This is a genomic window from Spirosoma validum, from assembly GCF_014699035.1.
Taxonomy (GTDB): domain Bacteria; phylum Bacteroidota; class Bacteroidia; order Cytophagales; family Spirosomataceae; genus Spirosoma; species Spirosoma validum.
Window position 1 is genome coordinate 346,029 of record NZ_JACXAA010000005.1, and the last position, 57,671, is coordinate 403,699.

Consider the following 57,671-nt stretch of genomic DNA (forward strand, 5'->3'; position numbering starts at 1 on the left):
AAATCCTATCGACTCCTGATCAACCCATGACTGACTGGTCGGCGACTCAGTTGATTCTAGAACGTATACCCGAAAACTCTATTCTCCAGTTAGCCAATAGCATGCCCGTTCGCTACGCAAATTATTGTGGCGTCCGGGAAGAACAGGGAATCAGCGTTGCCTCCAATCGCGGGGTTAGTGGGATTGATGGCTGCCTGAGTACAGCCGTCGGGGCTGCCCTGGCAACCGACCAGATCGTTACGGTGCTCATCGGTGACGTAGCGTTTTTTTATGATCGGAATGCACTCTGGTCGGCTCCGGTCCCGCCTAACTTACGGATTGTTTTACTAAATAATGATGCCGGTCATATTTTCCGAATCATTGACGGGCCGGGCCAGCAACCCGAACTGGAAACTTATTTCGAAACACCCCACGGGTACACAGCTAAACATACAGCCGCCGACGCCCACGTAACGTATCAGGTATGCGACTCGCTGGAAACCCTCCGCTCGCTCCTACCCGATTTCTTCCAACCCAGTGCAACAGCAAAGCTTCTCGAACTGACAACGAATAAAGATCGAAATCAGGAACAGTTCATAACTTATAAAACGCAGCTAAAAGAGTTACAGAAAAAGCCTTTGAACTAAAACTATAGTTATAGTTACATAATTGCTAATTTTCCTCGCATTGTTATCAAATCGAACTTGTTTTCAATGTAACGTCAGTCTTCCTTTCACTCGCCATGACAATACATAGCCGTCAATCCTCAATTTATTTTACCCTCCTCTACTTCGGAATTGGGCTTTTGTTGGTACATGCCCAACCTATCTCCTCCCCTCAGATCGATGCCCTGGTGCAGCGTACGCTAACGACTTTCGATGTACCGGGCATTGCCGTCGCGGTCGTTAAAGATGGAAAAGTCATTCATAGCAAAGGATACGGTGTTCGCTCCCTGAAGACCAACGAGAAGGTTGACGAAAACACATTGTTTGGCATTGCTTCCAATTCAAAAGCGTTTACGGCAGCCTCTCTGGGAATATTGATGGACGAAGGGAAACTGAAATGGGACGATAAGGTCATTGACTACATACCCGAGTTTCATATGTACAACGCCTATGTAACGGAGGAGTTTACAATCCGGGATTTATTGACCCACCGAAGCGGCCTGGGCCTGGGTGCCGGCGATCTGATGTTCTGGCCCGATTCAAGCAATTTTACCATGAAAGACATTATTCATAATCTGCGGTATCTAAAACCGGTTTCGGGATTTCGGACGAAGTATGATTATGATAACCTATTATATATGGTAGCGGGTGAAGTGATCGAACGGGTCAGCGGCAAAAGCTGGGAAGCGTTTGTGGAAGAACGGATCATGAAACCGCTTGGGATGAACCGTAGCGCGGGTACGTATAGTCGACTGGCTGATAAAGCGAATGTCATTGATGCGCACGCGCCGGTAAATGGAAAAGTGCAGGTTATTAGCCGGGATATATTTCGGTTTGGTAATTCGGCGGGTGGGATCAACTCCAGTGTAGCGGATATGAGCAAGTGGGTGATTACTCAGTTGAACCGGGGGAAATACGGCGAAAACCTCAGCAAGCAGTTGTTCAGCGAAAAAGTCCATGCCGATATGTGGTCGTCCCAAACAATCCTGCCGGTCAGCCCGACACCGGTTCCGCCCTACAACACCCATTTCTCCGCTTATGGGTTAGGTTGGGGATTAAGTGATGTAAACGGGTACAAACAGGTTACGCACACAGGTGGCCTGGCAGGCATGGTTACCCAGGTTACGTTGCTTCCAGAACGTCAGTTGGGGATTATTGTCTTTACCAATCAGCAATCCGGCGCGGCTTTTAGCGCTATCACCAATACCATCAAAGACAGCTATTTAGGTATTCAACCAACGGACTGGATAAAAGTATACAGCGAACGGGTGAAAAAAGGGCAGGACGAAGCGGGTAAAATTACGAACGATATCTGGGCCTCGATCGAGAAAGAACAGAAAACCAATGTAGCTAAAATCGATTTCGCTTCCTTTACGGGTACGTATCGGGACAACTGGTTTGGGGACGTAATAATCAGCCAGAGGAATGAGAAACTGTGGTTCCAGTCGTTACGCTCCCCTAAACTGACGGGAGAACTATTCTTTTACAAAAACAATACGTTCATTGTGAAGTGGACCAACCGGAGTTTTGATGCCGATGCCTACGTTACGTTCCGGACCGATGAGAACCAAAAACCGGCCTCCATTAACATGAAGCCTATTTCCCCGCTCACGGATTTCAGCTTTGACTTTCAGGATCTTGATTTACAGCGGGTAGTCACTGAAAATGAAACAAAAAAGTAGGCCTTCACTCCAACGATTATCGTAGCGGTTGGGTCTTGAGGGTATAACCCAATCTCGTTCGTATGAAAACCTGTTTACTTTTCCTATTTCTCATTGTCTGGACAGCCTGTCAATCGAATGAACCCGATTCGTTTAGTATTGAGCCCCAATTAAGCACATACTCAGATGAAGCTCCTGTGACTCAGAAGATGTTCTGTAACTCAGTCAATTGTGAGAATCCGATCAATCAGGAAATCTATACGTACCACCCAGATGGTCGACTGAGTCGCATTGATCAATTTGGCCGAATGACAACCGGTAAACTGGAGATGGTTTCCTATACGGATTATCGATATACCTCAACCGGGCAACTGAGTGGCAAGATTCGGTACGGCAAATATGGCACTGATTCTAAATGGGTAACCTACGATGAATCGGAGTACGTTTATACAAATGGCGTTTTAAGTCAGGAGCGAACCTATTTCAATCAGCATTCTCCTGAACAGCGCATCCTGACGGGCCAGGTCATCTATGACTTTAAAGACGGGCAGAAAACAGGGCAAACCTGGTACGATGCCCAATACAACCTATCCCGTCGGGTAGTATACACTTACCAACGTACTACGTTGGTTAAAGAAACCTGGTACAGTGCAACCGATACCGTAATGCGTCGGTTTGAGCATCGATTCGCGGGGAATATCCGTCAGATTAGTGAATATATACCAAATTCTGCCGAACAGATTTCAATGGTTGAAAAAACCTACGATGCTCAGGGACGGCTTACCCGTGAAGAAACGAAAGTCATTAATCCTCTCCTTTGTTTGATGCAGGCAGGCGTTATTCGCTACGTATATTGACAGAACACTTATCGTCACGTTCTCAGAGACACTGTAATGCTCGTTGTTTGATAGCCAGGTCATCGTTTGCTAACTCGCCCCGTTGCCAGGCTTCGCAGGCCCTGGCTCTATTCCCTTTCGCCATTTCAACCATACCTATATAATAATAGAGCTGATCGACAGAAGCGTCTAATTTTTCGGCTATTCGGAATTCGGTCAGTGCTTTATCAGATTGCTTTTGACCCAGCCAATATAAGCCCAGAGTTTGATGCGCCCAGGCGTTCTGACTATCGCGTTGTAGAGATTCCTGCACCAGTGGAAATGCTTCGGATGGTCGATTTAATTTGAGCAATAAATACGCTTTGTTGTTCAGATAATAAGGTTGGCGTGGCTGTAATTCCAGAGCTTGTTCAACGTAGGTTAACGCGTCGGCATAGTTCCCACGATGGGCAAGCAACAAACTTAGGTTATTTAGCGCGGCATCCTGTTTCGGGTTTAGCTGTAAGGCCCTTCGGATGTCTGCTTCAGCAGGCTGATAGGCTTTTTGGCTGTAATACAAGGCTCCCCGATTCGTCAGCGCTTCTACATTATCATTCTTGAGCTGCAAGGCACGATCATACGCGCTTTGCGCGTCGGACAGCTTGGTAAGTCTGACATACGTATCACCTAAACGAACTTGATAAAAGGTCGAATCCCGGTATTGTTTCTCAACTCGCTGTAAATCGCTTAAACTCCCACCAGGATCGCCAGTCTCCAGCCGCGCTTCTGCCCGATTAAAATAAGCCGTGTTAAAATCAGGATCAATGTCGAGGGCACGCGTATAGTCGGCCAATGCCCCCTCCCGATCATCATTTCGAAATTTTGCCAGTCCCCGGTTATTGTACGCATCCGCAAAATCCGGCTTTTTCGTGATTGCTTCAGAATAATAGCGAATTGCCTCTTTATACTCACGTTTTTGCAGTTGTACGTTACCCTTCAGAAAAAACTGAGCCGCTTCATCAGTAGCGTTGGAACAGGCGAGAAAGCAGACTGTAGCGTAAAGCATGAAGAATAACCAGGCGACAGGCCGGTAGCCAGTTGAGTTAGTTATCTTTGTGTTTCGAATCAGAAACCTACTTTTCATTATCAACGCTACATTAGTCACTACTACAATGCGTTTTGTTCAGGATATTCCGCACACTCAGTTCCGCATTGGCCTCTATGCCTGGAACGGTAAATATATTGTCAAAATTGAAGCTGGTCCTTATGAACAGACGTATAAGGTTAGCGAAATGGATTTACTAACGCCTGACGCCGTACCCACTCTGCTAGATGATGACTTTTTGACAAAGGTGACTGTTCGATTTCAGGAAATGGATACTGACTGGCAGGCAACAGGCGAACGTAATAACGTCTTTTAATTGCCACACCTGCTTTTTCATCTCACACGACCATAGACAAAACGCCCAGGAAAGATTGACTTGTTCTTTCCTGGGCGTTTTGATATTAGCTAACTGCGTAAACTAACCGTCAATCAGGCAGATTATAGGCTTCTTTAACAGCAGCATAATTGCTGTAATCAACAGCTCCCAAACGGCCACTTTTGGTGCTACCCGCTACAACCATAATCCGATACTGTGGTAACGTAGTGAATAGACCGCGATAGAATGCATCCGTTTGATTCACCAATTCAGATATTAAATTGAACTGCCCGGTCGATTCACTATACGAACCTGTCACCAAACTAATCATAGGCTTAAAATAATTCTGGCCTAGATAATCCGTCGTTATACGGTAAGTCGTATAGTCTGTCGCATTATTGGTCGTACGCCCTGGTATTTTAAGTCGACCAAAAGGTACTTCATTTTGAGTAATCCGTTCGACGAGCTGACCGTTTTGAAGCTGTCCAAATTTATAATACACATACACAAGACCTTGGTTTATAGCCGTTGTACTTAGTAAAGTATTATCCGTACTGGCTGGGCTTAGATCAACCTGCGTGCGTGAAGGGTATTTGTTAATAGTCCCATTAACATCAATGGCTTTCCAGTCGGTATACACAACGTTAGCATTCCCGGTTGGTCCTGTCGCCCCGGCTACACCGCTTGCGCCTGCCGGACCTGTTGCTCCAGCGGCTCCTGTAGCACCAGTAGCTCCTGTTGGACCAGCAGGCCCTTGTGGTCCTTCAGGCCCTTTGCAGGAAATAACCAGCATCAGTAGTAAAGTTGCCAGTCCAGCACCGGTTTGAACAAGATTTGAAAAACGTACTTTCATAGTTTTAATAGTTAAAATTAAAGTGAACAAGACAAGTTATATTAGATTGAAATACTCAAAGTTACTCAGACAGCTTAATCTTAAAAATTGTGTTAATATACTGCAAAGTTTTTCATTTTGCGTGTTAACACGAATTCAAACGATTTTTCGGCGAGCAAAACTACAATTAATAAATTGATGTTTACATGCTGACAAGCCCAGTTGATAAGACAAACTTCCCATAGGTTTTGTTTAGTACGATTATCAATGCGGACTGTTAGCTAATCGACCATAACGTATTATTATAGTCCATAACTATTAGTTGGGCATTGCTGGGATGCAATAAAGCAAATATTTAGTTACTATTGTATATCTAAAGCAATCCGCACGCTGGAACTACCCAGCGTTTCGTTTTAAGTTAATAGTTGATAAATCCTATAGAGAATATACCTTATGTCTATCCATTTGACTGAGGCTGTAAGCCAAGCCGCTCAACGTGACATTCTCGACCTTGAACGAAAAATCAGTTCGTTTCGTCAGGGCGATATAGCCGATGAAGCGTTTCGAAAATTCCGGCTTACCCGGGGCGTTTATGGTCAACGGCAACCGGGTGTACAGATGATTCGCATCAAGTTACCACACGGGCGAATCACAGCGAACCAACTCATCCGTATTGCCGATCTGTCGGACAAGTTTGCTACGGGAAATCTTCATGCGACTACCCGTCAGGATATTCAGCTCCATTTTGTGAAACTAGCCGATTCTCCCCAATTGTGGGCTGATCTCGAAGATGCGGGTATTACCCTTAAAGAAGCTTGTGGCAACACAGTCCGCAACGTAACGGGCTCAGCCAGGGCGGGAATTGATCCAGAAGAACCGTTTGACATTACACCGTATGCCCACAGCATTTTCGATTATTTCCTGCGAAATCCTATCTGTCAGGATATGGGTCGAAAATTCAAGATTTCCCTTTCGTCAAGTGAAAAGGATTCGGCTTACGGGTATATGCATGATGTGGGCTTAGTGGCTCGTCTGCAGGAGGGTAAACGAGGCTTTAAGGTCATGCTGGGAGGAGGCTTAGGTGCTCAGCCCTTTGCTGCCCAAACGGCGTTTGAATTTCTGGAAGAGGACCGGGTCATTCCATTCATCGAGGGGGTTATTCGTGTGTTTGATCGGTACGGCGAACGCCAGAAACGCCACAAAGCCCGAATGAAATACCTGCTCAATGATATTGGCCTGGAGGAATTAGTACGTCGGATTGCAGAGGAAACCCCCGCGCTTCGGTCTAAAACGTTTGTGATAGACGAAACATCGGGTAATTCGTTATTTGCTCCCCCCCTTGCAGCACGTATTGATGCGCCCGCACTCGATATGCAAACGGATAATGAACGATTTAATCGTTGGCTGAAAACGAATGTCTTTGAGCAGAAACAGGCTGGTTGGTATGCCGTTCAGCTACGTGTATTGTTGGGTGATATGCATTCTGATACAGCTCGTGCATTAGCCCAGGTTGTTAAGCAGTATGCTGCCGACGATATACGAGTAACTGTTAATCAAGGCTATTTGCTGCGGTTTATTAAACCAGAAGATTTACCCGCTGTGTTTGAAGCGCTTGATGCGTTAGGCCTGGCCGAACCGGGTTTCGACACGACCGCCGATATAACAACCTGCCCTGGAACGGATACCTGTAACCTGGCTATTTCGAGCAGTTACGGAATTACCCGGGCGTTGGAACAGATGATGCATGAGGAGTTTCCGGACCTGGTCTTCAACGACGACATCAAAATCAAGATCTCAGGTTGCATGAACGGGTGCGGTCAGCACTCCGTAGCGAACATTGGTTACCACGGCTCATCACTTAAAAATGGGGCTTATGTCTTGCCTGCATTACAGGTGTTGCTGGGTGGTGGATTCAATGGTAAGGGCGAAGGACTTATCGCCGATAAAGTCATCAAAATTCCGGCGAAACGCGGGCCGGATTCGCTACGGTTCTTACTCCGCGATTTTGAGGCCAATGCTTTCGATGGCGAGTACTATAGCGATTACTACGCCCGGCAGGGGAAGAACTATTTTTATCAGTTGTTAAAGCCTCTGGCCGATCTCAAAACCCTTGTTGACAGCGATTATATTGACTGGGATCATACCGAACAGTACGTTACCGAAGTCGGTATTGGTGAGTGCGCCAGCGTCCTGATCGACCTTGTGGCCACAACCCTAACCGAAGCGGGTGAAAAATTAGGCTGGGCACGGGAAGCGTTATCGGAAAGTCGATGGGCCGATGCATTGTATCATGCTTACAACGTATTTATTACGGGTGCCAGGGCGGCCCTGATGAGCCGATCTATTCCTACGAACACGCAACATGGTATTGTGAGCGATTTCGACAATACATTCGTTGGCGAACCGGATTTTCATCAGGCAGAAGGTGAATTTAAAGGGCTGGTTTTCAGCATCAATAAACAAGGACCTTCCGAAGTTTTTGCGGTTCAGTTTATTGCACAGGCCGAAGCGTTCCTGCAAGCGGTTCAAACCTACCGCGAGATGCAAATCGAAGCGGAAGGTCTTCCCGAATTGCAGGAGCTTTCCCAGGCCCAGGATAGCTGACGATGAATGATGAATTGTGAATGATCCATGATGAGGATAACCTCGCAATCAGGCATTCATAATTCATCATTCATAATTTATCATTAAATATGAAACTTACTCTAGTAGGAGCCGGGCCGGGAGACCCAGACCTAATCACTGTGAAAGGAGTCCGAGCGCTACAGCAGGCTGACGTCGTGATGTATGACGCTCTGGTTCATCCCGATTTACTTGATTATTGCCGTCCGGATACGCTCAAGGTCTATGTAGGCAAACGCCGGGGTGCTTACTCCTGCGTTCAGGAAGACATTAATCCCTTACTTGTTCATTATGCTCAACAATATGGCCACGTTGTGCGGTTAAAAGGCGGAGATTCGTTCGTGTTTGGGCGCGGCTATGAAGAAATTGAATTCGCTCGCCAGCATGGGATCGAAACCGTCGTTATTCCAGGTCTTTCCAGCAGTTATGCTGTGCCTGCATCGGCCGGTGTTCCCTTAACTACGCGGGGCATATCCGAAAGTTTTTGGGTAGTAACCGGAACAACAAAAGCGGGACAACTCTCCGCCGATCTTCAGTTAGCGGCTCAGTCATCTGCAACGGTAGTCGTGCTCATGGGCATGCATAAATTAGCCGACATCATGGCCGTCTTCGCTAATTGCGGCAAGTCCTGTACGCCTGTCGCGATTATTCAGAATGGTACTCTACCCGAACAGCAGACCGCATTTGGACGGGTCGATACAATTGTCGATCAGGTAGCCCAACAAGGTATCGATAATCCAGCCATTATTATCATTGGCGACGTTAGTGCGCTGGGGGATCCTAAGCGCCAAGCGGCTTTATCAGTCCTGAGTGTGAATAGCTGAACGATACGTTCCCGTTAGTTGGTCAGCAACTCGCTTCTTAAATAGCACTGGCGATAAAATGCCTTAAGGCTTTTTTATCATAAAGTGTATCTAACGAAAGTTCATTTTCGTTAGATACACTTCAGTTAATCATTGCTATACAATCACCTTGATAAAGAGTTGCAAAGTCAGTCAGTACAATTAAGCTTTGCAAGCTGACACTATAAACGCAACAACTTTATCCGCGCTTATTTTGTGCTGCTCGCCGGTGAGCATGTTTTTAACGGATAGCTCGCCTGTCTGTACTTCTTCCGAACCGATCAAGATTACAAATGGAACCTGCTTGGCATTCGCGTAGTCCAGCATCTTCTTTACTTTAGTAATATCAGGATACATTTCCGCCGTTATATCGGCTGTTCGTAACTGACGTAACACTGGCAAAGCTACTGTGCGGGCTTCTGCATCGAATGGCACAATAAGCACCTGCGTCCCCTGACCAGCATTCGGTGGAAAGAGGTTTAGTTCATCCATCACGTCATAGATGCGATCTACTCCGAACGAAATTCCTACCCCTGATAAACCTGGCATGCCAAACGCGCTGGTAAGGTTATCGTAACGTCCTCCCCCGCTAACGCTACCAATTTGTACACCGTTGGCTTTTACTTCAAAAATGGCACCCGTATAATACGATAGTCCACGAGCTAGCGTTGGATCAATATCAATGCGAGCATTTTCGAAACCGTACTGTTGTACTAACTCAAGTGTTTCTTTAAGTTCACCAATGCCTAACTGACCTATTTCCGATTTCCTCAGCTTATCTTCCAGAATGGTCAATACATTATCAGGATCTAGTTTTTGGAGAGAAAAGAGCGCTAATAGCTCATCAATGGACACTAATGACGCTTCGGAAAATCCCCTTTCTCGAAGTTCATCCAGTACTTTTTCTTTACCAATTTTATCTAATTTATCAATCGCGACACTTAGTGGACCTTCCTGCCCTGGTGCGCCAATCATTTCGGCAATTCCTGCCAGAATCTTACGATTATTAATTTTCAGCGTGAAATCCTGAATACCCAGGTTTTGAAAAACTTCGTGAATCATCAGGATGATCTCGGCCTCGCAAAGTAGCGAATCCGTTCCCACTACGTCAGCATCACACTGATAAAACTCCCGATAGCGGCCTTTCTGGGGTCGGTCGGCCCGCCAGACCGGCTGCATCTGATACCGTTTAAACGGCATGGTCAGGGCGTTACGATTCATGACCACGTAGCGGGCAAAGGGGACGGTCAGGTCGTAGCGTAGTCCTTTTTCGCTGATTTTAGGGGTTAACTTTTTTGAACCCTGCGCGACATCGAGTTCAGTCAGGTTGGCGGCAAAATCGCCGGAATTCAGGATTTTAAATAAGAGTTGATCCCCTTCATCGCCATATTTCCCCATCAGGGTAGACAGGTTTTCCATGGAAGGTGTTTCAAGGGGCTGAAAAGCAAATCGTTGGAATGTCTGACGAATCGTGTCAAAAATAAAAAGCCGTTTGCGCATTTGCTCCGGCCCAAAATCTCTTGTTCCTTTCGGTAAAGTGGGTTTTTGCATGGTGCAAAATTAAGCAGTATGACGAAAAATAGGCTTAATCGTTTACATTGTCGCTAAAAAACGCTACTTTTGCGGACTGAAATCGAATCGATACCGTAAAAAGATATAATCATGGCAGTAACAGAATTAAAACGGAAAGCACGCCGGAACCGGGCTATCGCCAACAACAAGGTTAACGCAATCAAACAATTGCTCCGCAAGCCAACAATCAAGAACGTAGACGTTGAAGCGATCAAAGCTTCGTTCGCGGAGAAAAAAGAAACCAAATAAACGGAGACAGTTGTCCAGTTGAGTGCAGTATCGCTTTTTTGACTGATCAACTTCTTGTCACTTAGCCTCGCCCTTAGTTGGCGAGGCTTTTCGTTTTTGGAGCAGCCGTGCCCATTCGCGCTCTCGCTTTTTAAGCTCCCGACGCACAAACCGTCGATAATCCAACTGGGCCCGATAACGTACCGCCTGACCGAATAGCAACAGCCCGCCATTCAGTAAGATCAAGGCATAGACACCCCACAGAAACCACTGCCGAAAAGGAGCTCCAGCATGTCTGACCACAACAGCTTCACTTAGTACCCAAAGACCTGCGCTTATAAAAAACAGTCCCAAAGGAGCTATGATCAGCCCCTTCGTACGAGTACTCATGCGTTTCACTAATCGTTGACCAGGTGGTTTTGCAAGCTTTGCCATCTTGATTGGCTTATTCTGTGGATTTTGTTACATAACGATTATTTAGCGAATCTCGTAAATACTGATTAACATTTAGTTAATAACAGGCTAAATAAAGCCGATTTGATTGTGGCAATCCCCGTTCAGGACGGATAGTCCATAGTGGCGCCTGTCTCGCGAAAATGTTTGGGCTCGCGCAAACGCTTCCAGCCTTCGCGGAGAAAACCAACTCCATAGCCGATCAGTTGCACATAAGCCGCTATAACACTGAGCAAGCCTACTTTCAGGCTTTTTTCTTCTCGGGTGGCATCGATAAAAATCGATAGTGAAAATAACGTCAGTATACCCAGTGCTATTCCAGCTAGTGTAGGACTAATGAGTGCCAGAACGGGTAATGAGAAAACGGCAAGTGTAAATAATGCAGGAAACGTATGAACGAGCTTTAACTCGCCGGGGTAATACCGGGATATATTGATACGGGAACGACCAAAAAATCGAAGTTGCCGGAAAAATTGGCCAAAGCTTGTCCGACGTTTGTGATAAATGAAGGCCTCGGGAATGAGTCCGGTTTTGAACCCATTCTCAATGATTCGGATGGCAAACTCAATATCCTCTCCCATCCGACTCAATGTATACCCGCCTATTTTTTCCCAGACCTTTCTCGACAGTCCCATATTGAAACTACGAGGGTGATACGTACCACCCAGATTTTTTTTACTACCCCGTATCCCACCCGTTGTGAAGGGTGAGGTCATGGAATAACTAATGGCTTTCTGGACTGGGGTAAAATCGGGATGGGCCTGATCGGGTCCACCGTAGGCATCAAGCCAGTGAGTGGTCAATTGTTCATGAACGGCACTAAAATAATGAGGAGGAATGAGGGCGTCAGAGTCGAAAATAACAAAATAATCGCCCGATGCTCGCTCGAAGCCATAGTTACGAGTAAACCCCTGCCCTGAATTTTCTTTAACGTAGTAATGAATGCTGAGTCGGTTGGCAAACGCAGCCACGACGTCATCCGATTGGTTCGTGGACCCATCCTCAATCACGAGCACGTCAAAGTTGCGATAAGTCTGTTTCGTCAGACTATCCAACAGTTCGCGCAGTTCGTCGGGGCGGTTGAAAACAGGGATGATGACGGAGAAGAAAATCATTCCAGACGATTAACTAACCAATCTCGAAACAGTTCTACTGAATCAAATAAAACATCTGGCGCTAAATCAGCTAGTGCCGTCGGGTTGGCGGTACTGGCCCAGGCAGCGGCCGCAATAGGCACCCCTGCTTTCCGGCAAGCGACAATATCGCTGGGCGCATCGCCTACGTATAATACTGAGTCGGGGGACAGGTTCCAGTCGGCGACAATCCGGTTAATATTACCCGTTTTGCTGTTTGTTGACAAATCGCCATAACCAAACGCACTAAAGTACGACGACAACTGATAAAAAGTTAACGATAGAGCCGCACTTTGCTTTCCTTTTCCCGTTACCAGCGCCAAGTGAACCTTTTTAGCCTTCAGTTCCTCCAGCAAGGCTAAAATGCCTGGAAACAGATCAGGATAGTCAGCCTGGTATTCCTCGTAATACGTCAAATAAGCGGCTACGCCTTCATCATACGCCTGAGGAATAAGCGCTTTGATAGTCCCCTGTTCAGCCGGACCAAACGTAGCAATGATCTCAGCGTCGCTGACAGAACGGCCTATATGAGGCTCAATCGACGCGCGAAAGGCCCGGATGCATAAGGGTAACGTATCGGCCAGCGTCCCATCAAAATCGAAGATTACCCCTTTGATCGTCATGCGGTGGTAATGGCTTCGGTTAATGACTCTTCATTGGCCTGGATGATCTGCTCAACTAATTCGTCGGTCAATGCTGTCGATAGAAATAGACTCTCAAACTGCGAGGGAGCCAGGTAAACGCCCCGATTGAGCATGGCATGGAAATAGCGGCCAAATAAAGGCAAATCGCAGGATTTTGCTTCCGAAAAATTAGTGACAGGTCGCTCGGTCATGAACAGGGTAAACATCGACCCGACATGATTGATGGTGTAGTTCAGGCCCGTTTTCAGTAAAGCAGACCGGAAACCGTCGGTCAATTTATTGCCAACCTCCTCAAGCCGTGAATAAACATCCGGATGTTCGTTCAGATAATGCAGCATCGCCAATCCGGCCGACATGGCAATTGGATTGCCCGAGAGGGTACCGGCCTGATAAACCGGACCGGCGGGCGATACGATGTTCATGATCTCAGCACGACCGCCGTACGCACCGACCGGCATACCCCCACCAATAATTTTCCCCATCGTAGTCAGATCGGGCACAATGTTAAACCGCTCCTGCGCGCCACCTTTCGCCAGTCGGAAGCCCGTCATCACTTCATCAAAAATCAGTAGGACCCCATTTTTATCACACAGGGTTCGAATGCCTTCCAGAAAGCCGGGCTCGGGTAGTACGCATCCCATATTGCCTACTACGGGTTCCAGAATAATGGCGGCTATCTGGTTCTGGTTATTGGCAAGCAGAACCTCAACGGCTGCCAGATCATTATAAGGTGCGGTCAACGTATCGGCGGCAGTCGCTTTGGTAACGCCGGGACTATCGGGGACACCCATCGTCATGGCCCCACTCCCAGCGGCAATTAAGAAGGAATCACCATGGCCATGGTAACATCCTTCAAATTTGATGATCTTGTCACGACCCGTAAACCCGCGCGCCACCCGTATGGCTGCCATCGTGGCCTCAGTACCCGAATTAACCATTCTGACTTTCTCAACGGAGGGCACCATTTGGGTGATCAATTCGGCCATTTCGACTTCCTTTCGCGTGGGCGCACCAAACGAAAAGGAATACTGGATAGCATCGCGAACGGCCTTTTCAACCGGTTCGAACGCGTGGCCCAGAATCATCGGCCCCCACGAGTTGATGAGTTCGATATATTGCCGACCGTCTTCATCGTAGATATAGGGACCTTTAGCCGACTTGATAAATAAAGGGGAGCCCCCTACTGCCCGAAACGCCCGTACTGGCGAATTAACGCCACCGGGAATCAGGGTTTTCGCTTTTTCAAAAAGTTTTTCGCTCTCGTTCATTGTTGACTGAGTGAGTGAGCGAATAGCAGACGCAAATCGTATTCACTCACTCGCTAATTAATTTTTATAAACCGCCCGTCTTCGTATTTTACGATCGGAGCGATTTGATTTTCATTCATTTGTGTATAATCAAATCCGGACAACAGGTAGTCGTCCGTATCGGAATGGAAACTGGCTCTATTACGTAGCTGCGTACCATTTTTCGCTAGCTGGCGCCCAAAAAACAGCATCATGTCATACCCTTCACTGGCAAAAACGGATGGGATCGTATTTCGTTTCGTTACGTACTCTTCCTGAAACTGGACAACTGGCTCCCGCGACGAGTCGATATAGTCGGGGTACAATAAATACAGATCCCGACGGGTAAATGTTGAGAGTGAGTTTTTGTAAAAATCAAAAGCTGACGCGGTAGCAATCAGTGGCGCGTTAACCTTTCGTCGACTCATGGCCTCGAGCATTCGGGCACCATCCTCATCGTTGCTACTGGCAAAGAAAACGTGACTGAGTGCTACCGGAATTTGGGGGGTAGTCGCGCTCAAAGACCGGCCTGGCGTAGTGAGACCGGTTAATTTCATGGCGTCGGCCATTGTTTGTGCTGTACCACTTACCTTCCGAAAGTCAAGAATCTGGTAATTCTGACGTTTAAGTTCATTTAAATAAACGGCTGCCATTAAAGAATCCTTACGGGACGTACCGAAATAAATAGCCGCCCGACGACCGCCATTTAAGTTATGGACCAACTCAGCCACTTTCTGCGACTGCTGACTCAGGGAAGGTTGGGCTAAAAATGACCAGGGCTGATTCGTGACCAGCTCACTATTGGTGGCAATGGGATTCAATAGCAAAATGTTATTTTGGTTCGCGTAGGCAGAGGCAATGCGATTGGGCTCTACGTATAGCGGCCCGATGATCAGATCCGTTTGCGCAAACGCCGGACTATTCACTAGTTCAAGCGTTTTGTTCGCATCGTTGTCCAGATCATAAGCAAACAGGTTGACGGTTATGCCTTCGTCCTGAAGCTTGTTTTTAGCCAGTTTAATCCCGTCATACAAATCATACACGTACTGATTTGATCGGACCCGTTTTTCCGCATCGAACTCACCCAGTCGAAATGGGAACATGACGGCGACATTATAGTAGCCTTTCGGACGGGTAGTTCGCCCAGGCAAAGGAACCGATGCGGATGACTGATTAACCGAAGAGCTGCCCGTCGACGTAATCATTGGCTGGCCATTTGCCGCTCCCGGTACACCAAAGCGATTCGTGAGCCGATCGGATAATTCCAGATCATCTTTATCGCTGGATGATCGTTGAATTAAATCGATCAACGCCAGTCCAACGGTTCGGTCACTCGGGAAAGCCTTATTGAGTTGCTTCAGGCGATTTAAGTCTGTTAGCCGAGTCAGGAAATTTTGTTCGAGTTTCGTTACGTCTGGACGTAACCCAGGATCGCCTATTTTTTGCAAAGCGGTTAGCGCATCTTCGTACTGACCCGTTTCCATACAAATGGCCGCCAGCAAATAATTGGCTTCGTCCATTTTGCGCCAATTCGGAAATCCTTCGATGAGTTGCCTGACGCTCGAGCGAGCCAGGCTAAAATTCCTTTGGCGAAAAGCAGCAAGGGCATAATAATAATTCGCATAGGCTGACAGAGCACTACGCTGCTGAATCAGTACGTTCAACTCCGTTTTAGCCCGTTCGTAATCGCCAACCTGCACCAATTTAACAGCGGTATTATATCGCTTCTGGGCATCAGTCGACAACTGCGCCGTAACTTCGCGATAGCTTAGCAGCGTTACTACACAAACTCCGATCAGGTTCAACCAATAAAACTTATTGTTCATGGTTATCAAGGTTATTCATGCAAAAGCAACGCTTTCACGTTGCTTTTGTGGTAAACAATGGTCAATGAAAACTAAACACCACCAGGTTTGACGTTTGCTGGATCGTATCGTTACATGCCCATTTTCCTTGTATTTTATTTTTTCTGCTTAGCTCGTTTTTGTGCTTCTTCAGCCTGCTTCCGGGCTTCATCGGCGGCAGCAAGCTGTCGTTGTAACAACGCCTGGAACCCACCTGGTTTTTTTCCCTGTCCAGATGCATTCTTTCGGCGATTTTCTTCGAGGACAGCCTTGATTTTGTCTTCGTCAACAAATCGACGGATAAGCTGTTGCTGGGCAATGGTCACAATGTTCGACACAAAGTAATAGAACGTTAACCCAGCCGGATACGAGTTCAGAACGAACATAAACATCAGCGGGAACACGTAGCTCAGGGCCTTCATGTTTACCGGTCCGGGTTGCGTTGGGGTCGTCTGATTGTTGTAATACGCATAGGCAATGGAGGAAGCCGTCATCAATACCGTAAATAAGCTCAGGTGACCGCCAATAAACGGCAGCGCAGGAAACTTCAGGAACGCATCATAGGTTGACAGGTCGTTCGCCCACAGGAATGACTTCTGCCGTAACTCGATCAGGTTCGGAAAGAGCATAAACAGGGCAAACAGAATCGGCATGGTCGCCACTACCGGCACACAACCACTCAGCGGACTTACCCCCACTTCCTGATAAAGCTTCATCTGCTCGGCCTGCTGCTTCGCCATGTCGTCGCCGACACGTTCCTTCATCTCATTCAGCTCGGGTTGTAACACCCGCATTTTGGCCATACTGACGTAGGACTTGTACGTTAACGGGGTTAGAACCAGCTTGACGAACACAACCAGCGCTACGATCAGTAGCCCATAGTTCGAAATAAACTTCTCCAGGAAGTTGAACATGGGCACGAAGAAATACTTGTTGATGGGCTTCAGGATTGAATACCCCAGGTAAACGTTCCGATCAAACTCAGGCGCTACGCTGCCCAACAGTTGAAAATCGTTGGGACCGTAATAAAATTTATACTGTCCTTTACCCGCTTTTACGTCGGCCATCGGGAGCATGACGTCGGCAACAGCCGTTTTGACTACACTGCTGTCAGCCGGATTGACTAAGGTTTTAAACCCAGCCTTGGTTAACGGACCGTTCTGCGCGACAAAACCCGACAGAAAGTATTTGTGCTTTATGGTAAACCACTGTACGGGCTCTTCGAGCGTCGCTTCCTGATTGCTTTCGCCTTCAGTCAGGTTCTCAAAGTTCTCGTCGGCGGTCAGGTAATTGATCGTGGCAGCCCGGCGGTTATTGCTCAGGTCATTTTCGTACTGCCGCATCTTGTCCTCCCAGAAGAACCGAATGTTGTCGTTCGTAACCGTATTCGACAAACCATTCAGTTTCAGACCATAATTCAGTACGTAGCCTTCCGCAGGTATAGTGTACACCTGTTCAACCGACTGGCCGGGCGCGACTTCGGCCCGGAAAACCAGTTGCTGTGATTGTCCGCTTACCGTACTGTTCTGGGCTGTGGTCTGGAAATACAGTTTATGTAAATCAACCTTCCCGCGATTGGTTGGCAGTTCGAGAAGCGTCTTGCTACTCTGGTCATCAATCAGCACCAATGGCTTTTGATCGTAGGTCTTGTAATTTTTCAAGACAACCTGTTTTACCCGACCACCCTGCGTAGTAAACGTTACCTGAATATCTTTATTCTCAACAACAATGTCCCGGGCCTCTCCGGTAGCGACCGTGGCGAAATCACCAAATTGTGCTTTTGCCGCGGCTGAGTCAAGGGGTTGTTCGGCTTTGTCGATAGCAGCTGCCGCCCCCGATGTCGTTGTTGGTTTAGTAGTTTGCGTTTTTTGAGCCGGTTCCTTCTCGGGCGCGGGTTTCGGCACCAGAAGCTGGTAGCCGACCAGCATCGCCAGAATCAGGACAATGCCAATTAATTGATTACGATCCATTTAGTTAGTAGTCGATAGTCGATCGCATCACTGTGGGTGATCGACTATCGACTTTTTTTGCAAAATTACGCCAATCTGCCCGCTTAATCAACCACGTCGGCAGTTTCTACACGGGCGGTCGAAATATCGGATGTGGAATCAGGTGCCAATTGCTTTTTCTGGCTGTAGGCAAGAGCCGCTCGTACGAACTGCACGAACAGCGGATGCGGATTCATCACCGTACTTTTCAGTTCGGGATGGAACTGTACGCCCACAAACCAGGGGTGGGTCGTCAACTCGACGATTTCAACCAGTCCTGTCTCAGGATTGATCCCCGTTGGTCGCAGGCCCGCTTTTTCAAACGCATCGAGGTAATCATTGTTGAACTCGTAGCGGTGCCGGTGGCGTTCACTAATTTGGACTTTACCATAAATCTGGTGTGCCAGCGAATCGCGTTTGAGTTTGCAGGCATACGCGCCCAAGCGCATGGTGCCCCCCTTATCCGTAATATTTTTCTGGGATTCCATCATGCTGATGACCGGGTTGGCGGTATGCGGTTCCATCTCGGTCGAGTGCGCATCGTCGACACCCATTACGTTACGGGCGTATTCGATAACGGCCATTTGCATGCCCAGACATATTCCGAGGAATGGAATCCCCTGTTCACGAACGTAGCGAACGGCGTTGATTTTCCCTTCGATCCCCCGTTCACCAAAACCCGGGGCAACCAGCACGGCGTCTAACTGACTCAAAACCTCGGCGCAGTGGTGCTCATCAACCAGGGTCTCTGACTGAATCCATTCCAGCTGAACTTTACATTCGTTTGTTGCTCCGGCATGAATGAACGACTCGGCAATGGATTTATAGGCATCGTGCAATTCCACATATTTGCCGACCAGACCAATGCGGACGGTATTTCCGGGATTTTTGAGCCGTCCCAGAAATCCTTTCCAGGCGTCCAGATCCGCATCTTTGTCATTATACAGGTCGAGCATATACAGCGTTCGCTGATCGAGTCGCTCTTTTTGCATCAAAAGCGGTACGTCATAAATCGTTTCAGCGTCGATGGCTTCAATGACCGAACTCACCTGCACGTTGCAGAACTGCGCGATTTTCCGTCGAATATCCTGGGGCAACGGATGTTCGGTGCGACAGGCGATTATATCGGGCTGAACCCCATTTTCAAGCAGCATACGTACTGAATGCTGAGTCGGCTTGGTTTTCAGCTCCCCCGCTGACTGTAGATAAGGTATCAGTGTCAGGTGAATAACGAGAGTATCTTTCTCGCCTAATTCAAACTTCAACTGCCGGACGGCCTCCACAAACGGCAATGACTCAATGTCACCCACGCAACCACCGATTTCGGTAATGACAATGTCGTATTCACCCGTATCGCCGAGCAGTCGGATGTTCCGTTTGATTTCGTCGGTTATATGCGGCACGACCTGCACCGTTTTCCCGAGGAAATCGCCCCGACGTTCGCGTGTGATCACGTTGTTGTAAATACGCCCCGTGGTAATGTTGTTCGCCTGCGAAGTAGGGCGGTTCAGGAACCGCTCGTAGTGACCGAGATCAAGGTCTGTTTCGGCCCCGTCGTCGGTAACGTAGCATTCGCCGTGTTCGTATGGATTAAGCGTACCGGGGTCAATATTGATGTACGGATCGAATTTCTGGATCGTTACCGTAAGCCCCCGTGATTGAAGAAGTTTGGCCAGTGATGAGGCAATGATGCCTTTGCCAAGTGATGAAGTTACTCCGCCTGTAACAAAAATATATTTTGCGGATTTTGGTCCCGTAGCCGCCATGATTGAAACCTGTTTAGGTCGTTACGGGATGTAAAAGTACTAAATTTTGGGGAGGAAGGACGAAACAAGACAGGAAAAAGTTACGGATTTTACTGTCTTATTAACGATACGACTGATCTGGCGAGGGTTACGTTACCTAAATAGTTCTTAGTTCCCCAGGTTATTTGGAGCGCTCTATTCGATCGTTATCATTTATTGATTTGTATAAAAAAAGAGGGCAGATGCTCATCAAGCCCTGCCCTTTTACTTTTCAATTTATTTTTTCTATTTCCCCTGGGTCAGCTCGCGCTCTTCGTACGCTAATCCGTACTGTTTCAGTACGTCATCGGGTACGCCATCCCACTGGTTCGGTACGTTGCCGACGTAACCAAGGTCTTTGATTCCCATCTGGCTGGTGAAAAAGCCTGTTGCGGTCAGGTTACGCATGAAACTAAAAAACGAAGCCCCCTGCGTCATATCAGGTTTGGCCTTGCCCGGATAAGCGATCTGCTCAACCATATCAATTTGTTGCGCTTTCGTGCAGAGTACGAAGGCTTTCCCGTAGCGCTTCACGCAGGTGTTATCGAGCCAACGAATCCCACCCCGCATAGGCGTCTGGTTTCTCGGCTGGTCTTTCATCATAAACTCGATAAAGGCCGGTACACCCGCCTGCGATGCACTACCCGACTTTGCATCGGCTGGAATGATAATATCGGATAGCACCGTAACGGTCTGTAACTCATGGGGCGTAAAGAATTTCTCGGCCATGAGTTTCGCGTCGCGTTCGGCTTCAAACTTCTGCCGTCCGCCCGGAATTTTCAATGGTTTAACGTCGGGTGGTGGCGGTACGGCAGCTTCAGCAGGGTTAACAGCCAAACCAAAACCAGTGAGCGAGAGGGCTTTTAAGGAATCTCTGCGTTTCATAGGAAAAAGGGATAAGGGAGGAAGGAGGAATGGGAAGAGAGGTCGCTGACTATTTTTTATCCGTTTTGCTCCCTATCCCTTTCCTCCTTTCTCCTGTTTGTTAAATATTTTTTTGTTTGACCTGATCAATTAAGTATTCACTTGTCCGCATCGAACTGGCCAAAATGGTCCAGGTTACGTTCTTATCGCCCTGCGATGGAAAAGCCCCGGCATCAATGACGAACAGGTTCTTTACGTCGTGTGCCTGCTGGAATTTATTCAATGCCGACGTTTTGGGGTCATTGCCCATCCGAGCCGTACCCACTTCGTGAATGATCTTACCCGGCGCTTCGAGGCCGTAGCTATTGGCGGCATTCGGTTTATCGCCCAGGGCTATTCCCCCCATCGAATGAATAATTTCCTCGAAGGTATCCTGCATGTGCTTGGCCTGCTTAACCTCATAATCCGACCATTTGTAGTTGAACCGCAAGACCGGAATCCCGTATTTATCCACTACGTTCGGATCAATTTCGCAGTAATTGCTTTCGAGCGGAACAGGTTCACCACGACCCGCCATGCCTACATAGGCCCCGTAGAAGCGTCGGAAGTCGTCTTTTAACCCGGCTCCGTATCCTCCGCCCGGCTTCTTACTACCATCACGGGCAGCAATCATACCGTTCATGGCTTCGATCCCCCAGCCAAACCCGTAAGCAGGCATGCCCATACCACCCCAGTATTCGATGTGGTAACCGCGCGGAAAATCTAATTTTTTGTTATCCAGCCACCAGGGCGTAAAGACGTGCATACCGCCAACGCCGTCTTCATTATAGCGTTTGCGATCCATCAGAGCAGGCACAAATGCCGACCGGGATGCGCCCGTTGAATCGTTGATGTACTTGCCTACTACGTTACTACTGTTGGCCAGACCCGTTGGAAAACGACTCGATTTGGAGTTGAGCAACAGCCGCGCAGTTTCGCCTGCACTGGCTCCCAGCATAACAGCCTTGGCCCTGACAGTTACTTCCTGTAATGTTTGCGTATCGACGTAGCTAACCCCCGTGGCCAGACCCGTAGCCGGATCGGTTAACACTTCCCGAACCATGGCGCCGTTGATGAGCGTTACGTTCCCCGTTTTGAGGGCAGGTTTGACCAGAACTGATGAAGATGAAAAGTCGGCATAAGCCTGACACCCCCGACCGCACTGGCTACAATAAAAACACTGACCACGCTCGTCGTTGATGGGCTTGGTGAGCATCGACAGCCGCGACGGAATCACCGGAATCCCAATACTGCGCGCCCCTTTCCGAATCATCAGCTCGTGCAGACGAGGCTTAGGCGGGGGCAGAAAGATCCCGTCTGGTTCAGATGGCATATTTTCGATGGAACCGAACACCCCAATCAACCGATCGACGCGATCGTAGAACGGCTTGAGGTCATCATAACCGATGGGCCAGTCTTCGCCCACGCCCGTCATGCTTTTCCGTCGAAAATCATCCGGTGCGAAACGTAGCGAAATACGTCCCCAGTGGTTGGTACGTCCGCCGAGCATTCGTGACCGAAACCAATAGAATTCCGTGCCTTTCGCCGTCGTATAGGGTTCGCCTTCGATGTCCCAACCACCCCAGGCTGCGTCGAAATCGCCGAAAGCACGGGTTGTACCAGCCCCCCGCCGGGGTGATTCCCAGGGCCATTTCAGTTGAGTAATGTATTTTGGATCGGCGGGGTCATAATAACCACCCGCTTCCAGTAATACGACTTTTGCTCCAGCCTTCGCCAGCGTATAAGCCGCCATGCCGCCCCCGGCACCTGAGCCAACAATCGCAACATCGTATGTGGTTGGAGCCTTTTTTAGCTGAAATGGGTCCATGCAGAACGTGAGAGTTTACTGTTTTTGTTGAGAAAAAATGTGTTACCTGTGAATGCCTGATTCGTAATAAACCAACACGCAGAAGCTTGAATTTACTGCATATATAAGCAGAAAACCGCTTTGGTATACTTTGACTAGTCAAACAAATACCAATCTACCCCAAACGCAAATCCCCGGCGCACCAACAGGAAGTCAGGCGCCACGTAGTAGCCCGGCGCAAACACGCCCTGGTTCGCATGGGTGAGTTTCACAAACAGTCGGGTTCGATTAATGCGTAAATTAGCGTAGACATCAGCCAGTACGTAGCCTTCCACCCGTTGGTTGTTTTGGAGGTAAAACTGTTGCGTAACAGGCATATACGCATCAGCGTAATAAGGTGATTTATAGTGCAGATCGATTCCAGTCTGTATATAGAGTACTTTGGCATACAGAAACTCATATTGCAGTCTCGCATTAGCAAAAAATGGTGGCGTTCGCAGCACATCCGATCGCGACTGAACCGTGTAATACGCCTGTCCAGCCAGCGAAAACTTTCCAAAAGGTATGTGATAGCCCAGACCGGTCCGAAGCACACTAAACGACCCAGGGTCCTGCCGGGCAACGGCTTCTGTATCGAAATACGTATAGTTGCTGAGCAGATAATAATCCAAGCCTGGTTCTAGACGCAGGTTTTTATAGCGTAGGTTCAATTTTCCGAAGGCGTGGTTATACCCCCGTAAGCTGAAGTTATTCCGCCATTGAAAAATCATGCTCTGGTATCGCTCCTGCAACAGCGTCGGATTGATGAACATCGACGAGTAGCCCGCCGTCAGAAACTTACTGTCGAATTGCCCCTGCAACCGGTAGCCGCCCCCAACCTGGTATTCCAGCTCAGCCGTTATCTGCGACAAGCTATCGGGAAAATAATAGCCTAACCAGCCGCCGACAAAGCTCTCCGTGCGCGGAATGTCATACTCATTATAGGTCGTTCGCGAGGTGTTGTAACGGGTGTTCTGGTTGTAATTCCGGATGCGGAGGTATGCCCGGTAATTGAACGAAGCGCCTTTATATTGCGCAACGCCCTTCAGACCAAACTGATTCTCGAAGAGCCGAAAACGGGTATGTTGCTCAATACGCGACGTATCGCCTAGAATCGACGGGTAGAATCGAAGTGCGCTGCCGTCGGCCAACGTAACGGACTGGTTCAACCGCAACGTATCATCCTGGTAAAAATTCTTCTGGATTCGATAGTCGAATCGATGATAGAGCTGAAATCCTTTATCCAGTATGTACTGCTGGTAAGCATGCAACCCATTCCGTATCTCCCAGCCATGTGGCCCCTGAAGCGAGGAACTTGGACTCCGTAAGCGCGAATCGCCAATAATGGCGGCACTGGCTTCAATGGTGCCTGGTACGAGCCCGCCCTGCTCATCGAGGCTGTGGTTCATGTTGTTAAAATGAGCCAGCAAGGTGTACTTATCGTTTTTCGAGCGATAATTGGTATGCAACAGGAAGCTCCAGTTTTGCGCCAGGAGCTTGTATGGGTCATTATTTCCGCTGGTACCGAAGTGTTTTTGTGACGTAAACCGCTGCACGTCAAAACCCACATTCCAGCGAGAAGAAATGTTCTGCGCCATGTCGAAGCGGAGGATATTCTGGTTATTCCCCCCCAACGCTACGTACATATCCGTGAACGGCGACTTCGTGTCGAAATACTTGACGCTCATGGTCGGGTAAGCGTATGGCTCAAAAACGGTGTAGCCCGACTGTGCACCCAACTGATTGGGAACCGGCACAAATACGGAGCGCATCGGCGTACCTAGCGTCCCTAAATCCTGGTATTGATTTTGGCTTCGCTGCACATAGGTGAACCGATGTACATCGTCCATCGTCGTGTCCAGCGTATACAGTTTCCGGCGATTATTAAAGATATCCTCCTCAAACATGTAGCGGGTTGACTTCGGGCCGTAAATAACCTTCGTTGTGTCATCGATACCACTAGTTCCGGTCGTTGATGTTGGCATGGCCTGCCGTCCGCCAAAACCGCCCGGCGTTTGGGTAGTACCCGGAAATTGTTGGGCCCAACCCGACAAGGTCAGATTGAAAAATATAAAGAAGACAAAAAGATGCCGATTCATTAGCTCAAAAGTACACGAAAACAGCGGACAGGCGAAACGGCACATGCACAGTTAACGATTTTTAAGGGTATCCGAAGCGAGAAACTGAGTAAATAGCTGCTCATAACCAGGAAGAAACTGTACAGCTATGGGTAAATAAAACAAAGGCAAATTTGCGCGTTCATTCGGCGTAAGCAACCCGTCGAGTTTTACCCAATCTTTTTCCGTTGTCAGCACAGCCGTATTCAGGGGCAATGTAGCTAGAACATCGTCGAGATCAGCACGGGTATAGGCATAATGATCCGCAAACTGATGATGGTGATGTAAGCGAAACGTTTGGCGAACGTACTGTTCGAGCGGCCCGGCATTCGCCAGACCCGATACCAACACGACGTCTGTCAAATTTGCAACTGGTTGATACGTAGCAAACGAAACCGGCTGATCATAGTGAAGACCAGCAAAAAAAACAGGGGTTTCTGGACGGGCATACGGGCGAATCTGCTGAATAATCCGCTTTTGTTCAGTGGTCCACAGATTCATTGGACATTTGGTCACAACAATGCCGTCGGCTCGCCGGGCGCCGTTCCGCCGTTCGCGCAGGCGCCCCGCCGGGAAGGGATAATCGTCATAAAATGGACGATTGTAATCCATCAGGAGAATGTTCAGATGCGGCCGGATGGGCCGATGTTGAAAGGCGTCATCGAGCAGAATCCGGGCTGTTTCGGGATGTTCTCCCAGCAACGTCTGAATAGCCTCCACCCGACGCTCCCCTACACACACGCGCACCAGCGGGCTAAACTTTCGGTACAGTTGCAGCGGCTCGTCACCGGTCGTTTCGGCCGTATCAGCATCGGTTGCGATCCGGAAGCCGCTTGTTTTTCGCCCATAGCCACGACTTAGCGTTGCTGTATCTCCTGCCCTTACCGAAGCACCAACGATGTACCGTTTAATCAAAAATTCGATCATTGGCGTTTTCCCCGTCCCCCCTACGGTCAGATTCCCAACGCAAATGGAGTAGACACCAGGTTGAGTTGACTTCAATAACTTACTATCAAAGAGCCAGTTACGAAATGAAGTAATTAGCCCATAAAGTCCAGAGAATGGTAGGAGTAAACATTTTACAACAAAACGCTTCATTAATAATTTCGTAATATTGCCCGCTTGAGCAGTCAAAAGTAGTATTTTTAGGATTGGGAATACCCGTTCTCACCGTTTGGGACAATGAGTTTAAAAGCCGACTACCTTCCATATACATTGCGATTTCGCGTCAAAGCTGGTACGTCGCGCGGCGCCCTTACGGAAAAAACGTCCTATTTTATACGGCTCTACGATACCAGTCAGCCAACAATTGTCGGCTATGGTGAGTGTGGCCCGTTGCAGGGGCTGAGCTACGATGACCGAGCCGATTTTGAAGATCAGTTGCGCCAATATTGCCAGGAATTTACCGAGTTAGACCTTCAACTCTTCCGCTGGAACGTACCGATTGTTCTTAACCAGATCATCAGTCCGCAATTCCCGAGTATTCTCTTCGGCTTCGAAACGGCGATGCTCGATTTTCTGTCGGGAGGATGCCGCATCATTCAGGCGTCTGATTTTACGGCAGGCCAACGGACGTTGCCTATTAATGGTCTGATCTGGATGGGCAGCTCAGACTACATGCGGCAGCAGATCGACGAAAAGCTACGCGTAGGATTTACGACCCTTAAACTCAAAATCGGCGCTATCGATTTTGAACAGGAATGTGATCTGCTGGCCATGATCCGGGATCGTTATAAAGCCGATCATATCACGATACGTGTTGACGCGAATGGTGCATTTCAACCAGCCGAAGCGATGACCAAACTGGAACGACTTGCTACGTACGATCTGCATTCGATTGAGCAACCCATACGGGCGGGTCAGTCCGATTTTCTGGCTGAACTTTGCCAACACACTCCCCTACCGATCGCACTGGACGAAGAATTGATCGGGCAGATGGAGTACGTACATAAATTTCGGTTGTTGAAAAAAATCCAGCCTCAGTTTATCGTACTGAAACCAACCTTGCTGGGTGGTCTTCGTCATTGCGATGAATGGATCGAGCTGGCTGGACGGCTGAATATTGGCTGGTGGATTACGTCGGCGCTGGAATCGAATATTGGTTTAAACGCCATTGCACAATATACGGCGCAATTCAAACACCTGATGCCACAGGGATTGGGAACGGGTCAGCTTTACACCAATAATATCGATAGTCCGCTTTCGGTAGAAGACGGTCACTTACACTATAATTTGGCTCATCCCTGGCATCTCAGTTCGCTGCTGACTAATGAGCCTGGGCACTAATTACTACCTATTCCTTGAACCTTCCTGCCGATCATATCCGCCTTTTATTTGGCCTGAAACTACGTCAACTCCGACTCGATAAAGGCTTGTCGGTCAGTGAACTGGCGCAGCAATCCGGCTTGTCGGTTTCGTACGTAACGGAAATCGAAAAGGGACGAAAATATCCGAAAGCGGATAAAATTTCAGCGTTGGCCAATGCCATGCAGGTGGAGTACGACACGCTTGTATCGCTAAAACTCAGCAAGAAATTAGAGCCTATCTCAGACCTGCTACGGTCTAAATTTCTGACCGAAATTCCGCTTGAACTCTTTGGTATCGATCCGTCTGATCTGCTGGAACTACTGGCCGAAGCGCCCGCTAAAGTCAGTGCAATGATTCGTACATTCATGGACATTGCCCTGAGTTACAACATGAGCGTTGAGCGACTGTACCTGACGATGTTACGGTCTTATCAGGAACTCCATGATAATTATTTTCCGGAGATTGAAGCCGACGCCGATCGGTTTCTGAGCGAATTTGCCCCCACACCCAGTCAGCCCATCACAGAAGGGCTACTGACTAATCTGCTTAAAACCCGTTACGGCGTTCATATTGAGTATTTTGACCCACTGGCGCAACCGGAATTGGTCTCACTACGTTCGGTTTTCCGACCTGAACACCAGACACTTCACCTCAATGCCAGCCTATCGGTAGAACAACGGGCGTTTATACTGGCGCGTGAAGTAGGGTTTCAGTTTATGCACCTGAAAAATCGGCCGTATACGTATTCATGGGTCGAAGCAGAGTCATTTGAGCAGATGCTCAATAATTATAAAGCGTCTTATTTTGCGGGTGCCATTCTGATTCGGCGCGACGTACTGGTAGCCAAGCTGAGTGAATTATTTGCCCGTGATGCCTGGAGCAACGACGCCTTTCTCCAGCTCATTACGGACTTCGGCGCTACGCCCGAGCGGTTCTTCTACCGGCTGAGTAATGTACTGCCCAGTCAGTTTGGCATCGATCAGCTGTTTTTCTACCGCTTTAACCACGTACCGGGCCAAACGACGTTTCAGCTGACGAAGGAGATGCATCTATCGCGGCAGCAGGGGCCGCGTGGGATTGTCGACGAGCATTTCTGCCGTCGCTGGATTGCCTGGACGATCCTGCAGGAGCTACAATTTCTGCAGCAAAACAAAGGCTTCGACAGCACCCTCTGCCGGGCGCAACTCTCTGAATATGCCGACTCCGGTCTGCAGTATTTGATCATTTCGGTTGCTCACCCCTTTCAGCCGCAATTTCAGCAAAACATGAGCGTATCGATGTGCTTTGCCGTGAACGACGCCCTGAAAAGTAAAATGAAGTTTCTGGCTGAGTCGCACGATGTGAAGTCCCTAACTGATATTCCCTTCCGGGTAGTCAACCAAACCTGCGAACGATGCGGTATTTTCGATTGCCGCGAACGGGTAGCCGCTCCTACCGTCCTGCAAAAGAAGCGCCAATTTGCCGCCGTGAAAAAGGCGATGGATGCGTTGAAATGAGAGTGAAGGATTCGACATTGCACTTATTTATGGTGCATCTACTTCAATCAATAGATAGCCGTTGTCTGCCGTTTTAGGTTCATAAACAACAGAAAACTGAGTATAAGTAAAAGCCGTTGTAAATGCTTTATCTATATGCCCTTTAATCTCTAATGAATAAGAGGGATCAATTTTGTTCGGTCCATTTGGAATATACACTACTGCTTTCCCATTTAGATACCCTCTCACTCGAATTATAACTGGGGGATCAATGTATGGTAAAATCGATTTATTTTTTACTAGAAAAGTTTGCTATTGTTAACATCATAAACTGTAAAATATCGACTTCTGCAACCAATTAAACAGCTAAGAAGGCTTATAAATACTAAACTCTTAAGTTTTAGCATATAGAAAAATTTATAATATGTGATAAGTATATATCACTATAAAAATTGTGCTTATCTCAGTCTTGTTGAATAAATAAGATTATGTAAAGAGAATAAAATCACAACTCTGCTAGTTCACAGAAGTGTAATATTAGTCGAATAATACAAAACACTATAAAGCCGATTGCTTCAGGGTGACGTCTAAATTATTATACTGAAAAATACCCTGCCATTTGCCTTTTAAGGAGTAACGTTGACCGCTTGTTGTATTTTCTAAAATGCACTCAAAAGAACAACTGAGTTGATAAGCGTCAATCTGACGAATGATATCAATTTTTGACTTTGGAGGAATATTGATGGTTGATGTTGCTCCCCGATTAGGAACATATGGTTTTTGTTGTTGACTAGAGCTAAGCGGGTATGTGTCGATGGATTGAACAAAGGAGTTACTACCATTACCGTACTGCTCTTGAGGGATATGTACCTCAAACTTGCTTAAGTCAAACTCTATGGGCAATTGGGCTGCAGGATCTAAGGTAAATTGAGATGTTTTAATCAGTTCACTGAGGTCCTCTGTTACCTGTTGAGTTGACGAAGCACTACTCGGATTTTGTACACTTGCCCCCTTCAATTGCTGTGTTGTAGTATCGATTCGATCACCCACGCCCAAATAATACCGCATGTTTTTGAGCTGATAACTAGCTGGCAGAATGGTACCTGGCTCAGCGGGTTCAGGCTTTGAGCAAGAAATAATAAGCGTGGCTATCAGTAAAATAGGCGTCGAGACAAGAAACGAGTGATTTTGTGATCGGTTGAGTGTTCATATTTATTCGTTGAGTTTAGTGAGTCCATTTTGTTGTATAAGTGGCATTATGTAAAGCTACTCTTCATTCTGTGTTTTTAATGGGCGTAAGGCTAACAGAACGAAAGTGAAAGCCACTACCGAATCAACAGTACTCCGTGTGGGTTGAGTAAAACCAATACTTACAAACGGATTCCACAAAACAGCAATCATTAGTAGGCCCATTACGGCAACGATAGAATCCTTGACTAGGATAGCGCTATAAATGGCCAGACCGCAACTGGCAATCCGTAATATTAAGATCAGACCGTGAGGCAATGGTACTCGGGCCAGAGTAGCTAAAACGATAAAAGCAGCGGTGACTAGCAGAGTCGTTTTATAGATATTCATAAGTTAACAAAGCAATTACGTTGCTAATCTATAGATATTTCATTAACATAATAGAAGGTTTTCGTATCCCCTTTCTAAAGGACAATTGGGCCTGTTGCTGCTGCTTGTATAGAGTGGTTAATCTTGAAATATTCCCTTAACATAACGTTGCTTACAAGTTGCTTATAAAAAATCACTAAGAATAGTACAATAAAAGGGCCATAAAACAAGCAAAAACTGAGTCATAAGAAATATAAATTAAACTGGCTTTAACTAGCTACAGTCATTGAGCTATTTACTAATCAAGCCCGGCGCTCGCTCCATCACTTCGTTGTTGGAATACCAATTTGTATGCCCACATTCAGCATAAAGAATTTTGTCGTTCGGTCGAAGTTGACGTTACCAACTCCACCTACATTCGCGCTGCCGTCTTTGTTACCAAACATAATGTTATAGTCGCCTTCGGCAAAAATACCCAGATTCCCCAAGGCAAGCATGAGACCTACTTTGGGCGCAACACCTACGTTGGTTGAATTTACTTTGCTGGTTTCCTGATTATTAAATTTTATCCGGTAACCGGTGGCATAAACACCTACCTCTGCACCAATATAAGGGCGCAAAAAGCTATCCGTGAAATAATAGTCGATCATGCCGGTAATGGGAATAATTCCTGCCGAATATTCCAAGCTTTGGCCGACCGCTTCAAATTTTCGGTTTTCACCAAAGGCTTTAAGACCAATACCAATGTCCAGTTTAGAGGACAGAAACAGTTTGGCATTGATGCCCCCGCCATAAAATGTTTCCGAGCCTTTGGCATCGCCCGATGCTAAGGAACCGTGTAGACCAACAGAAAACTGAGCCCGTCCAGGGAGAGCTGATAATAGGCAGATACTTACCAGGCCAACTAAGTTGAAGAAAAATCGTTTCATGATACGTTTTGATTTAGCAGGTGAATGATTTTATGAATAACTCACAAACGATCTCATGGTTTTACATCAGCTAAAGAACCTTATGTAAACGATATAAAAAATTAAACAACAGACCTATACAATCATTTTGTCTCAGTCAGAACACACTTTCCGCTACGTTCGTAAACACCGTCGTAGCATGGACTATTGCCACCCTCCGCCTAAAGCGCGGTATAAATCTACCAGTGCCAGGAACTGTGCCCGTTTGGTGTTGATCAACGACAACTCTGCGTCGAGTACATTGCGTTGCGCTGTAATAACTTCCAGATACGTAGCATATCCATTGGCGAATAACTCATTCGACGTAGTAGCCGCCTGTCGAAGTACGGCTACCTCCTGCTGCTGAAGACTCGCTACGTTCCGGTAGTTTTCCAGTCCTTTCAGGCTGCTAACCACTTCAGAAACCCCCGTCAGCATGGCCCGCTGATACGTGTAATACGCTTCGCGGCTTTGCGCTACCGATATTGTCAGGTTTCCTTTCAGCAACCGACGGTTGAATATGGGGGCCGCTAGTCCCCCGAATATACCCAGTGTCAGCGACTGCGGGCTGAGTAACACCCCAGGCCGGAAAGCATTAAAGCCCAGATACGGCGTCAGGTTGAGCGATGGCAGGAATTCAGCCCGTGCTACAGCAACATCGACACTAGCCGCTTCCAGTTCGCGCTCAGCCTGTCGGATGTCGGGGCGACGACGTACCAGTTGCGCCGGTATGCCAGCGGATACGGTGGCCGGTAAGGACTGTTTTTCGATGGATGCCCCCCGCGCTATTGATTGTGGATAGCGGCCTAGCAGTGTATTGAGTTGGTTTTCTGTTTCAACGATCTGCTGCCGCACACCACCCTCCAGCGCACGCGTATTCAACAACTGCGCCCTGAATTGTTGAACAGCCAATTCGGTTACCCGGCCCGCATCTTTCTGAACCTGCACCAGTTCGAGGGCTTTTTGTTGCAACTCGACGTTATCACCGATGATTTCCAGTTCTGCATCTAAGGCCAGTAATCCGTAATACAATCGGGCTACATCAGCCGTCAACGATGTAACAACCAGGTTTCGGCCTTCCTGCGAAGCCAGAACCCGTGTTAGGGCCGCCCGTCGGCGGTTGCGAAGTTTACCCCAGATGTCAATCTCCCATGAACTGCGCAGGCCAACAAAATAGTCTGGGGTAGGATTCGGTATCAGGCTTTGGCCCGTTACGTTGCCTGACAAATTGGTATCGTAATTGCCAACGCCATTCAGGGTATAGCGTCCATAGCGATCGACGGCTGCGGTCGCTACGGCATCGACCCGCGGCAGTAAAGCTCCGCGAGCAATGCCAAAGTTAGCCCTGGCTACTTCGATACGCTGCAAAGCAATCCTTAAATCAGGATTACGACTCAGCGCCGTATCGATCAGCGTCACCAGATTTCGGTCGGTAAACAACGTCTGGTGCGGCAATGCCCCAATTCCGGTCGAATCGGTCCTGCCAACATATGATTCGGGCACCAGGAGCCTGGGCACTGGTGCGGGAGTATGCTGAATCCGACAACTGCTGATGCTGCCGGCAAAAAATAAACTCAGTAAAAAAGAGGACGTGTTACGATTCCTGAAGAACGGCACCATTCGCATTCGTTTTGGTGGAAAGAGAGTCGAGTTTTTCGTCATCGCTGGACAAATCTTTTGAATCAAACCGCTGAGCAAGTTTGGCAAACACTACGTATAGGCCCGGCACCAGTACTAAGCCGAACACCGTTCCAATAAACATCCCTCCGGCTGCTGCCGTACCAATAGATCGATTACCCAGTGCGCCGGCACCCGATGCAATACACAGCGGAATCAGCCCGGCGATAAACGCCAGCGATGTCATCAGAATGGGCCGTAAGCGGGTGACAGCACCTTCAATGGCCGCTTTCACGATCGGAAGACCTTCCTTCTGGCGCTGGTTGGCAAACTCCACGATCAGGATGGCGTTTTTCCCCAGCAAACCAATCAGCATCACCAGCGATACCTGCGCGTAGATGTTGTTTTGTAACCCCGCCAGTTGCAGACACAAAAACGATCCAAAAATCCCGGCGGGCAATGACAACAGCACTGGCAACGGCAGGAATAAACTTTCGTATTGTGCTACTAGCAGCAGGTAGACGAAAACCAGGCAGATCAGGAAGATGAAAATAGCCTGATCGCCCGATAGCACTTCCTCCCGTGACATACCCGACCAGGCAAATACGTACCCACGTGGTAACTCTTTATCAGCCACTTCCTGCACGGTACGTAGCGCGTCGCCACTACTATACCCCGGAGCCTGTTCGCCGTTGATAAGCGCTGACATGTACATATTATAGCGTGTAATTTGCTCCGGCCCATACACCCTTTCCAGTCGTACGAAATTGGAATAAGGCACCATTTCCCCCGCATCGTTCTTTACCCGCAAGGCCAATACGTCCTCTGGCTTGGCTCGATATTCAGGGGATGCCTGCACCATCACTTTATACATCTGCCCGAAGCGGATAAAGTTCGACGCGTAAAAGCTACCCATCATCGTTTGCAGCGTACCCATCGCGTTTTCAATCGACACCCCTTTCTGAGCGGCTTTATCCTGGTCGACGTGGAGTAGATACTGCGGGAAACTGGGGTCGAAACTCGTAAAGGCATTCCCAATTTCAGGCCGCTTTTTCAGGGCAGCAATAAACTTATCGCCTACTTTCTTCAATTTGATCAGATCGCCCGTTCCCGTCTGATCGAGCAATCTTAATTCAAAACCGCTGGAGTTACCAAAACCCGGAACGGTGGGCGGAGGGAAAAACTGGATGCTGGCATCCTGAATCGTTTTGGTTTTTTCGACAAGATCAGCAATGACGTCATCAACGGTTTGTTTACGTTTATCCCAGCTTTTCAGGTTAATCATACCCATCCCGTACGAAGCGCCATTTCCATCGGTCATCATACTGAAACCGGCCAGGGTCGACACGTTTTCGACCGATTCCATTTTTGAGGCTACTTTCTCAATCTTGTCCATTACGTCTTCCGTACGCTTAACGGTCGCGCCAACGGGCGTCGTTACGTTCACGTAAATCATACCCTGATCTTCCGTCGGAATGAAACCACTTGGCAATATTGAGCTTATGCCCCAAGTTCCAGCGGCAAACAAAGCCAACATCGCCAATGTAACGATACCCCGGCTGGCAACCCGCCGGAGTAGTTTCTGATAGCGACCCGTCAAGGCATCGAATCCCCGATTAAACCGAGCAAAAACGCGCCCTAGTAATCCAGTTGCTTCATGACCGTGAGTTGGCCGAAGCAACAACGCGCACAAAGCCGGGGTAAGCGTAACGGCGTTAATACCCGAAATAACAATGGCCACCGCCAGCGTCAGCGAAAACTGCCGATAGAAAATACCCACCGGCCCCGACATAAATGCTACGGGAACAAATACGGCCGACATCACCAGCGTGATAGCAACAAGCGCACCGCTGATCTCTTTCATAGCCGCAAACGTAGCGGCTCTCGGCGATAAATTTTCTTCGGCCATTTTGGCGTGAACAGCCTCAACGACCACAATCGCGTTATCGACCACAATCCCAATCGCCAGTACCAGCGCGAACAGGGTCAGCAGGTTGATCGAGAAACCAATGGTGCTCATGAAGGCAAAGGCACCGACCAGTGCCACCGGAACCGCCAGTGCACAAATCAGGGTTGATCGCCAATCCTGCAGGAACAGGAAAACGACCAGGAACACCAGCACAAACGCTTCGATCAGGGTTCTGACTACTTCGTGAATCGATGCGTCCAGAAAGCGCGATACGTCATACGCAAAGTTGTAGTTCATACCCGGCGGGAATTTGGTTTTCTTCAATTCCGCCATCTTCTCCTTTACGTTGTTGATGACTTCCCGCGCATTGGAACCTGGCCGTTGTTTGAGCATGATCGACGCCGAGGGACGCCCGTCGGTTTTCGACAGTACGTCGTAGTTGAGTGAGCCAAACTCTACATCCGCTACGTCTTTCAGGCGAAGAATCGAACCGTCCGTTTCAGCCCGTAACACGAGATTTTCGTACTGCTTCGGTTCAAAAAATTTACCCGTATAGCGCAATACGTACTGCAACATCTGTGGACTCCGGTCGGCACTTTCACCCGCTTTCCCGGGAGCAGCTTCTACGTTTTGCTTACGAATGGCGTCAATGACATCATCGGCCGATAAATCATACGAGGTCATGCGGTCAGGCTTTAGCCAAACCCGCATCGAATACTCACGAGCACCCATGATGGTAGCCACGCCAACGCCATCGATTCGTTTCAGCTCGGCTAGTACGTTAATATCCGCGAAATTGTAAATAAATTTTTCGTCAGCGGTGGGATCATCACTTAACACGTTGAGGTACAGCAGCATACTATTCACCTCTTTCTCGGTAGATACCCCTGATTTGGTCACTTCCGTGGGTAATTCGTCCAGCACGGTTGTTACGCGGTTCTGAACACTCATGGCCGCCAGATCGGGATCGGTACCTACTTTAAAAAATACCTGAATAACCGTCGAGCCATCGTTTCCTGACACGGAGTTCATATATACCATGTTTGGCACCCCGTTGATGGCCCGTTCAAGCGGCATGGCTACCGCTTTCGTCGCCACTTCAGCATTTGCACCGGTATATTTAGCCGTCACGATTACTGACGGAGGTACAATGTCGGGGAACTGGGTAACGGGTAAACCCAACAACGCCAGAAATCCCAGCAACGTAATCAGCACTGAAATCACGGCCGACAACAGCGGGCGTTTAATAAATAAATCGAACATGCATGAAGAGGATTTTGGTCACTGTTACTGCTTAGCCAGGTCATGACGCAGGCTGTCAGTCGAAATCGCCTGGGGAACAATCTGGTCGCCATCGTGAATATTCTGAATACCTTCGTAAACAACCCGCTCACCCGGTTTCAACCCTGAACGAACAATGTAGTTTAAGCCAATCCGGGCCTGTGGCTCGAAGCTTCGTGACTTTACTTTGTTCGACGCATCGACCACAAATACGTAGTTTTTATCCTGCACTTCAAACACGGCTTTCTGGGGCACCAGCAATGCGTCGCTTACGAGACTGGGAAGTCTGACCTTTCCCGATGAGCCGTGTTTCAGTAGTTTTTTCGGATTCGGAAACCTCGCCCGGAAAGCAATCGTACCGGATTCTTCCTCAAAGACGCTTTCCATGGTTTCGATACGTCCTTTGAATGGGTAAGGCGTTTCATCCGCCAGCATCATCTCAACCTCCTGACCGCCTTTTCCGACCAGGTCTCGATTTCGTTTTATAAAGCTTAAATACTCTTTTTCCGATACGTCGAAATACGCAAATACCTCATGAATGTCAGACACTTCCGTTAATAAGGCACCCTCTTCGATCAGACTGCCCATTTTGAACGGAATGCGGTTAATGACGCCGTCGAACGGAGCCCGGATATTGGCGTGTGCCAGTCGCAAGGCGGCTGTTTCCTGGGCCGACTGAGCCCCTTCAATCTGAGCACGGGCCGCATCCAGTTTGGCTTTTGCCAGATCAAGTTCCGACGGCGAAACGATTTTTTTGTCGACCAGCAGCTTTACCCGACCTACTTCCACCTCGGCCGTTTTCGCTTCCGCCACGGCACTCTTCAACGCGGCACGCGCCTTTTCCAGTCCAACCCGATATTCAGCCGCGTTCAGGCTGAACAGTAGTTGACCCTGGCGAACCGTTTGGCCCTCATCGACGTGAATTTTTTCCAGAAACCCCGACACACGCGCCCGAATTTCTACATTTCGAACCGCTTCGAGGGTCGTTACGTAATCACGTTGCAGAGTTGTCGGTTGTTGGGTTAACTGGACAACCGGTACCGTCAGTTTTTCAGGCTCCTCGGTTTTCTTTTCATCACCGGAGCAGCCGATGAACAGTATACTTATCAGGAGAATACTTGATCTTAACATGTTTTTCATAAGGAAGTACAGAACAATTGGGTGTGACCAGAAGGCGCTGGAGCGAACCATCCGGCAATCCGGTTTTCCAGAAACAGAAATAACACTAACCAGTTGATTAACTGATTAGTAGACTTACGATAATTCCGTAGTAGCGTTGTGATCAGGAGCGAAGCCTGACTTAAATCGTGGGTTGAGGGGGCGGAGCAATGATTTCCTGTACGTGTACAGAAACAGGCTCAGGCCAAAAGGACACATTCCCCGTTAACAGAAACTGAACGACTGCCCGTAAGGGCGCAAATACAAAAAGCTGGTTGAAGTCGTAATCCTGCTCCTGCTCGGTTAGTTCAGACTCATCATCTGGATCATCGTGTTCGGGCACAGCGTCCTGAATGCCGAAGCATTCTTCCAATAAAAACTCACTGATGCTCTCAATTTTATTAACCGACAATTTTTCATCGCTGACGGTCATCCGACCAGTCAGGGGCATCATATCCTGCACGTCAACACTAAGATTGACCAGGTGCAAAGCCATTAACAGGCAAAGAACCCGGTACACCCAAAAGTTGTATTGTCGATTAGTCATATTGTTCGGAAATCAAATATACTCCGAGCCCATTAAAAACTCAACTAATTACCCGCCAGATAGTTATAAAACTTGGATAAAGATAACTCGATCAAGATAAGATTAAATTTAGATTAAAATACCAAAATTACTTTATGACTTTTTTAAGAATCACGGATGGGCACCCGTACCTGGCCACGATACGAAACTGGTACACAGACGCCTTCCCACCTGATGAGCGACGACAGGCCGACGAACTCGTTGAGCTGCTCCCCCGCTCAGATATGAACCTCTGCGCGCTGATCTCTGACAATCAAGTAGTGGGTTTCATTAGTTACTGGCACTGGGACGATATTGTCTTCGTCGAGCATTTTGCCATTGATCCTGCACAGCGCGGAAAACGCTTTGGTCAACAGGCGCTGTCGCTTTTAGTACGTATTCCTACCCAGTATATTATCCTGGAAGTTGAGCGACCTATCGACGAAATCAGTCATCGACGGATCAAATTTTACGAACGACAGGGATTCACATTAAATCCATTTGACTATGTCCAGCCGCCTTATCAGGCAGAAAAATCAGCGGTCCCAATGCGCTTGATGTCGATTCCAGCCATCACCAGCGAAGCGGAATTCATCGATTTAAGCGGGTTGATCAGAGAGCGGGTTTATGAACGGTTTTATACCTAAAAACAAACCCGACCATTTACCCCTGTCGGATACATGGTCGGGTTGAAAAGTATCGGATAAATACCCGCCTTTTACGTGTTACGCGTTTTGCTTCATCCGAATGATGTTCAACGCAGCGCCTGCTTTGAACCACTCGATCTGACCTTCGTTGTAGGTATGATTAACAGCGAATTCGTCGGTCGTTCCATCAGCATGGTGCAGCACGATCTCAAGCGGACGACCTGGAGCAAACTCCGTTAATCCATCGATATCGATCACATCATCTTCCTGGATTTTGTCATAATCCGCCGGGTTGGCGAATGTTAAAGCAAGCATACCCTGCTTTTTCAGGTTCGTTTCGTGGATACGCGCAAAGGAACGTACCAGAATGGCCCGAACACCCAGGAAACGAGGCTCCATAGCCGCATGTTCGCGGGATGAGCCTTCCCCGTAGTTCTCGTCACCCACGACAATCGACCCGATGCCAGCGGCTTTATACGCTCGTTGCACGGCAGGAACTTCGCCATATTCGCCCGTCAGTTGATTTTTTACGGTGTTGGTCTTCTCGTTGTAGAAGTTTACCGCGCCGATCAGCATGTTGTTCGAGATATTGTCCAGGTGACCACGGTATTTCAGCCAGGGACCCGCCATTGAGATATGGTCGGTGGTACACTTGCCTTTCGCTTTGATCAGCAGTTTCAGCCCTTTGATGTCAGTACCTTCCCAGGCCGCGAATGGGGCCAACAGTTGCAGTCGGTCGGAGGTTGGCGAAACGATTACCTGTACGCTGGAGCCATCCGCAGCCGGTGCCTGATAACCGGCATCGTCAACGGCGTAGCCTTTTACAGGCTGCTCGATTCCCTGCGGTTCATCGAGTTTCACCTGCTCACCATTTTCGTTGGTCAGGGTATCCGTCATTGGGTTAAACGTCAGGTCACCGGCAATGGCTAATGCCGTTACGATTTCGGGGGAAGCCACGAAGGCGTGGGTGCTGGCGTTTCCGTCGTTCCGCTTGGCGAAGTTCCGGTTAAACGACGTAATGATCGAGTTTTTGCGGGTCGGATCGTCCATATGCCGTGCCCATTGGCCAATACAGGGTCCACAGGCATTGGCCAGCACGACACCACCAATTTCTTCGAACGTATCGAGCAGTCCATCACGTTCAGCCGTAAAACGAACCAGTTCCGAACCCGGTGTAACGGTAAATTCAGCTTTGGTTTTCAAATGCTTAGCGGTTGCTTGGGCCGCTATCGACGCCGAACGGGTCATGTCTTCATAGCTGGAGTTCGTGCACGAACCGATCAGACCAACTTCCAGTTTTTCGGGCCAGCCGTTTTCTTTCACCGCCTTGGCAAAATTTGATATTGGCCAGGCCAGGTCAGGTGTGAACGGACCGTTGATATGGGGTTCCAGTTCCGACAGATTGATTTCAATAAGCTGGTCGTAATACGAAGCCGGATCAGCATACACTTCTTCGTCGGCCCGGAGATCCGCTTTAACAGCATCGGCTGCGTCGGCAATATCGGCCCGGCTGGTAGCCTTCAGGTAGTTGGCCATTTTCTCGTCATAGGCGAAAATCGACGTTGTCGCACCGATTTCAGCACCCATGTTACAGATCGTGCCTTTCCCCGTCGCTGACAGACTTTCAGCCCCTTCGCCAAAATATTCAACGATGCAGCCCGTCCCGCCTTTTACAGTCAGGATACCCGCTACGCGTAGAATTACGTCTTTGGCCGATGCCCAACCACTTAGCTTACCCGTTAACTTAACGCCAATGAGTTTCGGCATTTTCAATTCCCAGGCCAGTCCCGCCATGACGTCACAGGCATCAGCTCCACCCACGCCAATGGCAATCATGCCCAGACCACCCGCGTTGGGCGTGTGCGAATCGGTACCAATCATCATACCACCCGGAAAGGCGTAGTTTTCAATCACCACCTGGTGAATGATCCCCGCGCCGGGTTTCCAGAAACCAATACCGTATTTGTTCGAAATAGACGACAGGAAGTCGTACACTTCTTTGTTTTTATTTTTGGCAATGTCCAGATCCTGCTCGGCTCCGACTTCGGCCTGAATCAGGTGATCGCAGTGAACCGTTGACGGAACCGCTACCTGCGGCCGACCCGCCTGCATAAACTGCAACAACGCCATTTGGGCCGTTGCGTCCTGCATGGCCACCCGGTCGGGTGCGAAATCCACGTAGGCTTTCCCCCGCTCGAACGCCTGTGTAGGCATACCGGCAAAGAGGTGACTATACAAAATCTTTTCCGACAGAGTCAGCGGTTTGCCCACTGCCTGCCGGGCTGCTTCGACGCGTTCGCCGAGGTTTGCATAAACGCGCTGAATCATGTCTAAATCAAAAGCCATAGCAAGTAGGAATAACAGGTTACTGAAAAGTACGTTCTATAAAAACAACCAACGAATGCCTAAAATGGATTCCAGTTAGCGGATCAAAATTAGAAGATTCTGGAACGTTTTGGAAATATTGCACGCTAATCCGCCGATTCGTTGATAAATAGTCGGTACTATCTCTTAACAACAGGCCCGCTCAATCTGTTTATTTGCTGATAAGTGACACCAAAACGATAATCATTCTAAATTACCGAATCACATTGCAATCCCTCGCTTATCCTGCATATTTGATCTACAAACGCTAACATCCTATGTACAAACGAAACATTTTTCTATCCATAGCAGCGCTGCTGGCAGTCGGATTAACGCTTACTTCGTGCCTTGATGAAGAGAATCCATACACGGTCGGTTTGGGAGTTACTCCGCCAACTTCGTTTACGGCTACCCTAAACGGCGCCAGCGAAAAACCAACCTCAACAACGTCAACAGCAACTGGTGCGTTTGTGGGTAAGTTGAATGAAACAACGCGCGTTTTGAGCTATACGGTTACGTATACAGGGTTAACGCCAACAATGGGACACCTACACCGGATCGATACAACCAGAACGGACGGTACAGGTGGAATTGACATTCCATTTCCTAGCCTAACGTCACCAATTATCGCCAGCACAACGGCCTTAACGCCCTTGCAGATTTACCGGATGAAGAACAACCAGTATTATGCGAATCTGCATACGACGCAATATCCTGCTGGTGAGATCCGTGGCGATCTTAGACGGTAATATTGTTTTAAAGAGACTTGTATGATAACAAAAAGCCAGCCTATTTTGAGGGCTGGCTTTTTTACTTATATCCAGTGGCACAATTATGCCACAGTAATCGTCTGAGCTGGCTTATTCGTCTCAGGATTCTTTGGGAGTACCACTTTCAGAACGCCATCGGCATAACTAGCCGAAATGCTTTCCGTGATCACTTTATTGTTGAGCTGAAAAGACCGCTCAAACGAACGATTGCTGTGTTCCTGATACGTATAAGTACCCGTTGCACTGGACTCGGCAATATCTGATTGGTCGGTACCCTGATATGAAATGGTCAGTACGTCGTCTTTTACGGCCAGCTTTACGTTTTCTTTCACTAAAGCGGCTGCAAATAAGGAAATAACGTATTCCCCATCGGTTTCTTCAATATTAACCGGTACCTGATGGAACTCGCCCATGTGGCGCCCCCAGAAACCACCGAACTTGCCACGGTTAAAAGGACCACCAAACTTACCACGCCCCCACGGGCCACAATTACCTCTATTACCGGTTTCGAATGCTTGTTTATTATACATGGTTGTGTTTTGTCTTGTGTTTACTGATTTGTTTTTGATTGTTTACTCGTTTTTGGCTTAGCCAATGGGAATGACGCGTTCATAACTGGCTCTGGTCACGCCTGAACGGTACGTCGGATTGTCAATCGAAATGATGGTTGACGACTGCCACCCCCCGCGACCCAATGGTCCAAATGCCCGGCCACCCATCAAACGTGGTCCTACCACCCGGGCCAGCAGAAATAAACCAGCCCCGACCAGCAGAACTTTTATGATGAGGGTTAACAGAAACAGGGCCAATCCGACCGCCAGGGCCACGCCCGCTACTCTCCAAATGATGTTCATGTTGTTTATGATTTTAATGGTTTTAATGGTTTATAAAAGTCCTGTGTAGCCGAAAGACCGATGCAACTGAGGTAGACAATGAAAAATCTGCCGTCTTTTCAGCGCCCTTACTTCCTGGTTGTGGGCTTTGATAGGGATGACGGTTAGTGATGTTCTTTTACTTTAACAAATCGCAAACTTTTTCAGAAAAGACGTAGCGCCATCTTCACTTTTATCGACTAATCTCCTGGCAATAAGTGCACTAGCTATCATAAAAAATTTTCGTTTTCAACAAAAAATCCCCACCGTTTATTGGTAGGGATTGTCGTTTCGGACAAATTTCTTCGGATCAACCCACTATTTTCAGGATGGTCTGATAAAGTACTTCACTCCCTAAAGCCAGGTCTTCGTAAGACGCGTATTCCAATGGATTATGACTAATGCCGTCTTTGCATCGAACAAAGATCATCCCATAATCGCAGGCTTCTGACATCACGAGCGCATCGTGGAAAGGGCCACTGACCAACTCCGGCGCATCTAAACCCAGCTCGACACAACTTTCCCGAATCGTATCTTTAATCCAGTCAGCGCAATAGCTTGATTTAATATCCGTATCGACCGTGAGTTCGTAGGTCAGTCCGTGCTGCTGCGAAATAGCCTCAATGGCCTCCTTTAATTGCCGTTCGCAGGTATCCCGACGAACCATGTCAATATCCCGGAACTCCATTGTCATGTTAACGGCTTCGGGGATGATGTTACGTGACGACGGGAACACGTTTAGCGTACCGACCGTCCCCACCGTTGGCGCAGGCGTAAACTGTGACGCGATTTCATTGACTGCCACGACAACTTTTGCGGCACCGAGCAAGGCGTCTTTACGTAACGGCATAGGTACCGAACCCGCATGACCGGCCATTCCTTTCAGGTTCAGGCTTAGCAACAGCGGTCCGGCAATACCACTGACAATACCAATGGGTTTGTTTGATTTGTCAAGCACCGGCCCCTGCTCGATGTGCAGCTCAATGAAGCAACGAATGCTACCGGGAGCATATTGATCTTCGTTGAATTTGGTGATGTCGCAGCCGAAATCACGTAAGGCCTGCTCACGCGTTACGCCGTCTTTGTCTTTCCGTTGCAGCTCACCGTCTTCCAGTTTCCCCAGAATGCCGCGCGACCCAAAAAGACCTTTGTTAAATCGCCAGCTTTCTTCATCGGCAAAGGCAATGACGTCAATGCTGCATTCGGGTACGATTCCTTTTTCGGCAATGGTACAAACGGCTTCAATCGCGCACAATACACCCGATATGCCATCGAACCGGCCACCGTATGGCTGCGTATCCAAATGAGAGCCAGTCATCAATATGGGCGCATCCGGATTTTTGCCTTTCAGTCGCCCAATCAGATTACCAAGACTGTCGATACGTACCGTTAAGCCCGACGATTCCATCCAGCCTTTAGCCTGTTCAAACATCTGTTTTTCCAGAGGAGAATGGGCAGGGCGACACATACCCGTTTCGCCAATTTTTCCAATTTCACTTGATACCTCGAAGAAATGCTGAAGACGCGCTGCGTTTATATTCATTTGTATAAAGTAATTTGTGTTCATCGGTAGTCATTGTTCGTTATCGACCGTTTACAAGTGAATGAGGATATATGACTAGGAGTTGACCAATTCAATGGTTTGAGAAAAAGGTACCACGGGTTTTAACCCGTTTTTTGGGTCGATTCCCGAACGGGTTAAAACCCGTGGTACCGGTAATAAGAATTAAATCGGAGCAGTACTAGTTATCACGAACCCCGATAGGTTGAATAGCCAAACGGATTTAGTAGCAAGGGAATATGATAATGTTCGCCGGTGATTACGGAGAACGTAATGTCGACAAACGGATAGAACGTAGTAACACCCAGTTTATCGAAATAAGCCTGTGTCTCAAACCGCAATTTATACGTACCGGATGGAATGGCCTCCGACAGTAAGTTACTGATACGTCCATCCGAGTTGGTACTTCCCTGAGCAAGCTCCATCCAATCGTTTTGTTGATGACGGCACAACGTAATAGAAACGCCTTCGGCTGGTTTTCCGAGGGTTGTGTCGAGAATGTGGGTGGTGATCGGGCTCATGTCGATAGCAATTTTTCCAGCCGGATTTTAGTGATTTTATTTTGCTCCTGCATGGCAATCAGGATTTCTTCTTCGGGTGAATTAGGTAATCTTGATTCCAGAATGTCCAGCATTTCGTCGGCAGATTTTCCGGTAGCGTACACGATGAAAATATACCCGAATTTCTCTTCGTACAGTCGATTGCCTTCGGCCAGCTTTTCCAGTACGTCCTGCGATGCCGTAGACACGCCCGATTGCTCGCCCGATGCCCAGGCTTTAGTATTGGCAAATTTTTCACGTAACGAATTGATGTCGCCAATTTTAGGGTGATGCTCGAACGCTTCCCGCCAGTCGCTTTGGGAGCAGGCAAACCAGATAATTTCGGCTTGTTCGAACAGACTTTCTTTACTCTCGACTGGAAAAATTTTTGCCATCTCATTTAGCCAGGCCGTTGAGCCACAACACGTAGCGAGAGCTTCTTTGAGCTGCGAAACCGGCAATTCATTTAATTCGGGCAGGATCATACAGTCGTTGGGAAGCGGTTCACATTCTTGTAATAAATATAAACCGCTGGTTCTTTGCCCATGGCCGTAAACCACTGCTGGCAGTACGGTGCCATCCAGATCGAATCCCCTTTTTTGATCGGATACCAGTCTTTGTCGAGCATGTACACCCCCTGCCCTTGCAGATAAATCAGGCCATGCTCCATAATGTGTGTTTCGACAAATGGCAGATGTCCACCCGGATCGTAGGTAAAAATATTGACCGCCATATCGAACGCCAACGTATCTGGCAAGAGCACCTGTAAACGTAGCGCAGCATCGCCCAGGTACGTTGGTCCTTCAATGTTCGCAGCATCTCCGAAGATGACGGGTGGTACGTCGTACCCATCCAGTTTTTCGTAGACTTTATGAAACGTCAACAGTTGAGTACCCGGCTCTGGCTTGTCAACTTTGTACTCTTTGGCGATTGGAATGTAAACGAACTGGCCTTTTTCTAACGTGTTTGTTTCTCCTCCAACTGTGGCAGTACACCGGCCTTCAACTACATAAAAGAACAGTTGTGAATGTAGTGTAGCCCCTGTCAGTACACTAATCTCGTTTAACGTGATGAGCGTCTGACAGAGATGAGCGCCCATCTGTTCGTTGATGATCACATTGACCGTGCAATTGTCCCAACCCGGCACGCGACTATTGATGTAGCCATCGGGACTGATGACGGCATGATTCCGTTTAACGACAGATCGGGTAAGTGCTGAAATTTCCATACTGTTTATTTCTGATGAGTTTATAGGCTTTCTGTCATTCCGACGAAGGAGGAATCTCAAGCTTGACTAATGCACAACATTGAGATTCCTCCTTCGTCGGAATGACAGAAAATTATTGTTCAAGTAAGTATTTCATAAATGTATCGGCAACTTGTAGTGTCGCAGCCATATCGGTTAGGTCAACATGTTCGAGTGGGTTGTGACTAATTCCTTTGAAACAACGCACAAACAGCATGGCGATTGGTGCAACCAGTGAAATTGGCACCCCATCATGGCCAGCTCCGCTGACTAAACGTATTACATCATAGCCACTACGTTGAATAGTCTGTTCGAGTAGTTCACTCATGCCCTTGTCGCAGGCAACGGAAGCCGTTTCCTGAATCAAACCCCAATCAACCTGAACAGTCCGTTTGTGCCCAATGTCCAGACAAATTTGCTGCAATTGCTGATACGCTGACATTAGAACGGCTTCATCGTTACTCCGAACATCCAGACTGCAACTGACTTCGCCGGGAATCACATTGCTGGCAGCATTCACTACGTTCAACTTGCCTACCGTAGCGACCAGATTCACCTGAGTAGCGGCCAGCTTTTCTACTTCCAGAACAAATTCAGCCGCTGCACAGAGAGCATCCTGACGCATCGTCATTGGAACCGTTCCCGCATGACCAGCCATTCCCGTAAATGTAATTTCGATACGTTTCTGACCAGCAATGTCCGTGACAACGGCTACCGGTACGTTACGTTCGTATAAGACGGGGCCCTGCTCAATGTGAATCTCGAAATAACCGAACCAATCATCGGGCGCAATCGCATCCGCCGGTAGCTGCGTTACGTCGTTACCCATGAGCTGAATCACTTCGCTCAGCGTACTACCCGAATCATCTTTTTTATCGAGAAGGTCTGGATCAAACGAACCGGCAACGACTTTACTGCCGAGATACGTAGTATGAAATCGAACCCCTTCTTCGTCACTGAATGCAATCAGTTCAATATGAAATGGCAGTGGTTTGGCTGATCGAACGAGTTGATCAACGAGATCTACTCCCATGATCACGCCCAGTGGTCCGTCAAACTTTCCGGCGTTCACGACCGTGTCCATGTGCGAGGCTATGACAAACGTTTTGGCACCAGCATTCGAACTTTCCAGCCTGCCTCGCACATTACCAATCGAGTCGATTCGCGTTTGTAAACCAACGTCCTCCATCCACTGCTGAATCACGCGACTTCCCTGCTGAAACGTAGCGGTGCCAAACGTTCGGGTAATGCCCGCAGGGTCTTCGCTGATCGACGCCAGTTCGTTGATTTTTGTCAGTACGTTCACGGCCCGCTGCAAATAGACATTCATTGACTTAACGCATGATAAGTTTTCCGGCATTTAACGTAGTGAAGTGGCCTTCATCAAAAACCTGAACGCCACTCAGGAACGTCTGCTCGACAACGCCATACAACACCTCGTTTAGATACGGAGTCATCTTATGTCGGTGCTGCAGCCTGTCTTCCGAAACGGTAAATGATTTTTCCGGATTCCAGACCAGTAAATCAGCATCGTAGCCGGGTGCAATGCGTCCTTTTCGCTGCGACAATCCGGCTAATTCGGCAGGTTTTTCACAAAGCCACCGGGCCATATCCGATACGGTAAAACCCCGCTTTCGGGCGGCTGTCCATAATACCGGCAAGGCCAGTTGCAACGATGCAATCCCGCCCCAGGCTTTCATAAAATCACCGCGCTGCATTTGCTTCAAATCAGGCGGAGCGGGCGAATGATCAGTGGCGACAAAATCGATGATTCCGGCTCTTAAGGCTTCCCACAACTGATCATTATTTACTTTTTCACGTATCGGCGGAGCACATTTGAATTGGGTTTGCCCATCCAGAATAGCCTCTGCGTTGAAAAATAAGTAATGCTGCCCGGTTTCGACCGTCAACGGCAAACCTTTTTCTTTTGCCTTCGCAATCGGTTCAATGGAGTTCGCCGACGACAAATGCACGATGTGCGTTCGACAAGTGTATTCTTCGCACAAGCGAATCATCATATCGATGGCGTTATCTTCCCATTCTTTCGGACGGGATGCCAGGTAGTTCTGGTGTGATCTGGCATCGCCAGTGGCCAGCACCTCATCCGTCGATAATTCGCAGTGCACCAGCAACGGTAAGCCATATTCAGCGATGATCGGCATGGCTTTTCGGAGGTCGTCCTCCGTTACGTTCGGAAATTCGTCGATACCGGAATGCGTTAGAAATGCCTTGAAACCCAAAACCCCTTTATCGATCAGTCGTTTAATTTCGTCCGTATTCCCGGGCACGAGTCCACCCCAGAAACCGCAATTCGTATGCAGCTTTCCCTGAAGAGCCGCTAGTTTCTGGTCGAACGCTTCTGCTGTGGTGGTTACGGGTGACGAATTCAACGGCATATCAACCAGCATAGTCAGCCCGCCCGCAATAGCCGCGCGCGTTGCCGTATCAAAGCCTTCCCATTCCGTTCGGCCCGGTTCGTTGATGTGCACATGCGGATCAATAACGCCCGGCATCAATACGCGATCCTGAATGTCGATTACGTTGCCAGCAAAACCTTGTGGCAGGTCGGATACGACATCGGCAATCATACCTTCTTTGATCAGGACAACTGCCGGTCGGCTTCCCGTTGGCGTAAGAACCGCATTGCTCCGAATCGCGAACTCACTCATATGATTCAAAATAGGGAATTAATCACTATACTAGAGGCTAATACTACCCAAAACAGCCGAAACAACCATGAAGCTTACGTTGAAAAAAAATGCGTACGGTAAGAATGCCATCAATTTATCTAAAATCATTCGGCATCCTACCTACCATGAATTCAGGCAGATCTCAGTCAACGTATCGTTGGAAGGCGATTTTGACACGGCGCATACAATCGGTGATAACGCGAAGATTCTCCCCACCGATACGCAGAAAAATACCATTTACGCACTTGCAAAAGAGCATTTTACGGACTCCATCGAAACCTTCGGCCTGTATGTAGCGAATCATTTCATCAACAATAACCCGCCGGTTTCGCAGGTAACAATCAGCATCATTGAACATCCCTGGACGCGCATGGCTTTCGATGGCGAGCTCCATCACCATGCTTACGTTGGCGGTGCTTCCGAGAAACGTACCACGACTATTACACAGACAGCCGACAGCGTAACCGTTACGTCTGGCCTTAAAGACCTGCTGATTCTGAAAACGACTGATTCGGGTTTTGAAGGGTATAGTAAGGATCAGTATACTACGTTGAAAGAAACCCCTGATCGCATTTTCGCTACGCAGTGCGAAGCCACCTGGACCTACACCGCACAACATCCTGATTATACAGCCCTCTTTACTAAAATTCGCGAAACGCTGCTGAAAACATTCGCGCATCATAAAAGTCTATCGGTTCAACAGACCCTGCTGGCGATGGGCGAAGCGGTATTGAACGAAAATGCTGAAGTCAGCGAAATAACCCTTAAACTCCCCAATAAACACCATATCTTATTCAACCTGGAGCAATTTGGTATGGAAAACAAAAATGAGATTTTCATCGCTACCGACGAACCCTACGGCTACATTACGGGAACGGTGTCGAGGGAATGATGAATAAAGCTTTTTATTGCTCTTAGTTGTTAAGGCTAATGCTGTTTGTATCTACCAGGCGAATTATTGTTTATTAAACTGCAGTAAACTATTATTTTTACGGCCAAGTTCATTCCAAAAGCAGAGTCCACAAATATGGCATCAATACAGGAAGCTAAACGATACATCGATAATGCGCGGGAAATTTTACGGGACAAGGCGCGCAAGGAAGACGGATATTATCAGGACACGAAGTACGTTAAAATGGCAGGCCATACAGCCTACGCGGGTATTTTATTAGTTTTAGATGAATTCTTAGGCAAAAAAGGCAAAGGCCGCAAAGATGTCGGCTGGTATAAAGAACATCTAGGAAAACTGGATAGAAAATTGCTTACAACCTTTGTCTCAGCCTATGATATCCTACATCTATCTATGAGTTACGATGGCAATCCAAATTCAACAGTAGCATCGGTCGGTCTTCAGGAAGCGGACACCATCATCAATTGGGTAGAAACTCGAACAGCAACAACTTAAGCGATTTTATTGACCAGCGTTCTTCACCCGAATAATCTGAGCAGCAATGCTCACCGCGATTTCTTCCGGGGTTTGGCTGTTAATGGTAAGGCCAATGGGAGCGTGAATACGCTTCAGTTTGTCATCAGAAATGCCTTCTGCACGATAATCCGAGAATAATTTTTTTATCTTGGTTTGGCTACCTAATACGCCAACGTACATTAGTTGTTTATCAAGCAAAGCCCTGATCGCCAGATCATCCGTGCGGTAGCCGAACGTCATGACAACAACGTAGTGATGGTTGCCCGACGGAATCAGGTCAGTAAGTTCACTATAACTGTCAACCAGGATTTTCTCATGCGCAACATCGTTTAGCTGCATCGTGTGGAGTTCCGGGCGATTGTCGTAAACGCGAATGTAAAAATCCATCTGGCTCATCAGTCGCGATAAAGCCAATGCGCAATGTCCACCCCCGATGATGAAAAGCTGGTTCTTATAGCCAAGTCGTTCCTGATACGTCCATTCCTGCCCGGACTGCCTTACAAACTGGCGATCCATTTTAGACGATGGGTTATCAAAACATTGAATACCCGCTGGCGATAGTTGCAGTACGCCATTTTTATGCTGTTCCAGAGAATCAATTATGTACTCAACTGCCGGAGTATCCCCAGGCTCAACACGATACAGCAGGATGGTTTGATCGCCGGAGCAAATCATACCACTCTGATTATGAGCTGCTTTTTTATCGTGATACTGTGTTCGAATGGATAGTTCAGGAACGTAATGCTGGAGTTTTTCTTTGGCCATTTCCACAAACTTGTGCTCCATAATGCCCCCCCCTATCGAACCCTCCATCTCCCCCAACGCATTCACCGCCATCAGAAAACCCTGCCTGCCCGGACTGCTACCGTGACTTTCCACTACGTATAGCAGCATAACCGGCTGACTCTGCTGAAGACTTTTACGAATTAACTGCCAGGTGCTGAGCGACTTCGGTTTCTCCATTAGCAGAGGGCATGGGGTGAGGGGCAGTGGGACTCTGGTAGAGAGCAAGAAGAAGTTTTTCTGGTGTCATCGGCGCATCGAAGGGAATGGTAGCCATCGGATTGAATGCCCGAACGGCGTTCCGTAACGCGAAATAGGCTCCTATCCCGTACATTAGTGGCGGTTCGCCCACTGCTTTCGACCGGAATATCGCCAGATTATCCTGTTCAGTTTTCAGCGGTTCGATAGCAATCTCTTTGGGCACCGAATAGATATCCGGTACTTTGTAGGTCGACAAGGCATTGGACCGCAACCGACCCGCCTGATCAAACACAATTTCTTCCATCGTCATCCAGCCGAGGCCCTGCACAATGCCACCTTCAATCTGTCCACGGTCAATCAGCGGGTTCATGCTGACGCCAAAATCATGCACGACTTTAACGGACTCCATTTCATAGGTACCGCGCAGACAATCAATGGTCACGTCAACGATGGCCGTGCCGTACACGTGATAGGTAAACGGATGCCCTTTCTCTTCGGAGGCATCGTAGTGAATGTCGGGCGTAGCGTAATGCGCATGCTCGGACAGACTGACGCGCTTGGTAAAGGCTTCCATCACGAGTTGATTCCAGTTCCAGTCGGTACGTTCGCCGTTGGCATATACCCATTCGTCTTTCAGGAAAATTTCCTCAGCAGAGACGTTTAATTCGCCAGCGGCCACAACTTTTAGTCGCCGAACGATTTCCGTACAAGCCATCTGCACGGCTTTCCCGTTCAAATCGGCCGTAGCGCTGGCAGCCGAGGGCGACGTATTGGCAATGCGATACGTACTGGTCGTCTGCAATTTGACCCGATCCGGCTGAATCGACAGCACGTGCGCAGCGACCTGTAGCATCTTCGTATTGACCCCCTGCCCCATCTCCACAGCGCCCGTACTCACGCCTACGCTGCCATCGGTGTAGACATGCACCAACGCCCGCGCCTGGTTCATGCGCGTGTTCGTAAACGAGATTCCAAAGCAGATGGGCATAAGCGCCAAACCTTTCTTATACAGCAGGTTAACACTGTTAAATTTTGCTATATTGTCACGAATGGCTTCCAGATCATACAGTTCATTAGCCTTGTTCCAGCAGGCATGTGCTTCACTCACTGCTTTTTGTCCGTAAGCAAACTCATCGCCGGTTTTATTCAGATTTTTGGCCTGAATTACGGATGCATCAATACCTAAAGACTCGGCCGCTTTAGTAATAGCCGCTTCAATAACAAACATACCCTGCGGTCCACCGAACCCCCGGAAGGCTGTATTGGGAGGCAGATGAGTCCGGCAACTGTAGGCCGTGGCCGTTACGTTCGGGATGAAATACGTGCTCGTGCAATGGAACAATGTCCGTTCCATAACGGCGGGCGACAGATCGGCAGAAGCGCCAGCATTTTGATAGAACGTAGCTTCGTAGGCAAGGATGTTCAGATCATTATCCAGACCGATTTTGAAGTCGGACGAATACGGATGCCGTTTGCCGGTCATCGCCATATCTTCCATCCGGTTTAGCGCGTATTTAACAGGTTTATGAAGTACGTGAGCCGCCAGTGCACATAGAGCCGCCCACATGTTGGCCTGATCTTCTTTGCCGCCAAACCCACCACCCAGCCGCGTTACGTCCACATCAATCTGATGCATGTGCAGTCCTGACGATCGGGCAACGGCGCGTTGAACAGCCGTGGGTCCCTGTGTCGACGAATAGAGCTTGATGGCGTTATTCTCCTGCGGAATGGCATAGGCGCCTTGGGTTTCAATGTACAGGTGTTCCTGCCCGTTTGTATCGGCTCGCCCTTCGAAGATATGCGTACATTGCGACCAGGCCGTAGTGGTCTCACCTAGCTTATGTGTCCGCGGCCGGATGATAAATTCTCCTTGGGCGTAGGCTTCGCGAGGGTCGGTAATGACAGGCAATGGCTCAATCTCAACCGTTATTCTTTTGACAGCCGCCCGCGCTTCATCGTCTGTTTCGGCCACCACAAATGCAATCGGCATCCCGCAAAAGTGAACGTGATGTTCGGCTAACAACGGTTCATCCGGAACGATACCGCCAATCTGGTTTTCGCCCGTTACGTCCTCGTACGTAAAAATCTTGACCACACCGGGCATAGCTGCTGCCGCTGACAAGTCCAGTGTTTTGATAATACCGTGCGCAATGGGTGACCCGAAGGCCGCTCCAAACAACGTACCCTGAATCAGCGGAATATCGTCCAGATAAACCGATTCTCCTCGTACGTGCGTTCTGGAATCTATATTTTTCATGGTAAGTTTTATTGTAAACCGCAAAGACGCAACGTATTTCGCAGAGAGCGTTGAGTTTTCTTGGCGAAAACCTTAGCGTTCTTTGCGGTTAAGAAATGACCAGCAATTGTTCCACATTCAACTCCGGAAACAACCTGATAAAATGCGCTTTGATCAATTGGCTAAGCAATAGGCGTTTATAAGCTTCAGTACCACGGGCATCGCTGATCGGTGAAATCTCGGACTGAGCAACAGAAGTAGCTTCCATGATCATTTCTTCGGTTACAAATTGTCCCGTCAGAAATTCTTCTGTTTTGAATAATCGCTTCGGAATTGGCGCGACGCCCCCTGCCGATAACGTAACCGACGTAATGACATCACCCTCAACCGTCAGTTTGATTGCTGAATTAACGCTCGCAATGTCAAGGTGCGTTCGTTTACTGACTTTCTCGAAGTTGAATCGAGTCGTTACGTTAGGCAACTCAAACCGGATTTGTTTTAGATATTCTGCCGACTGTTTATCCAGTGTTTTATAGCCAAGATATAAATCACGTAGTGGTAACTCCCGCTCTGTGACGCCATTGCTTAGAGTTAACGTAGCATCCAGTGCCAGGAAGAAAATCGTGAAATCACCAATGGGCGACGCGTTGATAAAGTTACCGCCGACGGTCGCCATGTTACGGATAGGTGTGGATGACACCAGCTTTGTGTACAGCTTAAAATCGGGAAAATACGTTTGCATGACCGCTGACTCGATCAGGTCGGTTACCGTCGACGCCGGACCGATTATACACTGATTACCATCTTGTCTAATTCCTTTTAAATCAGCGTCGTCGAACAAAAACTGAATCGACGCATCTTTAATTTCATCGTGCTTTTGTACGTATAAATCTGTACCACCTCCAACGCGTTGTGCCAGCGGATTGTCATTGCCGAGTTCACCATTCAAGCTTAGGGATAACGCCTGTAATCGCTCCTGAATGTTCGAAAAATAAGCCGGTAAAATTTCCTGTTCAACCGCAAATTGAATTGGCGTCCCCTCGCTACGTTGCGCCAATAGGTTAGCCACACGAGCAGCCGCCCGCTTGATGGATTTGTAACCCGTACAGCGGCAGATATTTCCGTCAATAGCGGCAATGGAATTTTGAACCGTTGGTGCTTTTTTACTCAGACAAAATCCAGCCAGCGACATCACAAAACCGGGCGTACAGAATCCGCACTGCGTCGCCGATTCGTCGGACATAGCCTGCTGAATCGGGTTCAGATCGCTCATGTTAATCCCTTCGACCGTTACGATGTGCTTTCCGTGCGCATTGCCGAGCGGCATCAGGCAGGACGTAGCCGTTCGGTACCGTAGTTCACCTTCGTTCAGGTCGCCCACGAGCACGGTACAAGCCCCACAATCGCCTTCCCGACAGCCGATTTTCGTCCCCATCAACTGCTTACGATAGCGGACAAAATCCAGTACGGGCGTTCCTGGCGGCAGGGACGTACTAACGTTTTTATTATTTAAAATGAACTTGATCAAGGCTAGATAGCGCGTTCTTTTTAATTAACCACAGAGCCACAAAGAACACGGAAAATATAAGCTATGGTATTAATCCTCTGTGCTCTTTGTGGCTCTGTGGTTATATGATCTTAATTACTAATAGTTTTTATGTTCTCAAGCATTTCGCTTGGCTCTTCTTTCACTAGTCTTTCTTTTTCCCAATCAGGCATTAAAAGATTCAGCAGCAAGGCTACTAAGCCACCTGCAGAAACGCCCGATTCCAGAAACGTCTGAATGACCGAAGGCAACGTTTTCAGCCACTCTTCCTGCGACGGAACGCCGATGCCAATTCCCAGCGCCATAGCTGCGATCAGCGCATCCCGCTGAGATAAACCACCCGACACCATTAAACGCAGTCCTGACACGGCAACTAAGCCGAACAGCATAATAGCCATGGCACCAAGTACGCACGCAGGCATTACGGTAATCCAGCGACCAACGGGTGGAAAAATACCCAGGCAAAGCAAAATGATCGCCATAACCCAGCCGATTCGCCGGGCCGCAACGCCCGTCATTTGAATAACTCCATTGTTCTGGGCATACGTAGCGCTCGGGAATCCGCCGATTAACGTCGAGAAAATACAGGTTAACCCATCGGCCAGAATACCTCCGCGAATACGTGTCCAGTGCGCGGGGCCACTGGTCGGCAAACCAGACAATTGAGACGTAGCGGTAATATCGCCCATCGCTTCGAGTACGCAGACCAGATAAATAAAGGCAAACGGAAACAGCAGTTCCCAGTTGAAATCCAGTCCCCACGGCAACAGTTGCGGTACGGTAAGCCAGGAACCATTACTCGGCGCAGGGCTTTGCAACCAGCCCATAAACCCACAAATGGCATAACCGGTAGTCACGCCAACCAACACAGCAGCCATTCGTGCCCAGGCTTTACCAATCGACTGGGCAATAATCATAACCGTAACGACCGCCAATGCCACCAAACCACCACTCCAGGCAGGAGCGCCTTCCATGGGGAGCTTAGCGATGCTTCGCATACCCGTCGGAATCAGCGAAAGGCCGATCAGCAACACGACAATTCCTGAAACAAGTGGTGTAAAGACTCGCTTTAGTTTCGGCAGAAAAGGTGCCAGAATTAACTGGACGGGCGTTGCGGCTAACGACATACCAACCATGAGCGGCAAACCACCCGCTAAACCGGCCTGTATAAGTGGGGCAAGAAACGCAAAGCTAGTGCCGGTGATACTCAGTAATCCGGAACCCACAAAACCAAATCGCATGGTTTGGAGGAACGTACCGAGAGCCGAGGCCACCAGCGCCATGCTGACCAGGTAAGCCGTTTCGGACTGACTAAAATGCAGAATTCCCGATAAAATCAACGCCGGGGTAATTGTGCCAACGACCATTGCTCCCACTTGTTGAAGACTCACCAGCAGCGCCGGCATTAGCGGAACCTGATCTTCCAGGCCATAAACGAGACGGGTTGGTTGTGCATTAACGAGCTCGCTCATACGTGTGAATAATGAGTGATGAATTGTGATTTCCTACAGATGATTAGTGCGCCCATCATTTATAACCGCGCGGGCGGCCCCGTCATCATTTTGTTAGTGGTCGTTTAGCGGCAGACCGCGCCGTTGAAACTCTTTCCAGTTCAGATATTCGTCGCCCTTCCGTTGCTCCACCATCGTGATACAGTCATCGACAGGACATACTAATTTACATAAATTACAGCCAACACACTCCTCTTCTTTGATGGAATACGTATTGAAAGGCTTGCCATACGTCAAGTTGATGGCCTGATGGGAGGTATCCTCACAGGCAATGTAACACAAGCCGCAGTGGATACACTTGTCCTGATTGATGTTCGCAACGATGTGATAATTAATGTCGAGGTCTTCCCAATGGGTAATGGTCGGGACAGATTTTCCGATGAAGTCGTAGATGGTTTTGAAGCCTTTTTCGTCCATCCAGTTGTTCAATCCGTCGCACATGTCTTCGATGATGCGAAAACCGTGCTTCATAACTGCCGTACAGACCTGAACCGACGTAGCGCCCAGCAGCATGAACTCGGCAGCATCTTTCCAGGTACTGACTCCACCAATCCCCGAAATCGGCACTTGGGACGTAACAGGGTCCTGCGCAATGGTCGTCAGCATTTTCAGCGCGACAGGCTTAACCGCCGGACCGCAGTACCCGCCATAGACGGATTTTCCTGCTACGTAGGGATTCGGCACGAACGTATCCAGATCGACGCCCGTCACGGACTGAATGGTATTAATCAGCGACAGCGCATTCGTGCCGCCTTCCACTGATGCATGGCCTGTCGGCACTACGGAATGCACATTAGGCGTCAGTTTGGTAATGACGGGAATCGTTGCTTTTTCCATCACCCATTCCACCACCATTTTGGCAATCTCCGGGTCCTGACCCACAGCTGCACCCATACCACGCTCGGTCATTCCGTGCGGACAGCCAAAGTTCAGCTCCAGGCCGTGTGCACCCGTATCTTCAACCTGTGCAATCAATTCGTGCCATTTTTCGCGCGAATTATCAGCCATAAGCGATACGACCATTGCCCGATCGGGAAACAGACGAACGCATTCGGCAATTTCGCGGAGGTTGATATCCAGCGGTCGGTCGGAAATGAGTTCGATATTATTAAAACCCATCATTTTGGTCCCGTTAAAATCGACCGCTGAATACCGCGACGATACGTTCTTTACCTGACTGCCGAGGGTTTTCCAGACCACACCACCCCAACCGGCTTCGAAGGCACGTAGTACATTATATTTCTTATCTGTCGGTGGGGCGCTGGCCAGCCAGTACGGATTGGGCGATTTGATACCGAGGAAATTTGTGCTTAAGTCTGCCATAGAATCAGTGAAGAATGAAGAGTGAAAAGTGAAAAATAGGTTGCGTCAGCTGTTTATTCTTCACTTTTCACTCTTCACTAAAAAACTCAGTATCGCTTTTGCCCCGTCTTTTCCCGCCTGAACTGCATCGACGACTTCTTTGCCGCCGTTAACGCAATCGCCACCGGCGAAGACACCAGGAATGTTTGTAGCGCAGTTACCGTCAATGGCCAGTTTGCCATTCCAGTTTGTCAGTTGATTGCTGCTAACCAGTTCTTCATACGGAATCTGGCCGGCGGCTTTGATCACCATGTCGACAGCCAGCGTAATAGTTTCACCGGTTTCGACGGGCGACCGACGGCCACTGGTATCGGGTACGCCTAGTTCCATTACGTTGCAAATCAGTTGTGTCACTCGTCCGTTTTCGCCTATGATTTCTTTAGGCGATGCCAGCCAGATCAGATGACACCCATCTAGTTTCGCCAGATTCAGTTCAACTTCGGTGCTGGGCATTTCGGCTTGGGTC

50 protein-coding genes (2 of these 50 cut by a window edge) are annotated in these 57,671 nt (G+C 48.4%); 13 read left to right on the top strand and 37 right to left on the bottom strand.

Going from position 1 to position 57,671, the window contains the following annotated elements; all coding sequences use genetic code 11:
- From menD to IC230_RS15980, 3 genes are all read left to right on the top strand, one after another.
- Positions 1–626 carry the 3' portion of a 2-succinyl-5-enolpyruvyl-6-hydroxy-3-cyclohexene-1-carboxylic-acid synthase gene (gene menD / locus IC230_RS15970; RefSeq protein ID WP_191040038.1) on the top strand. Its footprint begins 1,129 nt before the window's first position, so 626 of the gene's 1,755 nt are visible here — the last part of the coding sequence; its start codon lies off the left edge, out of view; it ends in the stop codon at positions 624–626.
- Between the two features lie 95 nt (positions 627–721).
- Positions 722–2,326 (top strand): serine hydrolase, encoded by a 1,605-nt coding sequence (locus IC230_RS15975; protein ID WP_191040039.1) that lies wholly within the window; start codon positions 722–724, stop codon positions 2,324–2,326.
- Positions 2,327–2,388: 62 nt separating this feature from the next.
- On the top strand, positions 2,389–3,162 hold the full coding sequence (locus tag IC230_RS15980) for a hypothetical protein (protein ID WP_191040040.1): 774 nt from the start codon (positions 2,389–2,391) through the stop codon (positions 3,160–3,162).
- Between the two features lie 22 nt (positions 3,163–3,184).
- Here the strand turns inward: IC230_RS15980 and IC230_RS15985 are convergent, their stop codons facing one another.
- Positions 3,185–4,264, bottom strand: a complete 1,080-nt coding sequence (locus IC230_RS15985; protein ID WP_191040041.1) for a tetratricopeptide repeat protein — start codon at positions 4,262–4,264, stop codon at positions 3,185–3,187.
- Positions 4,265–4,292: 28 nt separating this feature from the next.
- On the opposite strand from IC230_RS15985, the gene IC230_RS15990 reads away from it, so the two are divergent.
- Positions 4,293–4,541 carry a hypothetical protein gene (locus tag IC230_RS15990; RefSeq protein WP_191040042.1) on the top strand — a complete coding sequence of 83 codons (249 nt, stop codon included), beginning with the start codon at positions 4,293–4,295 and terminating at the stop codon, positions 4,539–4,541.
- A 109-nt stretch (positions 4,542–4,650) separates the two neighbouring features.
- On the opposite strand, the gene IC230_RS15995 is transcribed toward IC230_RS15990, so the two are convergent.
- On the bottom strand, positions 4,651–5,394 hold the full coding sequence (locus IC230_RS15995) for a hypothetical protein (protein ID WP_191040043.1): 744 nt from the start codon (positions 5,392–5,394) through the stop codon (positions 4,651–4,653).
- A 432-nt stretch (positions 5,395–5,826) separates the two neighbouring features.
- Between IC230_RS15995 and IC230_RS16000 the strand changes: the two genes are divergently transcribed.
- Positions 5,827–7,977 carry a nitrite/sulfite reductase gene (locus IC230_RS16000; RefSeq protein WP_191040044.1) on the top strand — a complete coding sequence of 717 codons (2,151 nt, stop codon included), beginning with the start codon at positions 5,827–5,829 and terminating at the stop codon, positions 7,975–7,977.
- A gap of 89 nt (positions 7,978–8,066) precedes the next feature.
- On the top strand, positions 8,067–8,819 hold the full coding sequence (gene cobA / locus IC230_RS16005; protein WP_191040045.1) for a uroporphyrinogen-III C-methyltransferase: 753 nt from the start codon (positions 8,067–8,069) through the stop codon (positions 8,817–8,819).
- Between the two features lie 180 nt (positions 8,820–8,999).
- Here the strand turns inward: cobA and hisS are convergent, their stop codons facing one another.
- Positions 9,000–10,388, bottom strand: coding sequence for a histidine--tRNA ligase (hisS, locus tag IC230_RS16010; protein ID WP_191040046.1), 1,389 nt, complete (start codon positions 10,386–10,388; stop codon positions 9,000–9,002).
- Positions 10,389–10,499: 111 nt separating this feature from the next.
- Between hisS and IC230_RS16015 the strand changes: the two genes are divergently transcribed.
- Positions 10,500–10,658 carry a hypothetical protein gene (locus tag IC230_RS16015; RefSeq protein WP_191040047.1) on the top strand — a complete coding sequence of 53 codons (159 nt, stop codon included), beginning with the start codon at positions 10,500–10,502 and terminating at the stop codon, positions 10,656–10,658.
- 57 nt (positions 10,659–10,715) lie between these two features.
- Here the strand turns inward: IC230_RS16015 and IC230_RS16020 are convergent, their stop codons facing one another.
- The 11 genes from IC230_RS16020 to lpxK all read right to left on the bottom strand — a co-directional run bounded on the left by IC230_RS16020 (position 10,716) and on the right by lpxK (position 25,733).
- On the bottom strand, positions 10,716–11,027 hold the full coding sequence (locus IC230_RS16020; protein ID WP_394355492.1) for a hypothetical protein: 312 nt from the start codon (positions 11,025–11,027) through the stop codon (positions 10,716–10,718).
- A 167-nt stretch (positions 11,028–11,194) separates the two neighbouring features.
- Positions 11,195–12,202, bottom strand: a complete 1,008-nt coding sequence (locus IC230_RS16025) for a glycosyltransferase (protein WP_191040156.1) — start codon at positions 12,200–12,202, stop codon at positions 11,195–11,197.
- On the bottom strand, positions 12,202–12,846 hold the full coding sequence (locus IC230_RS16030; protein WP_191040049.1) for an HAD family hydrolase: 645 nt from the start codon (positions 12,844–12,846) through the stop codon (positions 12,202–12,204). Before IC230_RS16030 ends, IC230_RS16025 begins: the two co-directional genes overlap by 1 nt.
- Entirely contained in the window at positions 12,843–14,135 is a 1,293-nt protein-coding gene (hemL, locus tag IC230_RS16035) for a glutamate-1-semialdehyde 2,1-aminomutase (protein WP_191040050.1), read from the bottom strand. Before hemL ends, IC230_RS16030 begins: the two co-directional genes overlap by 4 nt.
- Positions 14,136–14,188: 53 nt before the next feature.
- A complete protein-coding gene (locus IC230_RS16040) occupies positions 14,189–15,979 on the bottom strand; it encodes a tetratricopeptide repeat protein (protein ID WP_191040051.1) in 1,791 nt (596 codons plus the stop codon).
- A gap of 134 nt (positions 15,980–16,113) precedes the next feature.
- On the bottom strand, positions 16,114–17,967 hold the full coding sequence (yidC, locus tag IC230_RS16045; protein WP_191040052.1) for a membrane protein insertase YidC: 1,854 nt from the start codon (positions 17,965–17,967) through the stop codon (positions 16,114–16,116).
- An 83-nt stretch (positions 17,968–18,050) separates the two neighbouring features.
- Positions 18,051–19,751, bottom strand: a complete 1,701-nt coding sequence (locus IC230_RS16050) for a CTP synthase (protein WP_191040053.1) — start codon at positions 19,749–19,751, stop codon at positions 18,051–18,053.
- Between the two features lie 264 nt (positions 19,752–20,015).
- Complete coding sequence (locus tag IC230_RS16055) at positions 20,016–20,654, bottom strand: gluconate 2-dehydrogenase subunit 3 family protein (RefSeq protein ID WP_191040054.1); 639 nt, start codon at positions 20,652–20,654, stop codon at positions 20,016–20,018.
- 100 nt (positions 20,655–20,754) lie between these two features.
- Positions 20,755–22,500, bottom strand: coding sequence for a GMC family oxidoreductase (locus IC230_RS16060; protein WP_191040055.1), 1,746 nt, complete (start codon positions 22,498–22,500; stop codon positions 20,755–20,757).
- A 134-nt stretch (positions 22,501–22,634) separates the two neighbouring features.
- Positions 22,635–24,617 (bottom strand): putative porin, encoded by a 1,983-nt coding sequence (locus IC230_RS16065; RefSeq protein ID WP_191040056.1) that lies wholly within the window; start codon positions 24,615–24,617, stop codon positions 22,635–22,637.
- Positions 24,618–24,668: 51 nt separating this feature from the next.
- Positions 24,669–25,733 carry a tetraacyldisaccharide 4'-kinase gene (lpxK, locus tag IC230_RS16070; protein WP_191040057.1) on the bottom strand — a complete coding sequence of 355 codons (1,065 nt, stop codon included), beginning with the start codon at positions 25,731–25,733 and terminating at the stop codon, positions 24,669–24,671.
- An 84-nt stretch (positions 25,734–25,817) separates the two neighbouring features.
- Between lpxK and IC230_RS16075 the strand changes: the two genes are divergently transcribed.
- Together IC230_RS16075 and IC230_RS16080 are read left to right on the top strand one after the other, a co-directional pair.
- The gene (locus IC230_RS16075) at positions 25,818–26,921 is read left to right on the top strand and encodes an o-succinylbenzoate synthase (protein WP_191040058.1); all 1,104 of its coding nucleotides are present in this window, start codon (positions 25,818–25,820) and stop codon (positions 26,919–26,921) included.
- 14 nt (positions 26,922–26,935) lie between these two features.
- Positions 26,936–28,438, top strand: coding sequence for a helix-turn-helix domain-containing protein (locus IC230_RS16080; RefSeq protein WP_191040059.1), 1,503 nt, complete (start codon positions 26,936–26,938; stop codon positions 28,436–28,438).
- 27 nt (positions 28,439–28,465) lie between these two features.
- On the opposite strand, the gene IC230_RS16085 is transcribed toward IC230_RS16080, so the two are convergent.
- The 8 genes from IC230_RS16085 to IC230_RS16115 all read right to left on the bottom strand — a co-directional run bounded on the left by IC230_RS16085 (position 28,466) and on the right by IC230_RS16115 (position 37,433).
- A complete protein-coding gene (locus IC230_RS16085; RefSeq protein WP_191040060.1) occupies positions 28,466–28,666 on the bottom strand; it encodes a hypothetical protein in 201 nt (66 codons plus the stop codon).
- A 309-nt stretch (positions 28,667–28,975) separates the two neighbouring features.
- The gene (locus IC230_RS16090; protein WP_191040061.1) at positions 28,976–29,485 is read right to left on the bottom strand and encodes a hypothetical protein; all 510 of its coding nucleotides are present in this window, start codon (positions 29,483–29,485) and stop codon (positions 28,976–28,978) included.
- A gap of 198 nt (positions 29,486–29,683) precedes the next feature.
- Positions 29,684–29,995 carry a DUF6804 family protein gene (locus IC230_RS34795; RefSeq protein WP_394355493.1) on the bottom strand — a complete coding sequence of 104 codons (312 nt, stop codon included), beginning with the start codon at positions 29,993–29,995 and terminating at the stop codon, positions 29,684–29,686.
- Between the two features lie 302 nt (positions 29,996–30,297).
- A complete protein-coding gene (locus IC230_RS16095) occupies positions 30,298–30,903 on the bottom strand; it encodes a porin family protein (protein ID WP_191040062.1) in 606 nt (201 codons plus the stop codon).
- Positions 30,904–31,086: 183 nt separating this feature from the next.
- Complete coding sequence (locus IC230_RS16100; protein ID WP_191040157.1) at positions 31,087–32,541, bottom strand: TolC family protein; 1,455 nt, start codon at positions 32,539–32,541, stop codon at positions 31,087–31,089.
- On the bottom strand, positions 32,516–35,710 hold the full coding sequence (locus tag IC230_RS16105; RefSeq protein ID WP_191040063.1) for an efflux RND transporter permease subunit: 3,195 nt from the start codon (positions 35,708–35,710) through the stop codon (positions 32,516–32,518). The genes IC230_RS16100 and IC230_RS16105 overlap by 26 nt, the downstream gene beginning before the upstream one ends.
- A gap of 24 nt (positions 35,711–35,734) precedes the next feature.
- On the bottom strand, positions 35,735–36,868 hold the full coding sequence (locus IC230_RS16110) for an efflux RND transporter periplasmic adaptor subunit (protein WP_191040064.1): 1,134 nt from the start codon (positions 36,866–36,868) through the stop codon (positions 35,735–35,737).
- A 160-nt stretch (positions 36,869–37,028) separates the two neighbouring features.
- The gene (locus tag IC230_RS16115; RefSeq protein WP_191040065.1) at positions 37,029–37,433 is read right to left on the bottom strand and encodes a hypothetical protein; all 405 of its coding nucleotides are present in this window, start codon (positions 37,431–37,433) and stop codon (positions 37,029–37,031) included.
- Between the two features lie 134 nt (positions 37,434–37,567).
- Between IC230_RS16115 and IC230_RS16120 the strand changes: the two genes are divergently transcribed.
- Positions 37,568–38,098 carry a GNAT family N-acetyltransferase gene (locus IC230_RS16120; protein ID WP_191040066.1) on the top strand — a complete coding sequence of 177 codons (531 nt, stop codon included), beginning with the start codon at positions 37,568–37,570 and terminating at the stop codon, positions 38,096–38,098.
- Between the two features lie 78 nt (positions 38,099–38,176).
- Here the strand turns inward: IC230_RS16120 and IC230_RS16125 are convergent, their stop codons facing one another.
- The gene (locus tag IC230_RS16125; RefSeq protein ID WP_191040067.1) at positions 38,177–40,444 is read right to left on the bottom strand and encodes an aconitate hydratase; all 2,268 of its coding nucleotides are present in this window, start codon (positions 40,442–40,444) and stop codon (positions 38,177–38,179) included.
- Between the two features lie 296 nt (positions 40,445–40,740).
- On the opposite strand from IC230_RS16125, the gene IC230_RS16130 reads away from it, so the two are divergent.
- Positions 40,741–41,211 (top strand): CHRD domain-containing protein, encoded by a 471-nt coding sequence (locus IC230_RS16130; RefSeq protein ID WP_191040068.1) that lies wholly within the window; start codon positions 40,741–40,743, stop codon positions 41,209–41,211.
- Between the two features lie 83 nt (positions 41,212–41,294).
- Here the strand turns inward: IC230_RS16130 and IC230_RS16135 are convergent, their stop codons facing one another.
- The 8 genes from IC230_RS16135 to allB form a co-directional block, all read right to left on the bottom strand.
- On the bottom strand, positions 41,295–41,762 hold the full coding sequence (locus IC230_RS16135; protein WP_191040069.1) for an Hsp20/alpha crystallin family protein: 468 nt from the start codon (positions 41,760–41,762) through the stop codon (positions 41,295–41,297).
- 57 nt (positions 41,763–41,819) lie between these two features.
- A complete protein-coding gene (locus tag IC230_RS16140) occupies positions 41,820–42,086 on the bottom strand; it encodes a hypothetical protein (protein ID WP_191040070.1) in 267 nt (88 codons plus the stop codon).
- 328 nt (positions 42,087–42,414) lie between these two features.
- Complete coding sequence (locus IC230_RS16145; protein WP_191040071.1) at positions 42,415–43,647, bottom strand: M20 family metallo-hydrolase; 1,233 nt, start codon at positions 43,645–43,647, stop codon at positions 42,415–42,417.
- 206 nt (positions 43,648–43,853) lie between these two features.
- The gene (gene uraH, locus IC230_RS16150; RefSeq protein ID WP_191040072.1) at positions 43,854–44,186 is read right to left on the bottom strand and encodes a hydroxyisourate hydrolase; all 333 of its coding nucleotides are present in this window, start codon (positions 44,184–44,186) and stop codon (positions 43,854–43,856) included.
- The gene (gene uraD, locus IC230_RS16155; RefSeq protein ID WP_191040073.1) at positions 44,183–44,689 is read right to left on the bottom strand and encodes a 2-oxo-4-hydroxy-4-carboxy-5-ureidoimidazoline decarboxylase; all 507 of its coding nucleotides are present in this window, start codon (positions 44,687–44,689) and stop codon (positions 44,183–44,185) included. Before uraD ends, uraH begins: the two co-directional genes overlap by 4 nt.
- Entirely contained in the window at positions 44,686–45,432 is a 747-nt protein-coding gene (gene allE, locus IC230_RS16160; protein WP_191040074.1) for a (S)-ureidoglycine aminohydrolase, read from the bottom strand. The genes uraD and allE overlap by 4 nt, the downstream gene beginning before the upstream one ends.
- A gap of 112 nt (positions 45,433–45,544) precedes the next feature.
- The gene (locus IC230_RS16165) at positions 45,545–46,780 is read right to left on the bottom strand and encodes an allantoate amidohydrolase (protein ID WP_191040075.1); all 1,236 of its coding nucleotides are present in this window, start codon (positions 46,778–46,780) and stop codon (positions 45,545–45,547) included.
- 4 nt (positions 46,781–46,784) lie between these two features.
- The gene (allB, locus tag IC230_RS16170; protein WP_191040076.1) at positions 46,785–48,119 is read right to left on the bottom strand and encodes an allantoinase AllB; all 1,335 of its coding nucleotides are present in this window, start codon (positions 48,117–48,119) and stop codon (positions 46,785–46,787) included.
- A 67-nt stretch (positions 48,120–48,186) separates the two neighbouring features.
- Between allB and pucL the strand changes: the two genes are divergently transcribed.
- Positions 48,187–49,032, top strand: a complete 846-nt coding sequence (pucL, locus tag IC230_RS16175; protein ID WP_191040077.1) for a factor-independent urate hydroxylase — start codon at positions 48,187–48,189, stop codon at positions 49,030–49,032.
- A gap of 135 nt (positions 49,033–49,167) precedes the next feature.
- Complete coding sequence (locus IC230_RS16180; RefSeq protein WP_191040078.1) at positions 49,168–49,545, top strand: DUF5618 family protein; 378 nt, start codon at positions 49,168–49,170, stop codon at positions 49,543–49,545.
- 6 nt (positions 49,546–49,551) lie between these two features.
- On the opposite strand, the gene IC230_RS16185 is transcribed toward IC230_RS16180, so the two are convergent.
- The 6 genes from IC230_RS16185 to IC230_RS16210 all read right to left on the bottom strand — a co-directional run.
- Positions 49,552–50,529, bottom strand: a complete 978-nt coding sequence (locus IC230_RS16185) for an XdhC family protein (protein WP_191040079.1) — start codon at positions 50,527–50,529, stop codon at positions 49,552–49,554.
- On the bottom strand, positions 50,486–52,807 hold the full coding sequence (locus tag IC230_RS16190) for a xanthine dehydrogenase molybdopterin binding subunit (protein WP_191040080.1): 2,322 nt from the start codon (positions 52,805–52,807) through the stop codon (positions 50,486–50,488). The genes IC230_RS16185 and IC230_RS16190 overlap by 44 nt, the downstream gene beginning before the upstream one ends.
- 88 nt (positions 52,808–52,895) lie before the next feature.
- Positions 52,896–54,314, bottom strand: a complete 1,419-nt coding sequence (locus tag IC230_RS16195; RefSeq protein ID WP_191040081.1) for an FAD binding domain-containing protein — start codon at positions 54,312–54,314, stop codon at positions 52,896–52,898.
- Positions 54,315–54,424: 110 nt separating this feature from the next.
- Positions 54,425–55,804, bottom strand: a complete 1,380-nt coding sequence (locus tag IC230_RS16200; RefSeq protein WP_191040082.1) for a uracil-xanthine permease family protein — start codon at positions 55,802–55,804, stop codon at positions 54,425–54,427.
- Positions 55,805–55,897: 93 nt separating this feature from the next.
- Complete coding sequence (gene preA / locus IC230_RS16205) at positions 55,898–57,166, bottom strand: NAD-dependent dihydropyrimidine dehydrogenase subunit PreA (protein ID WP_191040083.1); 1,269 nt, start codon at positions 57,164–57,166, stop codon at positions 55,898–55,900.
- Between the two features lie 60 nt (positions 57,167–57,226).
- Positions 57,227–57,671, bottom strand: partial view of an NAD(P)-dependent oxidoreductase gene (locus tag IC230_RS16210; RefSeq protein WP_191040084.1) — the 3' end only. 905 nt of this gene lie beyond the right edge of the window; the window shows 445 of its 1,350 coding nt (coding positions 906–1,350); its start codon lies off the right edge, out of view; its stop codon occupies positions 57,227–57,229.

Bases quoted from the DNA above. Each gene is read 5' to 3' on its own strand.
- IC230_RS15985 (WP_191040041.1), bottom strand. From the start codon at position 4,264: ATGAAAAGTAGGTTTCTGATTCGAAACACAAAGATAACTAACTCAACT.
- IC230_RS16055 (WP_191040054.1), bottom strand. From the start codon at position 20,654: ATGAAACGCAGAGATTCCTTAAAAGCCCTCTCGCTCACTGGTTTTGGT.
- allE (WP_191040074.1), bottom strand. From the start codon at position 45,432: ATGGAAATTTCAGCACTTACCCGATCTGTCGTTAAACGGAATCATGCC.
- IC230_RS16135 (WP_191040069.1), bottom strand. From the start codon at position 41,762: ATGTATAATAAACAAGCATTCGAAACCGGTAATAGAGGTAATTGTGGC.
- IC230_RS16140 (WP_191040070.1), bottom strand. From the start codon at position 42,086: ATGAACATCATTTGGAGAGTAGCGGGCGTGGCCCTGGCGGTCGGATTG.
- IC230_RS16180 (WP_191040078.1), top strand. From the start codon at position 49,168: ATGGCATCAATACAGGAAGCTAAACGATACATCGATAATGCGCGGGAA.
- IC230_RS16020 (WP_394355492.1), bottom strand. From the start codon at position 11,027: ATGAGTACTCGTACGAAGGGGCTGATCATAGCTCCTTTGGGACTGTTT.
- IC230_RS15980 (WP_191040040.1), top strand. From the start codon at position 2,389: ATGAAAACCTGTTTACTTTTCCTATTTCTCATTGTCTGGACAGCCTGT.
- IC230_RS16000 (WP_191040044.1), top strand. From the start codon at position 5,827: ATGTCTATCCATTTGACTGAGGCTGTAAGCCAAGCCGCTCAACGTGAC.
- IC230_RS15995 (WP_191040043.1), bottom strand. From the start codon at position 5,394: ATGAAAGTACGTTTTTCAAATCTTGTTCAAACCGGTGCTGGACTGGCA.
- IC230_RS16075 (WP_191040058.1), top strand. From the start codon at position 25,818: ATGAGTTTAAAAGCCGACTACCTTCCATATACATTGCGATTTCGCGTC.
- IC230_RS16120 (WP_191040066.1), top strand. From the start codon at position 37,568: ATGACTTTTTTAAGAATCACGGATGGGCACCCGTACCTGGCCACGATA.
- pucL (WP_191040077.1), top strand. From the start codon at position 48,187: ATGAAGCTTACGTTGAAAAAAAATGCGTACGGTAAGAATGCCATCAAT.
- IC230_RS16040 (WP_191040051.1), bottom strand. From the start codon at position 15,979: ATGAACAATAAGTTTTATTGGTTGAACCTGATCGGAGTTTGTGTAGTA.
- yidC (WP_191040052.1), bottom strand. From the start codon at position 17,967: ATGGATCGTAATCAATTAATTGGCATTGTCCTGATTCTGGCGATGCTG.
- IC230_RS16200 (WP_191040082.1), bottom strand. From the start codon at position 55,804: ATGAGCGAGCTCGTTAATGCACAACCAACCCGTCTCGTTTATGGCCTG.
- IC230_RS16030 (WP_191040049.1), bottom strand. From the start codon at position 12,846: ATGACGATCAAAGGGGTAATCTTCGATTTTGATGGGACGCTGGCCGAT.
- IC230_RS16065 (WP_191040056.1), bottom strand. From the start codon at position 24,617: ATGAATCGGCATCTTTTTGTCTTCTTTATATTTTTCAATCTGACCTTG.
- IC230_RS16145 (WP_191040071.1), bottom strand. From the start codon at position 43,647: ATGAATATAAACGCAGCGCGTCTTCAGCATTTCTTCGAGGTATCAAGT.
- IC230_RS16050 (WP_191040053.1), bottom strand. From the start codon at position 19,751: ATGGCGGCTACGGGACCAAAATCCGCAAAATATATTTTTGTTACAGGC.
- cobA (WP_191040045.1), top strand. From the start codon at position 8,067: ATGAAACTTACTCTAGTAGGAGCCGGGCCGGGAGACCCAGACCTAATC.
- IC230_RS16165 (WP_191040075.1), bottom strand. From the start codon at position 46,780: ATGAATGTCTATTTGCAGCGGGCCGTGAACGTACTGACAAAAATCAAC.
- hisS (WP_191040046.1), bottom strand. From the start codon at position 10,388: ATGCAAAAACCCACTTTACCGAAAGGAACAAGAGATTTTGGGCCGGAG.
- IC230_RS16110 (WP_191040064.1), bottom strand. From the start codon at position 36,868: ATGAAAAACATGTTAAGATCAAGTATTCTCCTGATAAGTATACTGTTC.
- IC230_RS16095 (WP_191040062.1), bottom strand. From the start codon at position 30,903: ATGAAACGATTTTTCTTCAACTTAGTTGGCCTGGTAAGTATCTGCCTA.
- IC230_RS16130 (WP_191040068.1), top strand. From the start codon at position 40,741: ATGTACAAACGAAACATTTTTCTATCCATAGCAGCGCTGCTGGCAGTC.
- hemL (WP_191040050.1), bottom strand. From the start codon at position 14,135: ATGAACGAGAGCGAAAAACTTTTTGAAAAAGCGAAAACCCTGATTCCC.
- IC230_RS16060 (WP_191040055.1), bottom strand. From the start codon at position 22,500: ATGGACCCATTTCAGCTAAAAAAGGCTCCAACCACATACGATGTTGCG.
- preA (WP_191040083.1), bottom strand. From the start codon at position 57,166: ATGGCAGACTTAAGCACAAATTTCCTCGGTATCAAATCGCCCAATCCG.
- IC230_RS15990 (WP_191040042.1), top strand. From the start codon at position 4,293: ATGCGTTTTGTTCAGGATATTCCGCACACTCAGTTCCGCATTGGCCTC.
- IC230_RS16015 (WP_191040047.1), top strand. From the start codon at position 10,500: ATGGCAGTAACAGAATTAAAACGGAAAGCACGCCGGAACCGGGCTATC.
- allB (WP_191040076.1), bottom strand. From the start codon at position 48,119: ATGAGTGAGTTCGCGATTCGGAGCAATGCGGTTCTTACGCCAACGGGA.
- IC230_RS16190 (WP_191040080.1), bottom strand. From the start codon at position 52,807: ATGAAAAATATAGATTCCAGAACGCACGTACGAGGAGAATCGGTTTAT.
- IC230_RS16185 (WP_191040079.1), bottom strand. From the start codon at position 50,529: ATGGAGAAACCGAAGTCGCTCAGCACCTGGCAGTTAATTCGTAAAAGT.
- uraH (WP_191040072.1), bottom strand. From the start codon at position 44,186: ATGAGCCCGATCACCACCCACATTCTCGACACAACCCTCGGAAAACCA.
- uraD (WP_191040073.1), bottom strand. From the start codon at position 44,689: ATGATCCTGCCCGAATTAAATGAATTGCCGGTTTCGCAGCTCAAAGAA.
- IC230_RS15975 (WP_191040039.1), top strand. From the start codon at position 722: ATGACAATACATAGCCGTCAATCCTCAATTTATTTTACCCTCCTCTAC.
- IC230_RS16125 (WP_191040067.1), bottom strand. From the start codon at position 40,444: ATGGCTTTTGATTTAGACATGATTCAGCGCGTTTATGCAAACCTCGGC.
- IC230_RS16100 (WP_191040157.1), bottom strand. From the start codon at position 32,541: ATGGTGCCGTTCTTCAGGAATCGTAACACGTCCTCTTTTTTACTGAGT.
- IC230_RS34795 (WP_394355493.1), bottom strand. From the start codon at position 29,995: ATGAATATCTATAAAACGACTCTGCTAGTCACCGCTGCTTTTATCGTT.
- lpxK (WP_191040057.1), bottom strand. From the start codon at position 25,733: ATGAAGCGTTTTGTTGTAAAATGTTTACTCCTACCATTCTCTGGACTT.
- IC230_RS16105 (WP_191040063.1), bottom strand. From the start codon at position 35,710: ATGTTCGATTTATTTATTAAACGCCCGCTGTTGTCGGCCGTGATTTCA.
- IC230_RS16115 (WP_191040065.1), bottom strand. From the start codon at position 37,433: ATGACTAATCGACAATACAACTTTTGGGTGTACCGGGTTCTTTGCCTG.
- IC230_RS16090 (WP_191040061.1), bottom strand. From the start codon at position 29,485: ATGCGGTATTATTTGGGCGTGGGTGATCGAATCGATACTACAACACAG.